Origin of the sequence: Sulfuricurvum sp., from assembly GCF_019163035.1 — a bacterium.
Taxonomy (GTDB): Bacteria; Campylobacterota; Campylobacteria; order Campylobacterales; family Sulfurimonadaceae; genus Sulfuricurvum.
In genome coordinates this window covers 1-57,671 of the sequence record NZ_JAFLKV010000015.1, presented here as the reverse complement: position 1 = coordinate 57,671, position 57,671 = coordinate 1, and the positions used below count along the sequence as shown (strand labels likewise).

The 57,671-nt window shown below is 42.6% G+C and carries 42 protein-coding genes and 1 pseudogene (1 of these 43 running past the window's edge); 9 read left to right on the top strand and 34 right to left on the bottom strand.

The window, feature by feature from the left end:
- On the top strand, positions 1–1,896 hold the 3' portion of the coding sequence (locus JZU62_RS01535) for an EAL domain-containing protein (RefSeq protein WP_295011226.1). 318 nt of this gene lie to the left of the window's left edge; only the last 1,896 of its 2,214 coding nucleotides appear in the window; the start codon falls outside the window, past its left edge; its stop codon occupies positions 1,894–1,896.
- On the opposite strand, the gene JZU62_RS01530 is transcribed toward JZU62_RS01535, so the two are convergent.
- The 9 genes from JZU62_RS01530 to efp form a co-directional block, all read right to left on the bottom strand.
- A complete protein-coding gene (locus JZU62_RS01530; RefSeq protein WP_295011224.1) occupies positions 1,893–2,876 on the bottom strand; it encodes a HAMP domain-containing sensor histidine kinase in 984 nt (327 codons plus the stop codon). The genes JZU62_RS01535 and JZU62_RS01530 overlap by 4 nt on opposite strands.
- Positions 2,877–2,893: 17 nt before the next feature.
- The gene (locus JZU62_RS01525) at positions 2,894–4,132 is read right to left on the bottom strand and encodes a M18 family aminopeptidase (RefSeq protein WP_295011223.1); all 1,239 of its coding nucleotides are present in this window, start codon (positions 4,130–4,132) and stop codon (positions 2,894–2,896) included.
- A gap of 83 nt (positions 4,133–4,215) precedes the next feature.
- A complete protein-coding gene (locus tag JZU62_RS01520; protein WP_295011221.1) occupies positions 4,216–4,476 on the bottom strand; it encodes a type II toxin-antitoxin system RelE/ParE family toxin in 261 nt (86 codons plus the stop codon).
- Positions 4,477–4,686 carry a hypothetical protein gene (locus JZU62_RS01515; RefSeq protein WP_295011219.1) on the bottom strand — a complete coding sequence of 70 codons (210 nt, stop codon included), beginning with the start codon at positions 4,684–4,686 and terminating at the stop codon, positions 4,477–4,479. It lies immediately after the preceding gene.
- A gap of 39 nt (positions 4,687–4,725) precedes the next feature.
- Positions 4,726–8,265: a DNA polymerase III subunit alpha gene (dnaE, locus tag JZU62_RS01510; protein WP_295011217.1), complete on the bottom strand. Its 3,540-nt coding sequence runs from the start codon at positions 8,263–8,265 to the stop codon at positions 4,726–4,728.
- A 60-nt stretch (positions 8,266–8,325) separates the two neighbouring features.
- Positions 8,326–8,772 carry a YaiI/YqxD family protein gene (locus JZU62_RS01505; RefSeq protein ID WP_295011215.1) on the bottom strand — a complete coding sequence of 149 codons (447 nt, stop codon included), beginning with the start codon at positions 8,770–8,772 and terminating at the stop codon, positions 8,326–8,328.
- On the bottom strand, positions 8,773–9,522 hold the full coding sequence (locus tag JZU62_RS01500) for a DUF1566 domain-containing protein (protein WP_295011213.1): 750 nt from the start codon (positions 9,520–9,522) through the stop codon (positions 8,773–8,775).
- Positions 9,509–10,075: a DJ-1 family glyoxalase III gene (locus JZU62_RS01495; protein WP_295011211.1), complete on the bottom strand. Its 567-nt coding sequence runs from the start codon at positions 10,073–10,075 to the stop codon at positions 9,509–9,511. Before JZU62_RS01495 ends, JZU62_RS01500 begins: the two co-directional genes overlap by 14 nt.
- Before the next feature lie 137 nt (positions 10,076–10,212).
- The gene (gene efp / locus JZU62_RS01490; RefSeq protein ID WP_294893503.1) at positions 10,213–10,779 is read right to left on the bottom strand and encodes an elongation factor P; all 567 of its coding nucleotides are present in this window, start codon (positions 10,777–10,779) and stop codon (positions 10,213–10,215) included.
- A gap of 202 nt (positions 10,780–10,981) precedes the next feature.
- Here efp and JZU62_RS01485 point away from each other — a divergent pair, with 202 nt between their 5' ends.
- The 7 genes from JZU62_RS01485 (at position 10,982) to JZU62_RS01455 (ending at position 22,499) form a co-directional block, all read left to right on the top strand.
- On the top strand, positions 10,982–12,349 hold the full coding sequence (locus JZU62_RS01485; protein WP_295011209.1) for a TolC family protein: 1,368 nt from the start codon (positions 10,982–10,984) through the stop codon (positions 12,347–12,349).
- Complete coding sequence (locus tag JZU62_RS01480) at positions 12,349–13,134, top strand: efflux RND transporter periplasmic adaptor subunit (RefSeq protein WP_295011208.1); 786 nt, start codon at positions 12,349–12,351, stop codon at positions 13,132–13,134. The genes JZU62_RS01485 and JZU62_RS01480 overlap by 1 nt, the downstream gene beginning before the upstream one ends.
- Positions 13,135–13,142: 8 nt before the next feature.
- Positions 13,143–14,732, top strand: a complete 1,590-nt coding sequence (locus JZU62_RS01475; RefSeq protein ID WP_295011207.1) for an efflux RND transporter permease subunit — start codon at positions 13,143–13,145, stop codon at positions 14,730–14,732.
- Positions 14,732–16,441 carry an efflux RND transporter permease subunit gene (locus JZU62_RS01470; protein WP_295011206.1) on the top strand — a complete coding sequence of 570 codons (1,710 nt, stop codon included), beginning with the start codon at positions 14,732–14,734 and terminating at the stop codon, positions 16,439–16,441. Before JZU62_RS01475 ends, JZU62_RS01470 begins: the two co-directional genes overlap by 1 nt.
- 4 nt (positions 16,442–16,445) lie before the next feature.
- Positions 16,446–18,257 carry a flagellar assembly protein A gene (locus tag JZU62_RS01465; RefSeq protein ID WP_295011205.1) on the top strand — a complete coding sequence of 604 codons (1,812 nt, stop codon included), beginning with the start codon at positions 16,446–16,448 and terminating at the stop codon, positions 18,255–18,257.
- A 61-nt stretch (positions 18,258–18,318) separates the two neighbouring features.
- The gene (locus tag JZU62_RS01460; protein ID WP_295011204.1) at positions 18,319–19,755 is read left to right on the top strand and encodes a protein adenylyltransferase SelO; all 1,437 of its coding nucleotides are present in this window, start codon (positions 18,319–18,321) and stop codon (positions 19,753–19,755) included.
- A 164-nt stretch (positions 19,756–19,919) separates the two neighbouring features.
- Positions 19,920–22,499, top strand: coding sequence for a chemotaxis protein CheW (locus JZU62_RS01455; protein WP_295011203.1), 2,580 nt, complete (start codon positions 19,920–19,922; stop codon positions 22,497–22,499).
- A 12-nt stretch (positions 22,500–22,511) separates the two neighbouring features.
- Here the strand turns inward: JZU62_RS01455 and JZU62_RS01450 are convergent, their stop codons facing one another.
- The 24 genes from JZU62_RS01450 to JZU62_RS01335 form a co-directional block, all read right to left on the bottom strand.
- On the bottom strand, positions 22,512–24,542 hold the full coding sequence (locus JZU62_RS01450; RefSeq protein ID WP_295011202.1) for a response regulator: 2,031 nt from the start codon (positions 24,540–24,542) through the stop codon (positions 22,512–22,514).
- A 20-nt stretch (positions 24,543–24,562) separates the two neighbouring features.
- Positions 24,563–27,484 (bottom strand): HNH endonuclease, encoded by a 2,922-nt coding sequence (locus tag JZU62_RS01445; RefSeq protein ID WP_295011201.1) that lies wholly within the window; start codon positions 27,482–27,484, stop codon positions 24,563–24,565.
- Between the two features lie 55 nt (positions 27,485–27,539).
- The gene (locus JZU62_RS01440; protein ID WP_295011200.1) at positions 27,540–28,979 is read right to left on the bottom strand and encodes a HAMP domain-containing sensor histidine kinase; all 1,440 of its coding nucleotides are present in this window, start codon (positions 28,977–28,979) and stop codon (positions 27,540–27,542) included.
- Positions 28,969–29,949: an ATP-binding protein gene (locus JZU62_RS01435; protein ID WP_295011199.1), complete on the bottom strand. Its 981-nt coding sequence runs from the start codon at positions 29,947–29,949 to the stop codon at positions 28,969–28,971. Before JZU62_RS01435 ends, JZU62_RS01440 begins: the two co-directional genes overlap by 11 nt.
- A gap of 8 nt (positions 29,950–29,957) precedes the next feature.
- On the bottom strand, positions 29,958–31,082 hold the full coding sequence (locus JZU62_RS01430) for an FIST N-terminal domain-containing protein (RefSeq protein ID WP_295011198.1): 1,125 nt from the start codon (positions 31,080–31,082) through the stop codon (positions 29,958–29,960).
- Between the two features lie 11 nt (positions 31,083–31,093).
- Complete coding sequence (locus tag JZU62_RS01425; protein ID WP_295011197.1) at positions 31,094–33,427, bottom strand: ATP-binding protein; 2,334 nt, start codon at positions 33,425–33,427, stop codon at positions 31,094–31,096.
- The gene (locus tag JZU62_RS01420) at positions 33,428–33,799 is read right to left on the bottom strand and encodes a response regulator (protein ID WP_295011196.1); all 372 of its coding nucleotides are present in this window, start codon (positions 33,797–33,799) and stop codon (positions 33,428–33,430) included.
- 13 nt (positions 33,800–33,812) lie between these two features.
- Positions 33,813–34,919, bottom strand: coding sequence for an HD domain-containing phosphohydrolase (locus JZU62_RS01415; protein WP_295011195.1), 1,107 nt, complete (start codon positions 34,917–34,919; stop codon positions 33,813–33,815).
- 262 nt (positions 34,920–35,181) lie between these two features.
- Positions 35,182–36,771, bottom strand: coding sequence for a phosphoglycerate dehydrogenase (serA, locus tag JZU62_RS01410; RefSeq protein ID WP_295011194.1), 1,590 nt, complete (start codon positions 36,769–36,771; stop codon positions 35,182–35,184).
- On the bottom strand, positions 36,771–37,253 hold the full coding sequence (locus JZU62_RS01405) for a hypothetical protein (protein WP_295011193.1): 483 nt from the start codon (positions 37,251–37,253) through the stop codon (positions 36,771–36,773). The genes serA and JZU62_RS01405 overlap by 1 nt, the downstream gene beginning before the upstream one ends.
- Before the next feature lie 5 nt (positions 37,254–37,258).
- Positions 37,259–38,914, bottom strand: coding sequence for a 30S ribosomal protein S1 (locus JZU62_RS01400; RefSeq protein WP_295011192.1), 1,656 nt, complete (start codon positions 38,912–38,914; stop codon positions 37,259–37,261).
- Positions 38,915–39,008: 94 nt separating this feature from the next.
- Positions 39,009–39,770, bottom strand: coding sequence for a 3'(2'),5'-bisphosphate nucleotidase CysQ (gene cysQ / locus JZU62_RS01395; RefSeq protein ID WP_295011191.1), 762 nt, complete (start codon positions 39,768–39,770; stop codon positions 39,009–39,011).
- The gene (gene cysC / locus JZU62_RS01390; RefSeq protein WP_295011190.1) at positions 39,763–40,365 is read right to left on the bottom strand and encodes an adenylyl-sulfate kinase; all 603 of its coding nucleotides are present in this window, start codon (positions 40,363–40,365) and stop codon (positions 39,763–39,765) included. Before cysC (JZU62_RS01390) ends, cysQ begins: the two co-directional genes overlap by 8 nt.
- A gap of 1 nt (position 40,366) precedes the next feature.
- Entirely contained in the window at positions 40,367–41,095 is a 729-nt protein-coding gene (gene cysC / locus JZU62_RS01385) for an adenylyl-sulfate kinase (RefSeq protein WP_295011189.1), read from the bottom strand.
- Entirely contained in the window at positions 41,095–42,549 is a 1,455-nt protein-coding gene (gene cysN, locus JZU62_RS01380) for a sulfate adenylyltransferase subunit CysN (protein WP_295011188.1), read from the bottom strand. The genes cysC (JZU62_RS01385) and cysN overlap by 1 nt, the downstream gene beginning before the upstream one ends.
- Positions 42,549–43,442, bottom strand: a complete 894-nt coding sequence (gene cysD, locus JZU62_RS01375; RefSeq protein ID WP_295011187.1) for a sulfate adenylyltransferase subunit CysD — start codon at positions 43,440–43,442, stop codon at positions 42,549–42,551. The genes cysN and cysD overlap by 1 nt, the downstream gene beginning before the upstream one ends.
- A gap of 15 nt (positions 43,443–43,457) precedes the next feature.
- Positions 43,458–44,195, bottom strand: coding sequence for a methyltransferase domain-containing protein (locus JZU62_RS01370; protein WP_295011186.1), 738 nt, complete (start codon positions 44,193–44,195; stop codon positions 43,458–43,460).
- Positions 44,192–45,643 (bottom strand): hypothetical protein, encoded by a 1,452-nt coding sequence (locus JZU62_RS01365; RefSeq protein WP_295011184.1) that lies wholly within the window; start codon positions 45,641–45,643, stop codon positions 44,192–44,194. The genes JZU62_RS01370 and JZU62_RS01365 overlap by 4 nt, the downstream gene beginning before the upstream one ends.
- The gene (locus tag JZU62_RS01360) at positions 45,643–47,088 is read right to left on the bottom strand and encodes a TIGR03032 family protein (RefSeq protein WP_295011182.1); all 1,446 of its coding nucleotides are present in this window, start codon (positions 47,086–47,088) and stop codon (positions 45,643–45,645) included. The genes JZU62_RS01365 and JZU62_RS01360 overlap by 1 nt, the downstream gene beginning before the upstream one ends.
- A gap of 20 nt (positions 47,089–47,108) precedes the next feature.
- On the bottom strand, positions 47,109–47,750 hold the full coding sequence (locus JZU62_RS01355) for an alpha/beta hydrolase (RefSeq protein WP_295011180.1): 642 nt from the start codon (positions 47,748–47,750) through the stop codon (positions 47,109–47,111).
- A 277-nt stretch (positions 47,751–48,027) separates the two neighbouring features.
- Positions 48,028–48,744, bottom strand: coding sequence for a CheR family methyltransferase (locus tag JZU62_RS01350; protein WP_295011177.1), 717 nt, complete (start codon positions 48,742–48,744; stop codon positions 48,028–48,030).
- Positions 48,745–48,836: 92 nt separating this feature from the next.
- Positions 48,837–50,678: a hypothetical protein gene (locus JZU62_RS01345; protein WP_295011175.1), complete on the bottom strand. Its 1,842-nt coding sequence runs from the start codon at positions 50,676–50,678 to the stop codon at positions 48,837–48,839.
- Between the two features lie 41 nt (positions 50,679–50,719).
- The gene (locus tag JZU62_RS01340; RefSeq protein ID WP_295011173.1) at positions 50,720–54,121 is read right to left on the bottom strand and encodes an autotransporter outer membrane beta-barrel domain-containing protein; all 3,402 of its coding nucleotides are present in this window, start codon (positions 54,119–54,121) and stop codon (positions 50,720–50,722) included.
- 140 nt (positions 54,122–54,261) lie between these two features.
- Entirely contained in the window at positions 54,262–56,625 is a 2,364-nt protein-coding gene (locus JZU62_RS01335) for an autotransporter domain-containing protein (protein ID WP_295011171.1), read from the bottom strand.
- A gap of 150 nt (positions 56,626–56,775) precedes the next feature.
- Here JZU62_RS01335 and JZU62_RS01330 point away from each other — a divergent pair, with 150 nt between their 5' ends.
- On the top strand, positions 56,776–57,453 hold the full coding sequence (locus tag JZU62_RS01330; protein WP_295011170.1) for a response regulator transcription factor: 678 nt from the start codon (positions 56,776–56,778) through the stop codon (positions 57,451–57,453).
- Here the strand turns inward: JZU62_RS01330 and JZU62_RS01325 are convergent.
- Positions 57,450–57,671 (bottom strand): annotated as a pseudogene (locus JZU62_RS01325) (non-heme iron protein, hemerythrin family); the annotation flags it as partial. The gene JZU62_RS01330 and the pseudogene JZU62_RS01325 sit on opposite strands and share 4 nt — an antisense overlap.

Here is a 57,671-nt window from a genome sequence, read left to right as displayed (position 1 = left end):
GGCTTTATCGGTGCAAACGGTGTACACTTTCTACGCCTACAAGAGCCAAAAAAATTTGGCGATAACATTCTCAAAAAACGACCTGTTTTAGCCTACGCAATTAATAACCAAAAAAGTGTTACCACCTTGGATGTTACCATTTATGATGTTTCTGTTGTAACAATTCTCCCGATATTTAAAAATGGTACCTTTATCGGTATTATCCAAACCGTCGCTAAAATTGATCGTGTCCAAAAGAGACTAGATGCCCATTCAGGGATCAAAAGTGCTATCGCTTTTGATACAAAAAAACTCAAAAGTTTATTGCCAAATTCTAAAAATGTTAGCTATGAGAATTACTCTATCGTCTCTTCAAATGATCCCTTATTTGAGAAATTACCAAGTACATTTACCTTTAGCGATAGTAATCCTTATACGGTAGGTTCGGCCGATTATGTTATTGCTTCTCGCTCGCTCACCAATTATGCCAATGACACCATTGCCATGATGACATGTGCTTTTGATATTACCCAAGATGTCAATGAATACCATTCAGAAATACGTAATCTACTCATAATCAGTTTATTTCTCCTTTCGATTGTTGCTGTTGTTCTTCATTATGGGTTTCGAGTCCTTCTGCGACGAATCGATCGTGATACTCAAATTACACGGGAACTTAACAAAAAGCTTGAACATCAACTCTATACGGATCACCTCACTACTCTTCCAAATCGCAATGCATTGATTCGAGACATTGATTCCAATAAACGCTTTTATGCCCTTATTCTCTTAAATATCGATAATTTTAAAGAGATCAATGACTTCTATGGGCATGCAATTGGAGATGAAACTATCTTAGCCCTTGCACAATCAATCAAAGAAGCAATCTCAGGTCTCCCAATGAAACTCCATAAAATGCCATCAGATGAGTATGCCATTACGCTTTATGAAGCAATGAATTCTACTCAGCTCGAAGCGGCACGGCTATCAATTCTTCATCACCTCCAATCTCAATATTATAATCTTCACGGTGCAAGTATATATATTACATTAACCATGGGGATGGATATCTCATTACGAGGTAAAAATAAATCGATCGATCTCCTCGCCAATGCTGACATGGCACTCAAAACAGCAAAAAAACGGCACCTGAGTTATCAACTTTATGATGAGACCATGCAGATTAAACAAGAGTATCAACACAATATTTTATGGAATAAAAAACTCAAAGAAGCTATTGAAGATAAAAATTTCTGTCTCTATTACCAACCGATCTATGATACAAAAACTGGAGAAGTTGAGGAGTATGAAGCACTTATACGTATGATTGACACAAATGGAACAATCGTATCTCCAGGCTATTTTCTCCCTGCTGCACGGCAATCACGTCTCTATCCACTTCTGTCTCAATTCGTTATCGAAGAAGTTTTTAAAATGTTAGAGACGACACCTCACGTATATTCTATTAACCTTTCGGTAGACGATATTATCGATAAACCGACCAAAGAGTTTCTTATTCAAAAACTCAGTTCATCAAAATACGCACATCGACTTATTTTTGAACTTTTAGAGAGTGAGGGGATAGAAAACTACCAAGAAGTCTCTGCATTTATCAGTGAAGTAAAACAGTTTGGATCCCGTATTGCCATCGATGATTTTGGTACAGGTTATTCAAACTTTGCCCATATTCTCCGACTCGATGTCGATATTCTCAAAATTGACGGTTCATTGATCCGCAATATTGATACCGATACCAATGCCCAAACGATTATGATTGCCGTCGTAGAATTTTCAAAACATTTGGGGCTTAAAACCATAGCTGAATTTGTCCATTCAGAAGCGGTTTATAATAAATGTAAAGAGCTTGGAGTTAATTATCTCCAAGGGTATTATCTCAGCGAGCCAAAGCCTTTCTAAGATAGAAGGCTAAAACGAAACCCTTTACGATCTCCCTCACACAAAGAGATCTCTCCGCCGTGAGACTCAACAATATTTTTGGATAATACCAGTCCTAACCCATTTCCCCGCTCTTTCGTGCTTTTAAACGCTTCAAAAAGCCATTTTTTATTCTCGATGGCGATACCACTGTCATATATTTCAAAGGTGTGATGTGAGCCTTCATCAAAATGGAGTATTTCGATTTTCCCCGCCTCCTCTTCATCCAGTTCAATCGCATCAATAGCGTTAAAAACAAAATTGGTAAAGAGCATGGTGAGTAGATCCAAATCGCCGAAAAGCTCAAAATCTTCTTCGGGAAAGCTAAATTCGATTGATTTACCATAACTGTAATAGCCGATGGCACTCATAAGCGCTTCACGGATTTGGAACCAACGCAACGCATTCTTCTGAGCGCTTACCCCTTTAGAAAACATTAATGTTGCTTTGATAATCCGCTCTATCCGATAGAGCGATTTTTGAATCTCAGTGACAATCGGTTTATTTTCCTCTTTGACCCGCTTCATCAAAGTCGATGCGAGCAGTGCGATAGAGCCGATAGGGTTACGGATTTCATGGCTGAGATGTGCTGCCATCTGCCCCATCGTTGCGAGATTCTCTTTACGCTTTTGTTCGGTGATATCGGTCGCACTTAAGAGCCGTTTTTCATTATGATGGGCTGATTTGATGAGATAGGAGCGCTCTTTAAAGGTCATCTCGTAATCTTCATCCTCCAAATGAAGGGTATCAAAAAGTTTTCCCAAACGTTTGGCTTGAGAGTTTTGGAGAAAAATAGAGCCATCCGTTTCTACTATCCAAATGGCATTGGGGAGAAACTCGATAACCTGTTCAATTGTGCTTTGAAGATGGTTATACGACTGACGGAGGGAAACATACTCCTCTTCGACCTTGTAGGTTTGATCGATGAGGGCTTTAAGCTCTTCCGGGGAAATTTGACTCACGCTATTCCTTGACGGGGTCAAAAATCCCCCAAATGAACTAATATTCGATACAGACCGTAAGCATCTTCCGTACCGCATACCTCGCGAATCGAGTGCATTGCCAATTGCGGAATCCCGACATCGATCGTCTCAACCCCCAATCGTGTAGAGGTAATCGGACCGATGGTCGATCCGCATCCCATATCGCTTCGAGTGATAAATGTCTGTGTCGGAACATGAAGCGCTCGTGCGCACTGAACAAATCGTCCTTGCGTCCGTGAATTAGTCGCATAGCGGTGATTCGAGTTAATCTTGATCGCCACCCCGCCATTGAGAAGCGGCGCGTGCTCAGACTCATGTTTGCTCGGAAAGTTCGGATGCTGCGCGTGAGCATTGTCACATGACACCATGATGGAATGACGCATCACCTTCTCATACTCATCTCCCGCGATCCGTCGCAACGTCTCCTCCACAAACGTCCCCCCTGCCCCGATATGAGACTCACTTCCCACCTCTTCGTGATCCATAAACGCACACATCATCGGATAGGAGGTCTCTAGCAGTGCCTGAAGCCCTATATAACAGCTGAGGAGATTATCCAACCGCGCCGAAGCGATCAGATCGCTATTGATCCCGATAAAAGAGCCTTTTTGCGTGTCGTAAAAACTGAGCTCATGGGCTAAAAGGGTCAGGTTCTCCGTATCTTCTTGGATATGAGAGAGGACAAAGGTCTCAAAATCGACCTCCCCCGTCGCGATGATAGGGACAATATCGCTCTGAGCATTGATAGAGCGGGAGCTATTCGCATCGCGATCGAGATGAATGGCGAGCGAGGGAATAATAGCGATGGGACGGTTGATATTGATGAGGGCTTCACGACGCACTTCCCCCTCCAGATAGACAACCCGACCCGCCAGCGATAAATCGCGATCAAACCACGGATTCAGCAACACTCCGCCGTAAGGCTCAACACCGAAACGCTTTACCCCTGCGGAGGTGGTCAGAGGATTAGGTTTGAGGCGCAGATGTGGCGAATCGGTATGAGCACCTACAATCGTGTACCCTTTTTCAGCGCATGACGGGTACGTAAAAGCAATAATCGAGGAGTCGTTACGGGTGACATAATAATCATGCCCCTCTTCAAGGCTCCACTCCTGATCTTCTTCCAAACAGGTAAATCCACGACACTCCAATGTTTTTACCATCCACTCCACCGCATGAAACGGGGTTGGAGAAGCATCGATAAAATTAATCAGTTCTTCGTTAAATTCGCGCATTAACCTTTGTCCTTTAATTCAAAAAATAACCTCTTATCATTTTCCCGACGTCAGGAAAATGGTCTGACTTTTCAAATATAATCTTATTTATAAATATCGCCTCTACTATCAGCTTTATAAACATACACTAAAATCTCATCTTCGATAATCGTATACAAAAATCGATATTTACCAACACGCAAACGAAAATGTCCTTTTTTATTGACCATTGATTTTGTATCTACAGCATTAGAAAAAGGATCATTACAAAGTTCTTCGAATACTTCTAAAACTCTATTGCGTAGTTTCGGTACTGCTTTTTCAAGAAATTTATCAACATCTTTGGAGGTTTCGAGACGATACATTTAAAGATACTTTCGTTTTAATTCATCAAAACCGATAGTTTGACCCTTATTCTTTTCATCCATTGCTTTATTAAATGCTATTTCATCATCTTTCGTAAACGTTGTATCATCGTCTTCGTATATTCTAACAGCGCTTGAGGGCAACAATTTTAAAAAAGCGAACAATGCGTCTTTTAGTTCATTTTGTATTTCCAAGTGTACTGTTTGCATAGTAACTCCTTTTTACATCGTATTGTTATTATATCTTTTTTAAATCACATCCACATCTTCTAAAGCACTCAATTCTTCAATCACCTTATTATCCACCCGTATCGCCGAATCGATCACGACATCGGCAAGCTTCGAGACGATGGTGAGTTTAATCTCACGGCGTCCCGGATGACGGCGGACAAGGGTGTAGAGTTTCTCTAACGTTTCAAGGTTGTCGCTCAGACGGATACGCAGTTGCAACGGTTCCTGCGGCGGGAGGTTTTCGACGATTTTGGTCTCTACCTTTTTCGCCTCTTTTTTCGCTTCGGTGAGGGTCATAATCTTCGTAACACTGATGCGGGTGAACATCTCGGTGTGGGTTACTTTTACCTTGAACGCTATCGGCTCATCGAGATCCATCGCTTCAAGTTGTTCGACCCTGTCGCTAAAGAGCATCACTTCGATATTGCCGTGGAAGTCCATCAGGCTCACAAGCCCGAACATTGACCCTTTTTTCGACATCTTTTTCGTGATTGTTTCGATTTTTCCGATAAAGATGGCAGTGGAACCGTCCTCGATGTTCTCAACTTCGCTAGAGAGAGTATAGTTGATCGCATCGATCTGCTCACGGAAGTTGTCGAGCGGATGACCGGAGACGTAGAAGCCGAGAGTGTCTTTCTCGAAATCGAGGAGGGTTTTGAGGTCAAACTCATCCATGTTTTTGAGGCTCAATTCGACTGCCGTCACCTCTTCATCATCCCCGAAAAGGCTGAATTGGGCATCTTTTTTCAAAGACGACCCTTTTTTCGCCGTCTCAACGAGGGTTTCGACCTGCTCCAACAACGCATGTCGGGAATAGCCGAAATGATCCAGTCCCCCCGCTTTGATGATGCACTCGATCACCCGTTTGTTCACTTTTTGCGGTTCGATACGGTTGGTGAAATCTTGGATATCTTTGAACTCCCCCTCACTTCGTGCTTCGAGAATCGACTCGACCGCGGCTTCCCCGACCCCTTTGATCGCACCCAAACCGAAAAGAATTTGATCCTGACCGTCTTTGTTGATCGCGGAGAATTCGAGCTGTGAGTGGTTGATATCGGGAGCGCCGAGGAAAATTTTCATCCGTTTGGCTTCGTCGATGTATTTGACGACTTTGTCAGTGTTGTCTTTCTCCGAGGTGAGTAGTGCCGCCATAAACTCTTGCGGGTAGTAGGTTTTAAGCCACGCGGTTTGGAACGTAACCATCGCGTACGCCGCAGAGTGGGATTTGTTAAACCCGTATCCGGCAAATTTCTCAATCAGGTCAAAGAGTTCGGAGGCTTTTTGGTAGTCTAGCCCCTGCTGTTGAGCCCCTTCACTAAACTCACGGTTATATTTTTGCATCTCTTCGAGTTTCTTTTTCCCCATCGCACGACGAACGATGTCCGCACCGCCGAGGCTCATCCCCCCGATGGTTTGTACGATCTGCATAACCTGCTCTTGATAGACGATAACCCCATAGGTCGGTTTTAAGATCGGCTCCAGTGCGGCGAATACGTAGGTAATCGCCTGACGACCGTGTTTACGTTCGATAAAGTCATCCAACATCCCCGATTCCATCGGTCCCGGACGATAGAGGGCGAGTACCGCAATCAAGTCCTCGAACACGCTGGGTTTGAGCCGTTTGTTCAAATCCTGCATCCCCGAACTCTCGATCTGGAACATCCCGATCGTGTCACCGCTTTGGATAATCTCGTACACTTTCGGATCATTCTCATCGATTTTATGCCAGTTCACCTCGACGTCGTACCGTTTTTTAATCAGTTTGATCGCATTGTCGATAACGTCGAGCGTTTTAAGTCCCAAGAAGTCGAATTTAATCAGGTCGATATCTTCGAGGTAGTTGAGCGAATACTGAGTAACAAACGTCTCCTCCCCCGAGGGTTTATAGATCGGGGTTTTCTTCCAAAGCGGTTCGTTGGAGATAACGACTCCCGCCGCGTGCATTCCCGCATTGCGTTTGAGTCCTTCAAGCTTTTTCGAAAACTCCCACACACGCGCTATGTGAGGATCACTATCAATCAGTTCGGAAATCTTCGGCTCTTTTTGGAATGCTCCGGGTTTGAACTCTCCCCCTTTGGTTTTTCCATTCAGCGTGATCCCCAACTCATCAGGGATCAGTTTCGCCATCATATCGGCTTGGGAGAGGGGCATCTCCAAAACACGCGCAACGTCGCGGATAACCCCTTTGGCTAACAGTGAACCAAACGTAATGATCTGTGCGACCTGCTCCCGCCCGTATTTACGTACGACGTAATCGATGATCTCGCCGCGACGCGCTTGCATAAAGTCCATATCGATATCGGGCATCGATACCCGTTCAGGATTGAGAAAACGCTCAAAAAGCAAATCGTATTTCATCGGGTCGATATCGGTGATCTCAAGACTATAAGCGACGAGACTTCCCGCCGCCGATCCCCGCCCCGGGCCTACGGCAATCCCCATCCGTTTTGCTTCACGGACGAAATCCCAAACGATAAGCATATAGCCAGGGAATTTCATCTGGTTGATCACCTGCATCTCGAACTCTAAACGATCTCTATACTCCTGATGTCTCGCTTCTGGAACGTGTTCGAGGCGTAGTTCCAAACCGATTCGGCAGCGGTGGATAAAATACTCCGAATCCTCTTCGATAGTTAGCCCCTCTTCGAGAGCGTATTCGGTCGTAAATTTAAAGTTCGGTGGGGTCGGGTTTCCGAGTTTAAGTTCGAGCTGGCACTTATCGACGATCTCTTGGGTGTTATAGAGCGCTTCTGGGATATCGGCAAAGAGCCGTGCCATCTGCTCAGGGGATTTGATGTAAAACTCATGGACGGAGTGGCGCATACGCTTGGGGTCATCGTAGAGTTTATTCATCCCGATACACATAAACGCTTCGTGATACTGAGCGTCCCCCGCATAGGTGTAGTGGGTGTCGTTGGTCGCGATGAGTTTGATCTGTGTCTCTTGGGAGATTTTTATCACTTGCTCGTCGATAAAAAGCTGATCGGCTATCCCGTGGCGCATGATCTCCATGTAAAAATCATCCCCGAAAATCTCTTTGTACTCTAACGCGATCCGTTTGGCTTCGTCGTACCCTAACGCCCCGTTTTTAACGTTACGTTCACTGTTGGTGTTGAGATGCCAATTCACCTCCCCTTGCAAACACGCAGAGGTACAAATGATCCCCTCACAGTTATCACGAAGGAGCTGTTTGTTAATGCGGGGAAAGTAGTAAAAGCCGTTGATATAGGCTTGAGACGAGAGGTACATGAGGTTTTTATAACCCGCTTCGTTTTTGGCAAACAAACAAACGTGAAAACGCTGTTTGATCGTTTTATCTCCCAAATCCTCACCGTTATGGATGTAGGCTTCCATCCCGATGATCGGTTTCAGTCCCGCTCCGCGCATCTGCTGATAAAAGTCGATCGCTCCGAACATATTCCCATGATCGCTCATCGCGACCGAGGTCATTCCCAGTTCTTTTACCCGTGAGGCTAACGCGGATATTTTGTTTGCACCATCAAGAAGTGAGTATTCGGTGTGGAGATGCAAATGGGTAAACGGGGGGATGGTGCTCATTAAAAAATGCCTTGAAAAAAAGTAAAAATATTATAATCTACCGAGGGTAAAGAGGAGCTTTTAGAACCTCTTTGAAAGCAATTTATTTAACCCGTCCGCAAACGCTCGAACCGTTTTTTCCCCGATAGCACTCGGACCACCCGTGATCTCACCGTTATTGCGTAACTCCTCCATCAGATTACGCATCGCGAGGAGATGTTTGATGTTATTCTCATCGTAAATCGTCCCGCGTGGATCAAGCCCGACTGAGCCTTTGGTAACGATCCGATCCGCGAGAGGAATATCAGCCGTAATAACGATATCACACGCTTCGCACAGCTCTGCGATACGATGATCGGCTTCATCGGGTCCTTGTGCTACAACTTCCATCGAGACATGCGCGACATCAGGGATACCGATTCGTTTATTGGCGATAAAAATAGTGGTTATTTTGCGTTTTAGTACAGCTCTAAGCAAAATCTCTTTGAGTGCGTTAGGGAACGCATCGGCATCGACTAAAATTTTCATTTAATTCCAGTCGCTTACACAACGCACGTACGCTGTCTCTATTTTATTGACCGTCGCAACAGAACCGAGCTTAAACCCAACAACATACGCTTCTTGCGCGTTTAAACTCTCACTGCTCCAGTAATAACGATGCATCATTGCTCCAAAATATTTCATATCGACACTCGGACGATTATAGGCATAATCAACAATTCCGTAGAGTTCATCGGTTGTCGGTAGACGCCATGAGCGCCCCCCTAACGTCAGATTTTCACATCCCTCTTTCGCTTTTTCATACGTGAATTTAGCCCGTTTATCAGTCGCTTCAAGTGAATGCCACACTAAGAGCGAATCTTTATCTTCTACCCCCTCCGGTGTTATTCGGTAATGGTGTTCTGATGTCGGTTCAGGAGCATTGATACACGCTGCGGCAATTTTTTTGGTCGGCGGAGAGAGGGAAATGTTGCGCTCTTTGGGATAAAAACTGTATCCGAGCATCGCGACAATCCCCCCATCACCCTCACTTCCCGTCCCTATTTCGGTATTGTCAGAAGCTCCTCGGTTCGATGACCAAAAACTAAATCCTTCGACAAAGGGAGTCGTTTTTGGGAGGCTAAACAGCTCTTTGATCGACATCATCCGCCATGAATCGCCAAGATAGCGACAATACTCTTTGGCTTGCTCTTGGGTATAGTGTTCGCTTGGAGATAAGTGTATCTCCCCCCACGCCAACGAGGAGATGAGCGGAAAAATAAGACTAAATCGACGCACAATAATCGGCTAATAACCCGCCGCGAAGTCTTTCATAGGTTTCATTGCCTGATAATTTTTTGACAATTGCCAGCGCAAAACAAATCGCCGTCCCAGGCCCTCGCGAGGTCATCACATTGCCACTTTCGACAACGGCGTGTTTATCTCCGACAAATCCATCGGTAGTGAGTTCATCTTCGATACCGGGATAGCACGTATACCCCTCTTTAAGCACCCCTGCGGCTTCGAGAGCATACGGTGCGGCACAGATAGCACCAATGGCTTTTCCTTTTGCATCCATCGCTTTAAGGAGGTTTTGAATATTGACATCTGCGGCAAGGGCTTTCGTCCCTCTCCATCCACCGGGGAGAACAATCATATCGAGTTCATCAACGCTCAGTCCTTTAACCGGACGATCCGCATGGATCGTAATCCCGTGCGCCCCGCTCACCATCAGATGTTCGTTTAATGTTCCCATAATCACTTCGATGTCGGCACGGCGCAAAACATCAATAATAGCAATCGCTTCAATCTCTTCAAAACCTTCTGCGATAGAGACTAAAACACATGACATAGTTTTTCCTTATTTCATATATTTTCGGATGATTATTAGGTTGTTATTGTACACTGAATTAAGAAAATATGAGGATTAAAGTAGGGATTTGTTCATGGTTCGACTAGCTCACCACGAACAGAAAAGTGGAGCGTGAATTACTTCACTTTCTCCATGTATTCACCCTCAACGGTGTTAACTTTAATGATATCACCCTCAAGAACATGGTAAGGAACTTGTACCACCGCACCTGTTTCCAAAGTAGCCGGTTTTTTAGAACCGCTTGACGTGTCACCTTTGAAGTTTGGTGGAGTTTCAACGATTTTGAGTTCCATAATTTCAGGAGCTTCAACACTGATAGCATTGCCGTTGTGGAAGATCATTTGAACGCTGGTACCGTCTTTGATCCATTTCATTGCATCTTCACATTGATCGTAAGTTAGACCTAGTTGCTCATAGCTTTCATTATCCATAAATTGGAGCATTTCGCCATCATCATACAAAAATTGCATTGTTGTGTGAACAAGATTCGGAACTTCGAATTTATCCCCCGCATGGATCGTTTTTTCGATCACTTTTCCGTTCAAAAAGCTCTTTACTTTACAACGGACAAATGCCGCCCCTTTGCCGGGTTTGACGTGTTGGAACTCGACGACTTTATACGGAACGCCCGTAATCTCCAAACGTACACCTTTTTTGATATCACCCATACCGATTGTTGCCATGAAAAACCTTTTCTGATCTTGTAGTGGGCGAATTTTACCCGAAAGTGGCGCGAATTTCAAACCTTGTGTCACTTATTGTATTATTTTTCTCATTTATGCGGCTCAATTTTTAGGGTTTTTAGCTCTAATAAATACGTTAAAGTGTATAATAAACCTTATATTACTGATTATAATCACAAATACATCACAAGGAAACCTGTTTATGAGTACCCTTTCGCGTATTTTCAGCGCATCGCTCTTTATCGGATCATGCCACCTATTCGGCTCAGGTCTCTCACTCCCTGCCGCACTGGAAATTTTGGACACCAATAACCTTGAAATCAAAACGTCTGCCCTCGATCTCCAAAGTGCCCAAAGCGATACCTCAATCGCCAAAGGGTATAACTTCGGTTCACTCGATTTGACCCAAAGTGCAATGCGTTCGAATGAAGCCGGAAATGTATTCGGCTTTAAACTCAGTTCACGCCAAGCCAGTTTTGGAGATTTTGGTTTTAATGAATTTGATATGACAGGTTCTACCCCGATGCAACAACTTCTTGCAACACAGCCCAAAGATCTTAACTATCCCGGTTATCAGAACTACTATCAAACGAAACTCACCTATATGGTTCCCCTCTTTGTCGGTGGAAAACTCAGTGCTTACGGGGACATCAGTGAACGGATGGAGGAGATCAAAAAACTCGATGCCGAACAGATGAAAACGGAAAAACGGTATGAACTGCGCAAAAGCTATTACGATATGGCACTGCTCCAAAACTCCATCGATCACATGAGTACCATTCATAAAAATATCTCGACGCTAGAGCGTACAACCCAGATGATGGTGCAAGAGGGATACGCGAAAAAAGTGGATCTTCTCGAAGTCGAAGCCCGCAAAGCGAATGTCGAACGAAGCCTCACTGAGATGGAAGCGAACAAAAAACTTCTCTACCACTATCTCAGCTTCTTGCTCAACACCCCCATCACCGAAATTGAACTTCCGGCCAATGATTACCCCGCTTCAGGTATTAACGAAGCCGACGTCTTGGCCAACAATACCGATCTCAAAAAAGCATCTCAAGGGTTAGAGATTCGTGATCGCATGGTCGATGTTGCCTACGCACCGTTTCTCCCTCAAGTCGGAGCATTTGCTGAAGCTTCCAGCGCCGATGATACCTTTTTAGGAAATTTCAACGATCACAAAGCCTACACGGTCGGTGCAAAACTCAGTTGGAACCTCTTTAACGGCGGAATCGACAAAAACGCACTGGAAAAAGCCCGTATCGAAAAGATAAAAACAACGACCCAAGTGGAATTAGCCAAAAAAGGGGTTGCTCTACAATACGATAAAATCCGCACTGAGATTGAAAGTCTCAATTCTCAAGTCAATAGTTTGGAAAAAGAGCAAGAGTTAGCGGATCAAATCTATAAAAATTACGAGGGACGTTACCATGAACACCTCGCATCCATGAGCGATGTTATTATCAAACAGTCCATGCAAATCGAAAAAGTTCTCAACCTTCAAATGGTAAAAAATAAACGCAACGAGCGCATTTTCGCCCTCGAAAAACTAAGTAACGGAGTTAAATAATGAAATTTTGGATCACCTCTCTCGCCCTAGCCTCTACTCTCAGTGCCGCAGGGCTTGTACTCTCAGGAAGCGTTATCAGCGATAACCAAAAAATGATCACTAGCCGCAACATGGGGTTTGTCACCGGTGTAAACGTCTCTGAGGGCTCACGCGTCTCTAAAGGGCAGCTTTTGTACACCATCGATTCCAAAGAGATCGATTCGGCTAAAACCCAAGTGGAACTGGGCATTGCACAAGCAGAGCTTTCGTTACAAATGTACCAAAATCAATATGCGAATTTGGAGTTAAATTTGGAGCGTAACAAACGTCTCTTGGCACAAGATATGGTCTCAAAATTCGAAGTGGAAAATCTTGAACTCTCTCGTAAAAACCTCCAAAACATGATCTCAATCGGTGAGCGTCAAGTAAACCAAGCCAAAGCGCGTCTCAAAGAAGTCGATAATCAATACAACTACCTCCGTATCACCGCACCTAACAGTGGTGTCGTTGTTGCTAAAAACATCAAAGTGGGTGAGATGGCAATGCCGGGGATGCCTGCCATAGTGTTGTCCGATTTGAACGCTCTTAAAATCGAAGTCGAAGTGGCAGAAAACAATCTTAAACTCGTCCCTGTCGGTAAAAAAGTTAAAATTTCTGTCCCATCCGTCGGTTATATCGGAATCGGCAAAGTAAGTGCAATTGTCCCAAGCTCTAACCCGATGACGCACACCTTTAAAATCAAAGTCTCATTCAGTGCCAAACAAACCGTTTATCCGGGTATGTACGCTACTGTCGAAATCGAATAGGAGGACTGATGCACGCTCCTAACTCTTATCAGCCTAAAGACTCGGCGGGAAAACTTGCCAAAGGGTTTTTACGTAATCCTCTCACCCCGATATTAGGGGTTTTTCTATTCGTTATCGGCTATATAGCTCTTATGCTTATGCCGCGTGAAGAGAATCCGCAAATGGTCGTTAGTGGATCTACCGTTATCATCGCCCTCCCAGGTGCTACCGCCAGCGAAGTTGAAAACGTTATCGTGAAACCTCTAGAGAGAAAACTCAAAGAGATCAAAGGGATCGAGCACCTTCACGGTATGGCAATGGATAATGTTGCCGTTATCAATGCCGCATTTTATATCGGTGAAGCCAAAGAGGACTCTAACCTCAAAATTTATGACAAAATCATGCAAAACATGAGTATCCTCCCCAAGGGAGCTATGCAACCAATCATCAAACCGCTCGACATCGATGTTGATATCCCCATCGTCTCCGTAGCGTTTTACTCCAATAACCCCAAAATGGATCCTACGATTCTTTACGATCACGTCAAAGAAATTCAACACCATATCAACGGTCTCCCAAATGTCGCCGTAACCGATATTAAAGGGGCTAAAAAACATCAATACAATGTTTTGGTCGATATGAACCGTCTCAGCGGTTACAACCTCTCTCTTGGTCAAATCGTTATGGCGACACAGTCACTCGCCTATAACGTCCCTGAGATTAAAGGGAAAACCGTAGACAATAAAATCGTCATGATTGGGGTTCGAAATGCCATCGAGAGTGTCGAAGATGTCGGCAATATCATCGTTGCCCAATACGGTGGATCGGCAATCTATCTACGTGATGTTGCTACCATCAGTGCAGGGAGCGATATCCAAAACTTCAAGTCGGCACTCGTGAGTGTCAAAGGGGAAGATGGCAAATTCTCACCGCTCAAAGATCAAATCACCCTGACCGTCTCGAAACTCCAAGGAACCAATGCCGTTAACATTGCCGATGCAGTTAAAGAAGAGCTCGAAAAATACAAAGAGCAAATGAACGCAGAGGGGATAAACTACGTCATTACCCGAAATGATGGAGAACGTGCCGATGAAGCGGTTAACGAACTTGTATTTCACCTCCTCCTCTCTATCGTCATTATCGCTATTTTGCTCATCTTTGTCTTGGGCTGGCGTGAATCACTGATCGTTACGTTCACCGTTCCGGCGATCTTGGCAATTACCCTCTTTATCGCCTATATTACAGGACAAACCATCAACCGTATCACCCTCTTTGCATTCCTCCTGAGTTTAGGACTTTTGGTCGATGCAGCAATCATCGTTATCGAAAATATTCATCGCCATTTCCATGCACCTGATGCACATTTGCGTGATGCTGATGAGCTAATGATCGAAGCAACCGACGAGATCGGGGCACCGACCAATATCGCGACCTTAGCGATCATCCTCACGATGGTACCGATGGCGTTTGTCGGACAAATGATGGGGCAGTTTATGAAACCGATCCCCGCTAACGTCCCCGTTGCCCTCGTCGCTTCACTCTTTGTCGCCTATATCTTTACTCCGTATTTGGCGATACGCCTTTTGAAAAAACCCGCCCCCCACGGAGAATCGCACTAATGTATAAAAAATTTGAAAACTATTTGCTCGATCTTTTGGAATCACCTTCCAAAAAGAAAAAAATATTATTAGGAACGTTACTAGCGTTTGTTTTTGCCGTTGCCCTCATCCCGACCAAACTGGTTCTCGCCAAAATGCTACCAGGGAAAAACAACGACACATACAGTGTCTATATCGACTTAGCCAATGGCAGTTCAATCGAGCAAACCCGCCAAATAAGTGATTGTGCCGTCAAAATTTTACAGAATGAATCTGAGATGCTCGATGCGGAAGTTTTCTTAGGATCCGGTTCTCCTCTCGACTTCGCGGGTCTTATCAAAGGATCACACTTTAAAAACAGTGAAAATGTTGCCGAAGTGGTAGTAAATCTCACCAAAAAACATGATCGTTCTGAACCCTCTTATATGATGGTGCAACGCCTCCGCCCCGTGATTGTCAAACAGTGCGGAAACATCTACCCCCAAACCAACATTAAATTTGTTGAGCCACCGGCAGGTCCTCCAACAATGGCGGCTGTCGTTGCTGAAGTTTATGGAAACTCCCCTGAAGGGATCCGCCATCTCAGTAACCGTATCGAAGGTGTTTTCCATAAAACCGAAGGGCTTGTCGATATAGATATCATGCAAGATGAAATCTACGATAAATTTGAAATTCGGGTTAACACCGATAAAATTACCCGTTCAGCACTGGATGTTAAACATGTTAATGACGTGTTGTATCTTGCATTCGAGGGGATGGGGGTTGCCGTTAAAAACTCTCAAAATGCAACTGACCAAATCCCAATTTTTCTTACTTTGACACCTGAGGGGAAAAAGTTTGCCTCGCGCGACAAACTCGCTATTGAGATGAAACTCACCTCTCTCACCCTCCTTAATCAAATGGGGATGATGGTACCGATTACCGAAGTGGTCGAAATCGTCCCTGTCAAATCGAATCCGATGATTATGTCAAAAGATCTGCACCAAATGACCAACGTTCTAGCCGAAACTGATATGGTCTCACAAGTCTATCCACTGATGGCGGCTCGAAATGTGATTCTCGATACGTTCAGCGACGAATATGAGATCACCAAAACCGGATTGTTCAACCTTAAGCTCGTAGACAAAAAAACCAAAAATATGTATGAACTCAAATGGGATGGAGAGATGAAAGTAACGCTCGATACATTTGTCGATCTCGGCGGTGCATTTATCGCGGCACTCATCCTCATTTTCTTACTCATGGTTATATATTATAAAAGCTTTATCCTTAGCGGTATCGTTTTGTTAGGGAGTTTCCTCTCAATTATCGGAGTTATCGTCGGGCATGGTGTTGTCGATATCTTTACCTCCGATACATTCTTTCTAACGGCAACTTCCTTGATCGGGTTTATCGCCCTTATCGGTATCAGTTCTCGTAACTCACTACTATTAATCGATTTTACCAAATCATTGATGATTGATAAAGGAATGAATAAAAATGAGGCAATCGCGTATGCTGCCGCAACTCGTGCAAAACCTATTTTTCTTACCGCAGCAGCAATTATCCTTGCTTCAACCCTTTTAGCCAGTGATGCGGTCTTCGGAGGGCTTGGAGTTTCACTGATTTTTGGTACAATAGCCGCCGTCATCGCATCACTCGTGGTTGTCCCCGTTCTTCTTCACAATTCTGATTTGGAACGTCATTTCAATTTTCATGAGCGTAAAGCGGTATCAGTTATGGAGCCTTAAATAAATGTCCACTTTTATACCCGTTACAGTGCTCACTACCGATGTTATGCAAGAATTAAAAAAAATAGCACTGGGGCAGAGAGTATCTGTTGATGATCTTGATTTCGATCTCATCTCTTATGAAACTTCATTTAAAGGGACAGTGGATGATGAGTGGCAACTGTTGCTAGGGGATGATCTTCTTACGCAAACAACCGAAATTGAAGTTCGATCACCCCATTTTTTACTTCGTCAAGAATATCAAATCTATATCCGTCCCTTAAAGCCACACCCATATCTTGATTTACATTTTACAATCGCAACCGATAAAACCAAAAGCAAAGTAATCGCTGTTATCGAACCCACATCCAAAATTCCTCTCAAAAAAGGGGTGCAAGAGTGGATCAAAGAGGCCATCATTCGCAAACAACTACGACATGGGCTCATGATCGGGCTTTATGATCAAAATCTTGATCGAGAGATAAATCGTCTCATCGGTAAAATCCAAAAAGAGGGACCCCTTACCTTTCTCTATCGTCTTCCAATCGGTGAATTTTTCCTACCGACTTTTCCGATCAATGATAAAATCATTCTCCACTATAAAAATAAAAGTGGATCCAATAGTCTGATTGAGGGGGTAAACCCCGGTGATTTCATCCTTGAATATATTCTCCCTAAACCGGGACGTGACGGACGAGCGTGTAGCGGAAATCATATTGCGGTTCCTGAACCCACTGTTAAATTTGCCTCTTACCTCCTTATCGATCCTGAAACGATAACAACTGAACAAGATGAAGAGAGTATCCGCTTTTATGCCAAAATTTCTGGCTATGTAGAACATAAAAAAGGGATGTTTTATATCTCTCAAGAGCTTCAAATCGAAAGCGCCAGTTTCAAAAAAACCGGCTCTATTGAAACCGGTATGGATAAAGATGTATTACTCAAAATAAACAAAAAAGTCTCGAGCGAAGATGCGATCGGGATGGGAGTCAACATCGATGTTCAAAAACTCGATGTCAGTGGTACGGTCGGAGGAAATGCTAAAATCCAAGCGTGTGATGTCAATATCGGAGCCCAAACTCATCGAAAATCACAAATCAATGTATCGCAGACAGCCAATGTTCATCTCCATAGAGGGAATCTTAAAGCCAAGGATGCCCATATCAATATTTTAGAGTCTGGAAAAGTAGAAGCCGATGTCATTCATATTAATAAAATGGTCGGTGGTGAGATTATCGCGCGCAAAATACATATTGATACTCTCTATTCAAATGCTCGTATCACGGCGTTAGAATCGATTACCATCCAAAATATTGAAGGAAATGGGAATAAAATCATTATTGATCCCCATGCGATTGAGAGCTATCACAAAAAAATTATTGACCTAGAAGCAGAAATTAAAACAAAAAATAGCCACTTGCAAGTACAGAAAAAAAAGCTTGCCATGAGTAAAGCTGCCTTAGAAGATAAAAATAGCCGAATCAAAGATATTCATGTTCGTGTTCTTCTCAAACAAAAAAATGGTGAAACACCAATGAAAGCAGATATGGTTCGACTCCAACAATACAAGCTTGAGAGAGAAGCCTTCAAAGAAGCTTCTGATGACCTTAGTGTGTCGGAAGCTTCACTTGAAACCTTGCAAGAGTCACTGGAAAACTTATATGAAGCTGATTTACATGCTGTGGTAACCCACTATGGAATCCATAACGGACACAATCGTATCCTTTTTATCGATCCGAGAAACCACCGCGAATACGGTATCTCTCCTGAGGGAAAAGTAACCCATATACGGTTACGAAAAGAGGAAGACGAAAAAAAATTCCTACTGGAATACTAAAAAAATAAAACTCCTTTTAGACGCCGCCGAGAGCTTTAGCTTTTTGCGGTAAAACTCTCTTATGAAATTAACCGACTTAACCCTTGTAGCCCCTTATTTGGATCTTGACCCCATCTTCTATCATGAAGTTCATCCGACCCCTTTGCACAAGCCATATCTTGTGAGTTTTAACCTCCAAGCCACCGAACTCTTAGGCATTGACCTCTCTGCTATCGATAATGAAGAACTCATAAAACTTCTTAATGGAACAATGCTGATAAAGGGTTCACGACCATACGCCATGTGCTATGCCGGTCATCAGTTTGGGCATTACGTACAACGGCTTGGAGATGGTCGTGCTATCAATCTAGGCTCTGTAAATGGGTGGAACCTTCAGCTCAAAGGGTCAGGTGAAACCCGTTATTCCCGCCAGGGTGACGGTAGAGCCGTATTACGCTCCTCCATTCGCGAATACTTGATGAGTGAAGCAATGTATGGTCTGGGAATCCCGACCAGTCGTGCACTAGCAATCATCGGTTCTGATGAAAAAGTAGCACGAGAGGCTTGGGAACGTGGTGCCATTGTTTTACGATTATCCCCCTCATGGATTCGGTTTGGAAGTTTTGAGTATTTTTTTCATACCAATCGTCATAAGGAGCTCGAAACGCTAGCCGATTTTTTACTCCGTGAGTCCTTTCCACACCTCCTCGGAGTTGAAGAACCTTACCTCAAAATGTATGGCGAGATTGTCAAACGAACCGCAGAATTAACAGCACAGTGGCAATCGGTCGGATTTAACCACGGTGTCATGAATACCGATAATATGTCAGCAATTGGTATCACCATCGATTATGGCCCTTTTGCCTTTATGGATACTTTCGAGAGCAACTATATCTGCAACCATTCTGATACGCAAGGGAGGTATAGCTATGACAATCAACCCCGAATCGGATATTGGAACCTAGAACGTCTCGCTCATGCCCTATCACCGCTCATTACCACAGTAAAACTCCAGTTAGAACTCGAAAAATACGGTAATTATTTCACGACTCGACTTATGGAGCTTTTAGGTACCAAACTTGGTCTAGATACCCTACATGAAAACGACAATGATTTGCTACGAGCCTTATTTACCATCATGGAAAACGGACAAATCGATATGACCCCGTTTTTTCGTCATCTAAGCCGCTATAATGGAAATCGGGAGACGCTACTTCCTCTTACTCTCGCGCCTAACCAGCTCAATGAATGGCTTGATCGATACGATATACGATTAGTCTCAAATACCTCATCCGTTGAAACTCGCCACAAAAATATGCTCCGTACTAATCCAAAATACGTGTTAAAAAATTACATTCTTCAAGAAGCGATTGAGAATGCACAAAACGGTGATTTCGTCCTTGTGAATGATCTCCTACACATAGCGCAAAACCCTTATGATGAACATTCTCCCTTTGAGCGTTATAGCTTACCGACACCAGCTCAATACAAAAACCTAAAACTAAGCTGCTCTTCCTAACCGTTAGCTTAGGGCAAGTCTATTTTATAATCACTAATATTGTAACCCTTTGGTAATAAACTTATTATTGTTTATTTTTTAATCAACAATTCTCCTTCTTTTTCTCCTTACCTCTTTATACTGTCAACGTTATTGAACAAATATCTCTCTTTGTAGGAACACTTATGCAACGTAATCATTTAATCAGCTATATGAGCGACGTCCAAAATTTCGAAAAAAATATGAGTACTTTATCCGGTAAATGGGACTTATTGACCCTTCTTGGTTCGATGTCCAATATTGGGATGGATACCAGTGAGACCCGAAAAGCTTTCGAAGATTTGCTCGATGAGCCCCTCTTGCGTCTTATTGAAGAGACATTTAACAAAAGTCTCAATGAGCTTGAGTCAAAAGCACAAACCGCAATAGATATCCTGATCCGAAACCTTTTTGAACGAACGGCTGATATTGGATTTCTCGCAACTGATGATGATATCCGCGACTATCTCCTCTATTTGCACACAACCGATATGTCAGTTTCAGAGGAGATGCGCCAAATCAAAATGAAGAAAAAAGAGGCTCTGAGTGCTCGATTTGCCGAATACGTCGCAAAATACAGTGTCTATGAAAACATTATTTTGCTCGATACGAAAGGGAAAGTACTCGTTCAGCTTGACACGACCAATCCTATTAGTATCTCCAAGGATCCATTGATCAATGAATCGATTCGAACACATGAAGGGTATGTAGAAACGTTCCGTCCGAGTGATCTTAACCATCAAAAACCCTCACTTATCTACTCCTACCGTGTATCCAATCCTGATAGTGATGAGCCTTTGGGGGTATTGTGCCTCATATTCCGATTCGAAAATGAGCTTCAAAGTATCTTTCGAAAACTTACCCGTGAAAATCCTTATATCGCACTCGAAATGCTGGGTTCTGATGGAGGCGTTATCGCCTCTTCATCGGCTCATCATGTTCCGATAGGCTCATATCTTAACCCTCGCAACAATGAGAATCATCAAACCTATTACGCCGGGTTCGAATATCTTTATCAGGCGGTAAAAACAACGGGATACCAAGGGTATAAAGGTTCAGGATGGATCGGCCATGCAATGGTACCTCTGCATCTGGCATTTCGTTCCTCATCACGCAGCTCATTACTAAAAAATGGTTTATTCGACTCCGTTGCAAACGCCAAAGCCTATTATCCTCAAGAGCTCAAAGATATATTGGAAAAAGCCAAAAAGATCCAAAGCGAACTCGATATTACGGTTTGGAACGGTAATGTCCAAATCGCCAATAGTGTAGGGCATGAAAGCCCTTTTACGAAAGCACTACTCTCCGAGATATCGAAAACAGGAGAAGAGACAAAACGGGTATTTGATGACACGGTTGCAAATCTCAATTCGGCAATGCTGATTCAGTATCTTGAAGATTTAAAATTCCAATCTTCCCTTGCTATCGATATTATGGATCGAAATCTGTACGAGCGGGCAAACGATTGCCGATGGTGGGCACTCACAACAACCTTTCGAGAATCGCTTTCACAAGAGAGTGTGAGCGAAGAGAATCAGGAGAAAATGAACTCAATTTTGAACTACATTAACGGTCTTTATACCGTTTACAGCACCATGTTCATTTATGATCGTAATGGCACGATTGTCTCGGTATCCAATGCAGATAGCACCTCTTTGATCGGGAAAAAGATAGGCTATTCATGGGCACTTGAAACGTTAGAACTGAGCACCACACAAGAATATGTTGTATCGACGTTCGAACCAACTCCTTTCTATGGAAACCGATCAACCTATATCTATAACGCCTGTATCCGTAATTTCAATGAAGAAAATGTTGGGGGAATCGGAATCGTTTTTGATGCAGAATCTCAATTTGAAGCAATGTTGCACGATACCCTTCCAAAAGACGAAAACCATTCAATCCCTGAGGGGATGTTTGCCCTCTTTGTCGATCGAAGCGGCCGTGTTGTCTCTTCTACAACCTCCACAATTGCCATAGGAGATATACTCAATCTTCCAGAATCGCTCTTGGAACTCTCACCAGGACAAAGCGATGCGCAAATTCTCCCCTACAACGGAGTCTATTATGCACTTGGCGCAACCTGCTCTAACGGTTACCGAGAATACAAACAAAGTGACGGATACGATAATGACATCATCGCCCTCCTTTACCGCCCTATCGGTGATGTTCAAGAACTTGAAAATGAAATACCTACCCAACGGGTTTATACCTATCCAAAGGCAAACGGAACCGAAGAGACATCCGAAATTTCCACCTTCTTTGTCGGGGGATCACTTTTTGCGGTCGAATCCAAAAATGTCGTCTGTTCTCTCGCCCATCAAGAGCTTACTTCAATCCTACACGCTAGCGAATATAATCTTGGGGTCATTAGCTATGACAAACGGATGGTTAGTGTCATTTCATTGGCCAAATTACTCGGTATGGAGAAAAAATACGATAAAGAGATCGATACAATCATCCTTGTCAAAGCGGTGATTGAAAAACAGGTCATCTATCTGGGAATTGCCGTCGATGCTATTTACAGCAGCCCTGAAATTCCGATCCGATCGATAAGTCAATACAGTAATGTTTTGAAAAATGAGAATTCACTCACGAAAGCGGTTATCATTCCTGATAATGCCGAAGATTTTGGAAACGAAATGATCTCCATCCTCGATATACCGAAAATTTATGGACAGCTCATCCAACCTTATGCTCGTCCAATGCATAAAGTAATGGCGTAAGCACTGCTTACGCTAAAAAATAAGCGATTTGATTTTTATCTCCATCAATCCAAATTCATTGCTATTTTTGGGAATTTTCATATAATTTTTGAGTTTGAGATTATACAAACTGTTATTACCCAAAAGATCTTCACTTTTGATAGAGCCTTCATAAATAATAAGCGTATTGAGCGCATTCGGGAGCGTCTCATAATACTCTGCAACCTCTTTCACATACTCTTCGAGATTTAGCTCTTTGGATTCACGATTGATAATGAAAAGACTCGGTTCATACGGGAGTGAATAACTTTTAATCGTCCAGGTAGAAAAAGCTTGCACATTATAAAGGGGAAACATTTTTTTCAACTCTTCCCGAAGCCGTCCACTCTCACCATCTTTAAAGCCGACGATCAAAATAGAAGTGCAAAAATTATTTTCAAAATACCCTCTTTGCTCGAAAAATTCTTTCTTACCCTCATTTTCAAGCCAGCTTTGTGTAGATAAAGCAACGTGTCTGCTATGCGTATTGCAATACGTTCGAAAGCGAACCGAACTAGACATTCCGCGCCATAATGCACGATCAAAAGCAGCTCGCATCTGATTTGAGAGCAATGCCATACGATTGCGCTGAGAATTCAGTATTGTCTCCAACTTAGGCTTATATTCACTCTCAAGAGAATCAACCAATTCTTCACGGAGCTTTTCATGATTTTCCAATCCTTTTCGGTAATTCAGGAGATCATGTTCTTGTTTTTCATACGCTTCTTTAATTTCACTAGAGTGTGAGTTTTTATAGTGCTGTACTAATTTGTTTTTCCGTTCGATCAGTGTCTTCACCGCCAATTTATAGCGACCGATTTTGGTTGTTAAATCGATATAATCTTTGTCCATCGGAATAAGCACTGTTTTACAATACTCTTCAATCTCTTTATTCCCAATACTACCGATAACAGTTTCATGATGAGCCGATTCTTCAATTCGGCCATATAGAGATTCCAATTCTGAATAAGTACTGATTTTAGGATCTATCGAGAAGAGCGGACGATAAACTGACGATATCCATGATCCAAATTTTTCTCCACTGATTTCTCGAAAACGCTCTTTAGGAAAGGATGTACCCAAGGCAATCGATTCAAATAGAGAGAGAAGATACTCATCCAGCTCATCGATATTTTCTGGGTGAATCGACATCAATGAAAACGGAATTGCTTTTGGTTGCTCTGTATCAAAAAAAAGCTGGATATCGGTAAAATTCCCCTGCGTTAGTATCTCTTTTGTATCTTCAATCAACGGCTTTAAAGCACTAACAAATGCCGTATGTTCAAAAGGTTTTGGCAAAGCTGCTTTAATAGATACCCCATCGAGCATATCCAATGCCATCTCGATATTTCCCGAAAGGAGTACAATCTGTAATCTTGATAGAAGCCCTTTTTCTTCCAACATTTCGATCAGTTCAAGCCCATCCATATTAGGCATAATGAGATCGAGGAAAACAATTCCCATCTTCTCCTCTTCCTCATACAGCATCGCCCATTCACTGATTTTTTCTAATCCATCTTTTCCATCCATCGCTTCGGTGACATTCAAGCAATTAAGATTTGAAAGCTGCTTTCGGATGATATTACGCATTGCCATACTGTCATCGATGATCAGTATCGGACCGTCATACACCAACGTTACCGAGTTCTCTTTGGAAGCAATCACATTCAATAAGGAGACGGCAATTTTTTCAAATTCATTTCCAGTAAACGGCTTTGTGATAGCCGTATCAATCCCCATATCTCGAATTTTTTTAGGGGAATACAGCGTTACTTCCGTCGACATTACAACAACATGAACACTATTACGCCACGGTACAGCCCTCAGCCATTCTAAAACCGCAAAACCGTCCATTACCGGCATATTGATATCTAAAAAAATACACCCGTACTCATACTGTTGCAGCAAGACAAGAGCTTCTTTGCCATCAACCGCTTCGTCGATTTGATCATAGCCATGTTTTAGCAGATAACGGGTAACAATTTTGCGAACGGTCAAACTGTCATCAACGATTAAAATTTTCATGACTGTCCCCTCTCTCTGGCTTAGGCTTCTGAATAACTGAGCCTCAGCCCGTCTTCACTCATCACAAATCCATGAATAGCAATTTTCCCCTCATGGACGAGGCGGTGATGCTTGGCGCACAGAGGAATGAGGTTGTAGCGGTGATTCATCCCATAGTGACCTATAGAACCGCCATCATCGGCGTTCGCTTGTGGGACGATATGGTGCACTTCATCAACCGCTTCATCGCACAACGCGCATTTGGTCAAAAAGAGTTTGTTGTTATAACGACTCTTTTTCTCCCGCTTCAACATCGAGGCTTCGTGAGTTTTGTCAGTAATCCGCCCCCGTATCTCATACGCCTTTTTCAAAAAGGTCTCATCCATGTGGAGTGATTTGGCAAACTCCAACCCGTACAGTGTCGATCCGCTTCCGCTTTTTAGTTTTCGATCATACACCAGTTTATCGCTTGCCTCGTCATAATAGACCCCCAGATGGAGCAATACGATCTCTTTCGCTTTTTGGATTTCCGCCAATGATGAGAGCTGATGCAGATGGGTAGCGAAGATAAACATACTCCCGATCTCCCGAAGCTTGAGAATCGCGCTCGCGACGATAGCGAGAGCCGATTCGGTTTCGGTGCCGTGACTGATCTCATCGCCTAAAATGAGAGTATTTTCGGTTGCACGATTGAAGATATTACGAAGTTCTAACATCTCCACCGCAAACGTCGAAAGTCCTTTGTAGAGATTGTCTTTGGAGACGATGCGCGTGAGGAGTTTATCGACGGGGGCAAATCGCATCAGTGCACACGGAACAAAAAATCCCCCCTGCGCCATCACAACCGAGAGTCCGATACTCTTCATCAACGAAGACTTACCGCTAGAGTTAATGCCGTACAGAAGCACCCCTTTGACATCCTCGCCGTTTTCAATCGTCGAATGTTCTTCATAGGTGTGCTGATCGAGCGAGCCTAAAAAGAGATCGTTCGGGATAAAAATACCGTTCTCTTCGCGCGATTCGATGAGAGGATGGCGAAGTCCCACTGTTTCGATGAACGCTTTGGGAGAGGAGACGATACTCGGACGGACATAACGGTACTGCTTGGCACACTTCGCACCGCTCAAACTCACATCGACGACAGCAAGAAACGAGATTAGATGCTCTATCGCGTGAGAAAATCGTTTCTCGATTGCTTCGAGCTGTTCACGGTATCGCTCTTTCACCTGTGCGACCATCCGCGATTTCGCCCCTGCATTTTCGATGGAGAGCTCATCGAGAAGTGTTGAAGAGAGTTTGACGGTTGTTTTGAGTTTACGGATCTGGAAATCGCGGAAAAAGTAGTGCTGATTGTCTAACGTAAAAAAGCTGTTATGGAGTGCTTCTTCGACACTCACATAACGGTTACGGGTCATGAGGAGATGATACCCCTCACTCTCCAACCATCCAACCTGTGCGTACGAACCGCCCGACTCGAAAAAGGTATCAATATGCTCGATAATACCATTTAATTTTAAGACGTTGTTACTTTGGAGCACTTCGAGGGCATCGATGGAGGGGTCAATCCCCTCATTAAAGAGGTTCTCATCCACTTGATCGCGTCGGAATTTGGCACATGATTCGATATTAAAGATACGACGAAGCTCCGAGGCACAATGGGCGCACTCCTGCGCACTCGATTTATCATACGCGATTTTGAGACGGTCGGCATCCTCAAACAACGATTCCGCCGCACTCAGCGACGCATAAAAGTACGCAAGTTCGAACGGGTGCAATTTACCGAGTTTTAAGCGGCGTAAAATCCGCTCCAAGTCGTACACCTCTTTGAGCTTAGTCTCAAATGGCGCGATATGTTCCCCCATCTTATCGATCAGATCGTATCGCTCTTCGAGGAGCTTTGCATCACAGATAGGATTCAAAAGCCGTTCGCGCAACAGCCGTTTCCCCATTGCCGTAGAGGTTTTATCGATGAGTTTGAGGAGTGTCATCTCATCCGAATCGCGTGAGATAATCCCCAACTGCTCCGCCGCATTGTTCCCCAGATACATATAGCGATTGGTTCCCAAAAACGTCGGACGATTCATCTTCTCGATAATCCCCGCATCGTGATCGATAATAACGTTTATGAGGATACAAAGCGATTCGGAGGCATAAGGGAACCGCTCCAAATCGAGATACTCGATAGGACTGAGGAGGGAACGTATTTGATAAATCCGCTCAAACAGTTCATTTTGGTAATCGATCCGCAGACGTTTCTCATTCATCGAAGTACAATGATGGTTTTTGATCTCCAGATAGCGGCTCACTTCGTCTCGGTCAATATCTCCTGCACAAAATGTCACCACCACCTCGGAGGTTTGATAGCTCTGCAACAGTGTAAACACTTCATCCAGCGCGTATGTTTTATCTTCGCGGGTTCCGTGGATTTCGTTGATAAGCGTTTTTCCCGTCCCCACATCGATCGCGGAGTAGCCGATAGAGTAAACGCCGTTATTTTGATCGATGAGCAGTGAAGCAATATAGTTCTCACTCGCTTCAGCGATGTAGTCGAAATTCGTCCCTGGAGAGATGATATTGGAGATATAGCGGCGGATATGGGGAACTTCCCCCTGCTGACGAACAAGGACGATGGTGTATTTTTTGGACTGAACGAGACGTGATAGATAGCGTTCAATGGAGACGGTAGGAACCCCTGCAAGGAGAGGGTTTTGGATCGAGTTTTCTAAAATAGTTTTATTTTTTCGGGTGAGTTGGATGTTCAGAAATTCGGCGACCTCTTTGGCCTTGCCAATCTTCATCTCTTCGTTGTTGACTTCGTAGACCTCGAAAAAAGAGCCTACTTCGATTATAACGAGGGCATCGGAACCGTACTTCGCCTCACACGCAGTTTGAAGTTCGAAATAGATTTCAGAGAGGAGCTTGCTTTTATCGCTTAATAGTGCCCCAATCTCTTCCGTACTCATCCTATCTCCGCCAATAAAAAGTATTTTATTATAACCCAATGGGGCTAAAAGCTCTCTATGTTTTCAAGCTCTCCTCATTGTAAATGGGAAGCGAAAAGAAAAATTTGCTCCCCTCCCCTACGACACTCTTAACCCAGATTTCACCGTTATGAATTTCAATAATCTTTTTCACCAGAGAGAGCCCAAGTCCTGTCCCTTTGATCGAATCGTTTTGATGCTCACGTATTTGGGTAAACGCCTCAAAAACGCTCTCTATTTTCTCTGCAGGGATACCGTGTCCGTGATCACTAACACAAAATACATCTCGATCTGTTTCATGGGTAAATGCAAAGGTAACCGTTTCATTATCTGGTGAAAATTTTATAGCATTACTCATCAGATTTATCAGCACTTGTTTAATGAGCTGACGATCGGCGTATACCTCTATCTCATCTTCGACTTCGGCTAAACATCTAATATTTTTTATTTCAGCCATAGGCTCGATCAATATATTTACCTCTTCTATCAAACCGCTTATAGAAAAAGTCGTTTTCTCCACATCCATCTTTCCCGCTTCGATTTTTGAAAAATCAAGGATCGTATTGACCAATGAGAGGAGATTTTTTCCGGAAATGTTAATTTTTTCCACGAACGATCGGATTGAATCGGGTGTATCCTTTTTGATCATTAATATTTGTGAAAATCCGATAATCGCATTCAACGGGGTACGCAGCTCATGGCTCATATTCGATAAAAAAGCATCCTTAGCACGATTCGCCTGTTGTGCTTGCTGCATCGCGATGATCGCTTCATTACGCGCCTCTTCATAATCGACAGTAGCGGTTTGTACTTTTTGTTGAAGCTGAATTTGATAGCTACGCAGAAGGCTCCGATAAAGGAAAAAAATCGGTAAAGCAGCAATAATGAGCAAAATCGCTTTTCCCATCGATCGAAACGCTTCCATGCGAGACATCTGTTCAATCGAATCAATTTCGATATCTACTCCGATAACGTACTGCACATTATTCGGAGTTGTATATCCTACAAATAGACTCCGAAAATTCCCCCAGCTATCAGTAACCTCTGCGGCTATCTCTCTTTGTTCCTTCATTGCTTTATCAATCGCAGGATCAGCATCATAAATATCATAAAAATAACTGAGATTTTTTCGGGTCCGAAGCTCCTCTTCCGTAGCACTACTAGAGGTAAAACGAAACGTCCCATTTTCGTCTTTTATAAGGGTATAGATATATTTAACCCCTTCAATATGGGCAAGTTCGCTAAGGGTTTGAACCAACTCCCAATATTCTGCCTCAGAGGGGGGAACACCCATTGTTTTATCATGAAACGTATCTCCGACAACACGGTGAGCTAAATGGACAGAACGAGAGAGGGAACCGTTAATGGTATCGTTAATTCGCTCTTTTTCAACTACAAAGCTATAATATCCATACCCCGCTAAAACAGCTAAAAAAAAACCGAATGCTATTATTAATCGACTGTAATTATTGTTCATTTACAACTTCGATTGCCGGAAGCGAAAAGAAAAATTTACTCCCTTCTCCTACAACACTCTCAACCCAAATTTCACCTTCATGCAGTTCAATAATCTTTTTAACGATTGATAGCCCTAATCCTGTCCCTTTCATAGCATCGTTTTGATGTTCACGTATTTGGGTAAACGGATCAAACAACGTTGCTATCTTATCTTTAGGAATCCCGTGTCCATGATCACAAATGATAAAAAGTTCTCTTGATGTTTCATGACGATGAACAAATGTCACACTTTCAGCGATAGGGGAAAATTTTATGGCATTACTCATCAGATTTATTAAAACTTGTTTAATGAGCTGACGATCGGCGCATATCTCTATCTCATCATCAACTTCGACTAAACAGGCAATCTTTTTTATGGCAGCCATTGGCTCTATCAACACATTTACCTCTTGAATCAAATCATTGATAGAAAAAGATGTTTTATCTACATCCATTTTTCCTGCTTCGATTTTTGAAAAGTCAAGAATGGTATTGACTAAAGAAAGGAGATTTTTTCCGGAAATATTAATTTTCTCCACGAACGATCTGATTGAATCGGGTGTATCCTTTTTCATCATCAATATTTGAGAAAATCCGATAATCGCATTCAACGGGGTACGAAGCTCATGGCTCATACTCGATAAAAAAGCATCCTTCGCACGATTTGCCTCTTGGGCTTGATGCATTGCAATGATCGCTTCGTCACGAGAAGCTCGAAGCTCTTCTTGTGCACGTAATGTTTTGTTTTGCTCTGTTAAAGAGGAATTTGCCTCTTCAAGCTCTTTAGAACTTACATCCAGTGTCCGCTCCAGCATTCGACGTTCTTTCTCTACATCCTCATAAAATGCGCTGATGCTCTCCAAAAATGGAGTTAATTCATCCACCAATTCTGGTTTTAAGAAACGTCGCATTTGACGAGTAAGAAGCCGATGATACACTTTATCACCCACCTTAGATCCTATTCGTAAATACTGACAAGAGTCATCGTCTGGTTGTGTAATGTACAGCGACTTTCCCCTTTTTCAGACAACTCACCGTACGAATAAAAGCCTGTGATAATTGCCTTATCCCCTAATGTTTCACGGATAATTTCCAACTCTTCTTCACACAGTTGTCCAAGAACCAAACGTCTTCCTACACAACTGACAGCAATCACTAAAAATTCATTCTCTTGATCGATTTTAGATACTTCAGCCGCTAATCCCGCATTCTCAATCAAAAGGTCCATATTGGTTTTAAGCAAGCGACATAAATACCCCTGCGGTAGATCTCCGGCAAATGTCATACTTTGAGCCGTTTCATCAATCGCCAAAAGCGTCCGTATCAAAGGGACAGAGTTGGTATCTTTACGGACACTCATCGGAAAACGCAATCCGCTGCCTGGAAGTTCTGCCGCAAACTCTCCCAAATAGCTTTTATAGAGTTCAAGTGCCGGTTTATTGTCGATGGTATACAAAACATTGGCTTCCGAACTGGTAATTACCCTCTCCGGTCCAAACTCTTCCCATCCAGCAAAACAACCGCTTTTCGCACGCAATGTCTCCCCGTAAAAACCGATAGCGGCAACCATGCCGGTCTGTGCAGCTCCTTGGGCGATAACATAGGTGGTTCCAAAACGAGTTCCATCCCCTGCCAAACCACCTGTAATCGTTATCCCCTCAGGCAGCACATCCGAAAGTCCACAGGCAAGATTACTCCCATTAACAGATAAGCCATCCGAGAGAATTAAAACATGTCGCAACGATTCATCCAATAATGTTTTCCCTAAATCGGCTCCCAAAACTGAGACATCACTGTAATCTGCCACTTGGAATGAAGCACAGCGAACAGAAGAGCGTTCAAAACTGATTGCTGTTACAACCGCATCTTGATCACTTATCACTGTGTCTGAAACACTTCCTGAGCTGCTCGCTCCTGCGATAACGGCATTCGGATAAAGAGTACGAAGTTCTGCAAACCACTCTGCACTTTGGCAGGCAATATGGTCAAAGAAAACAAGTACCAAATCTCGGTTTGCAGCCTCTACTGTATCATGAGCGCTCCATCCTGAAGTCTCATTCCATCTAATTTGTTCGGTTTTCATTTATTTCTCCTTTAAAATCGTTTTGTCAAATAATCACAGATCTCTTGAATGTTGGCTTTGTTAAATATCCCTTCAACACTTTCGGTATTGGGAAGATGAGCGATCAGTTTACTATCATCTTCAGCCGAGATGATAATAACAGGAATATGAATCTCATTTCGTTCCATAAACTGCAATACCTCTGAACTAATCCCATCAACCAAAAAGAAGTCAAGTACGATAATATCAAAACTCTCTTCTTCTAAAAGTTCTTTAGCTTTATTGACTGAGTTGGTCACAATAAGATGATAGAACTCTCCCAGTCGGTCAATCAACATTTTTTGGTATTCCGGAGCGTCCTCTACTACCAATGCCCGTTTTGCTTGATCATGCGATGAAACATATCGCTCAAGGGTATTTTGGGTTTGAGATACAGGGATAGTGAAATAAAAGGTGGAACCTTTGCCAGGTTCACTCTCGACCCATAAGCGTCCTCCATGTAAATCTTCGATAATCCGCTTGGAGATTGCCAACCCCAGTCCTGTCCCTTTTGAGGTTTTTTGAAACGGATTTTCTACCTGAGTAAATGGATCAAACAATGTTACGATATCTTTGGCTTCAATCCCGATACCGGTATCACTTACCCCGAAACGGTACACCCGTTTTTCGTCGTCAAAATCAACACTGACACGGACATCTCCCCCCTCAGGGGTGAACTTTATCGCATTACTTAAAAGATTGAGAAAAACTTGGTGTATCAGCTGTCGATCCAAATAAAGTCCCAAAGAAATCATCTCGGGGTATTGGAAAGAAATTGATTTTTTAGATGCCAACGGCTCTATAATCGTAGCAACATCACGTAATAAGCCGGCAATAATGGTTACATCAGGCTTAAAGGTCAATTTTCCTGCTTCAAGCTTTGCAAAATCGAGAATTGTATTAACCAACGTCAAAAGATTGTTTCCTGCAATGCCTATTTTTTCAATATAGGGCTTGAAATTTTGAGGCAAAGATTGATTCATCCCTAAAATTTGAGAAAATCCGATAATCGCATTCAGCGGTGTACGAAGTTCATGAGACATGTTCGCTAAAAACATATCCTTGGATTGACTAGCCCGCTCTACCTGATCAACAAGCTGTATTAAAGCATGTTCGCGTTCTCGATTATGGGAATTTTGACGAATAACTTCCAACAAAATTTTAATAATTTCGATCATAAAAATTTTGTTGGGAATCGGTTTGATAACTACTCCGACATTAATTCGTCTCCCCTTTAACATGATTTTTGAACTAATATCCATCGTCCTGTTATCCGGTAGCTCTTCATCTCCTATGTAGAGATCTTCGATACACCATCCCATAATTTCATCCAACTGAGTTCGAAGCTTTTCCTGTATATTTTCGAACACTTCTTCACTCTCTCGGCTTACTGTTCCCTCATGAACCGATTGTGTACATGCCTCCAAAAAGGTAATTCCCGAATGGATACCCATATACGATGTTGCCGATATTTCATCCAAAGGCTTCTCAATAAGTGCATAAAGTGCTGAAGAGGCATTTTCTATTTTTGTTAAAAGAAGATTGATTTGATCTTCATTTTTACCATCAAGTCCAATCAATTTTTTAACTGCGTCATGATAATCATGATGATGCCTTCGAACTTCTCCCAAATTGATTCCAAAACCTTCTAAGAATCTCTCTTTATCCGTCAATTCATCCATTAATCTTGTAAAAGAGCACTCCTCTTCACTACTAAATATAAAATGAGACCGCTCAAAATTATCCTCATTCTTTACATAGCTGTAAATTTTTTTCTGATTTTGCTTATGAATAGCGAGTGCCGTATATAGTTTATCAAAGAGATTAAGAACCTCATTCTCTTTTTTTAGCTCTTCGTGGTGTTGCGAATAGCGTTCAAAATAACTCTCATTCATGACCGTTTCAGAGATACGTAGCATTTTAAAAATAATCGCCATATCTTCACGAATCTGCGTATTCACTTCACTCAAATTAAAAATAATTTCATTGATGATGTTAAAGCCCCTGGAAACATGAACCGACTCGAGACCTATTGCGATATGTATCTCTCCAATTTGGCGAGTACGATCAAGAAGACGCTCATCAAAAGGGTGTATAAAAAGTGAACTCAAATATTCCGATTGCATCCGTATGAGCCTAGGGACATCGGATGAGGAGAGAATACTGTGATAAATCGGATCTTTTAGCAGATAGTGATTATACATCCGGTCATACACTAATGCCGAAAATGAGTGAATATAGTTACCCACTTTTTCCCGTTTTTGCATTTGATCTTCATCCAAAGCAAAAATAGCTTTTATCGAAGAGACATCAAGCGGTTGATACATTTAAACCTCTCCCTTTAGCAGATAAGGGTCCAGTACTAATTTCATCTCATCCATATCTATCGGCTTGGAGATATAGCTATTAAATCCATGCATCAAAAGTTTCTCTTTATCTCCGCTAATAGCAAATGCTGTGACACATATCATTGGAATCTTCAAACCCATATTTTTGATTTCTGATACCAATGCATATCCGTTCATTTGAGGCATATCAACATCACTCAGCAATAAATCAAACGATCCATTTTTTAACTTTTCGAGTGCTTCAACCCCGTTATTAACAATTTCCATACTTACTTCAGGATAAAGAATATCTATCATTCCTTGTATAACCATCTGGTTATACTCTTCATCTTCGGCTATTAAAATATGCATTCTTATTCCTTGGTTATTGTAGTTGGTCAATCAAATTCATAATCGATTGGTGTTCTTGTTCATCAGGAAAAGCGTCTCTTATCATTAAAAATTCTTCCAAATTATCAATAAATAGATCTACAAGGCGTGCATCAAAATGGGTATGAGACCCATCACGTAGGATATCGACCGTTTGCTGTACCGAAAACGCTTTTTTATAAACCCGTTCTGACGTCAATGCATCGAAAACATCAGCAATAGAGACAATACGGGCATAAATATGAATATCTTCTCCACTCAACCCTTTAGGATAACCGGTACCGTCTATTTTTTCATGATGCTGCAAGGCAATGATTTGTCCTGCTTTTAATACCGGATAATCCTCATCTGCATCAAGCATTTTTCCACCTAAAGTAGAATGCAGTTTCATAATCTCAAACTCTTCGGGGGTAAAACGACCCGGTTTGAGCAAAATCTGATCAGGTATCCCCACTTTACCAATATCATGCAACGGTGATGCATACAAAATGAGTTCAACTTCCTCTGGACTCATACCGTAAAGTTCAGCAAGTTTTGCGGAATAATGACTCATCCGTTTGATATGCATCCCCGTTTCCATATCGCGATATTCCGATGCCTTACCCAAACGCGCTGAAATCTCATATTCAGTCTTTTTGGCAAAATTCAGTGCCTCTTGGAGGGCAAAAGTTCGCTGTTGTACTTTCTCTTCGAGAAGACGGTTTACATCGGCTAAACTGTCCTGATATTCTTTAATCTTTGCATAATTAAGGGTACGTAACTTCAATTCCTCAACATCGATCGGCTTGCTCAAAAAATCACTAGCGCCTGAACGAAGAGCACGGTGCTTTTCTTCGGCATTGGCGGTTACAACAATGGTAGGGATTTGAGACCAAAGCGGATTTGATTTTAATTGAGAAAGGGTTTCAAATCCATCCATGACGGGCATTGCCAAATCTAAAAGAATCACATGATAATTGGGGTCTAAAAGGAGAAAATCGATTGCTTCTTGCCCATTTACGGCACGTTGTATCTGCACTTCGGGTATTTCCATAAATGCTAATTCGATCACATCAAGATTAAATTCTTGATCATCAACGGCAAGTACCTTAACTAAAGACATTTCCTTTTTTCCTTTCAGATTTTATAAGTAAACCCTACCCACCTGAGTCTACAGCGAATCGTTTTAAAGCAACATTAGTTTATAACAATCTTTTAGTATCCATTATAATTAAGAAAGGGACAGAAGTTATAAAAATAGTTGTTATAATTTATTAACTAATTGATTATAACACAGCATTGTCTAAAAACAAGAAAAAACTAACCAATAAGTAGCGTAAAGATAAAAAAATTCCCCATATCGATTTATGGGGAGAAAATGAAGATTATAAACGGGCGTAAGAGACGCTAATACAAGCGTTTAGGGCAGAGAGTTCTTTAAGTGTTTTATCGCTGACAGCCGAATCAACCATAATAACGGCTAATGCTTCACCGCTTTTATTGCGACCTAAACGGAAATCGGCGATATTAACATTATGAGCACCGAGCATGGTTCCCACTTGTCCGATAACACCCGGAACATCCGTATTTTTGAAAAGGATCATATTCCCTTTTGGTTCGATATCAACGCCAAACCCGTTAATATCGACAATACGTTGAACATCATCACCGAACATAGTCGTACTGATTTCAATAACATCTTTATCCGTAGTCAATTTTACGGTTACAAGATTTTTGTATACAGAACTTGCAGGAAGTTCTTCGGTTTCAATTTTGATACCACGCTCTTTTGCTACAAAATCAGCGTTTACGTAGTTGATTGTATCCCCTGAAATATCGGCGAGAGCGCCAACAGTAACAAAAGTTGCCAACGAGTTAACATATTCAGCAATATCACCGCGTCCACTGACTTTGATGGAAACGATCGGTGCTTTATTGATTTGAGATGCCAAGAATCCGATTTTCTGTCCCATCTCCAAAAACGGTTTAACAAATGCAGGGATTTTTGTCTCATCGATAGGCAGGTTCATCGCATGAGGATACGCGATCCCTTTTGCCGCTTCGATTGCTTGTTGTGCCGCTTCAAGAGCGATACCGAGCTGAGATTCAAACGTGTTTGCACCCAAGTGTGGAGAGACACAGATGTTATCCAAATCAAGAAGTTTGTGATCTGTTGCCGGTTCTTTGTTAAATACATCGATCCCCGCGAAACGGATTTTTCCTGATTTAAGCCCGTCATAAAGGGCGTCTTCATCGTACAAACCGCCGCGTGCACAGTTGATAAGCACCACACCGTCTTTCATTTTTTCGATTTCATCCGCACCGATCATTCCGACCGTCTCTTTGTTTTTCGGAGTATGAATAGTGATGATGTCACATGATAAAATATCGTCGAAATTAGTCGTGTATTTTACACCGACATCGGTTGCTTTGGACGGGTGAATATATGGGTCATACGCGATAACATCCATCTCAAATGCTTTAGAGCGGATACCGACACGGCTCCCGATGTTACCGAAACCGATTACACCGAGTTTTTTCCCTTTAAGCTCGTAACCGTACCATTTTTCACGTTTCCAGACACGTTGATTTTTTAAATGATCGTGAGAGTACGGGAACATACGCATACATGAGAGCATGTGAGTCATCGTGAGCTCAACCGCTGCAATGGTATTCGCAGTAGGGACATTCATAACAATAATCCCCTCTTTCGAACATCCCGGAATATCAACGTTATCAACACCGACACCGGCACGGACAATCGCTTTCATTTTCCCTTTTACCGCATTGATAAATTTATCATCAACATCGGTAGAACTACGGGTAATCGCTACATCCGCATCTTTTAAGACATCCAATAGAGCTGTTTTATCCATATCAGCGGCAAAAATCATCTCTATCTTGTCATCACGACGGAGAAGATTAAGACCCTCTTCATGAATATGATCACATACGACAATTTTAAATTTTTCCATTATTTTTCCTCAGTATAGGGCGACACCGTCGCCGTGATTTGGTAGGTTTTTAGTTTTGTTACAAGAGATTTCAGTTGAGATTGATCGGGAGAATCAACCGTAAGAATTTTTGTATCCTCTTCAGTTTGCATCACAAAAGGGAGCGCATTTTTTTTCAGTTCCTCTTTGCATTGCAAGAGTTCATCAGCACTCTTTGGTTTTATAACTAGGCGGTATAACTCCAACGCATCGCTCTTGCTACCCATATCGAGGTTTAGTGTCACCTCATTTACGGGGTAAAAATAATCATTGTCACTGGTATTAGCAAAATGACTGATCCAACTTCCGAGTTGCCCTTTGAGCCCTTCAGGAGCTGCTTTATTCTCAGTTTCGCTAGGTTGGATTTTTGGTGCCAAGGGGTTGATCTGCACCAAAAAGAGACCAATAAACAGTGCTACACAAAAGGCGATAAGGGGAATCAGCCAATAAGCAGCACGTCGCATTGAATTTATTTCAATTGGTCTTTAATCAAATCACCAAGGCTATGCGCATCGTTGTCATTGATCTCGTCTAACATTTTTTGATCATTAAGACGCTCTAATTTTTTCACTGAAAGACGGATACGGTCACGTTTAGCATCGATTACTAAAATAGCTGCTTCAATCGTTTGACCGATTTCAAGCTCTTCAGCGATGAGAGGATAAAGGTCTTCGTTACGGATAAGAGCATCTACGCCCCCTTCCAATGAAACGAATACACCGAAATCTTTAACATCACGAACGGTAGCTTTTACCACTTCATTCATTTTATGATTCGTTGCAAATTGATCGATCGGAGACTCTTCGAGTGATTTGCGGTTCAATGAAATTTTTTCATCATCACCATTGATTTTTGCAATTTTCACTTCGATCTCTTCGCCGACTTTGAGAGTCTCTTTACATTTAACATTTTTGTCCCATGAAAGATCTTGGTTATGCAATAAACCCTCTACTCCGCCAACTTTGACGAATGCACCGAAATCAGTCAATGACGTAACTGTTCCGGTAACAATATCACCCTCTTTGAATTTTTTGCTAAATTCTTCGAACGGTTTCGGTTGAAGACGTTTGTACGATACACGCAATTTGTGTGTTTTAGAGTTGATTTCGATAACTTCAACATCGATCTCTTGACCGACAGTAAGGTAATCTTTAGGGTGTTTAATGTTTTTATCCCAAGTAATTTCAGAGATATGAAGGAAACCTTCGATGTCATTTCCGAGATCAACAAAAATACCGTACGGTTCGATGTTGCTAACGGTAACAGTGATGGTATCACCCTCTTCCAACGCCTCTTCAACCTCTTGCCAAGGATCCGATTGAACCGCTTTGATCGAGAGAGATAAATGACGTTTGTCTTTATCGTATGAGATTGCTTTTACATTGACAATATCACCCTCTTTGTAGAGTTTTGATGGGTTAACCGGCCCTTTGTAGCTGATTTCATTGTAATGAACCAACCCGTCAATTCCACCGACATCAACGAACATTCCGTAACTGGTGATTTTTTTGACGGTACCTTGGATAACTTTATCCTCTTCCATCAACGCATCGATTACTTCTTTTTTACGCTTACGCTCATCATTGAAAAGCTTGCGACGAGAAACAACGATTGAAGCCTCAGCAGCGTCAACTTTTACCACTTGTGCTTTGATCGTTTTACCGACTACTTGGTCAGTCTCTTTGAACGCAGCAAGTGAGCGTGGAAGGAAGAAATGGACATCGTCCGCTTCCAAAAGGTAGCCCCCTTTGTTTTTCTTCGTCACCAATGCTTCGATAACGATGGATTCGAAATCTTCTTTGTGTGCATTGATAAATGCGAGCGTTTTCTCTTGCTCAAGCACTTTTTTGTACGAAATTTTTGGGCGCTCATTGTAGTGACCCATTACCATAACCATAATTTTATCGCCGACGTTGAACAAAAGTTTACCCTCTGCATCGCGGATTTCATCCAGTGGAAGGATCCCTTCGAGTTTCTCGCCAACGCCTACCAACGCGCGGTTGTCACTCTCTTGGATCTCTACTACTTCACCTTCTGTAATGCGTGTAGATTCTTGCTCTTTGAAAGATGCCTCTAACATCTCAGCAAAATTTTCTTCTTCGAACGATTCGTTATCGAAAGCCATGCCTATCCCTTGTAACTAAAAATTGGCTGATTATAGCGAAAAAATGCTTATTTTTTGATTTACAATTAATAAATATTAGATGCAATATTGAGTTTTAGTTTACTATAAACCAATCATTCATAAGGTCTGGCGTATTATAGGTTATTTTTTGTTTATTTTTATAACCGAATACCGCCTTACCTGCTTCTCTTACAATAGTATCTGCTGCTGCAGTATCCCATTCCATTGTTGGGGCAAGTCTGGGATAAATATCAGCACTACCTTCGGCTATCATACAAAACTTTAGAGAACTTCCTCTAGAGACACATTCAATTCTTTCGGTTGTTTTGGCAAGCTGATGAATATATTCTTCGGTCTCAGGATTCAGATGCGATTTGCTTGCTACTACACGTAAAAGTTTTTCAGGATGTTCATTGATATATAATGGAAGTTTTTTCCCGTCTTTGAAGGCCCCTTTACCTTGTACAGCCCAATACATATCATCCAATGCCGGAGCGTATACAACACCAAGCACGGGAGTATCTATATGAATAAGTGCAATATTGACTGTAAATTCACCATTTTTTTTGATAAATTCTTTGGTACCATCGAGCGGATCGACCATCCAAAAATACTCCCACTCTTTTCGTTCTTCAAAAGGAATTTCTTTACCTTCTTCAGAGAGGATTGGAAGTTTGACCGATAAAGCGTTTAGACCATCTGTAATTATGTCATTGGCTACTTTATCTGCTTTCGTTAAGGGACTATTATCATCTTTATAGATAACTTCAAACTCTTGTTGATAGATTTCAATAATAGCTTGACCGGCTTGTTCTGCAATGGTAATAATATCTCTAATATCAATCAGATCAACCATTCAAATATCCTTGATTTATGAGAGTATCAATAATGAGCTGAACCGATTCATCCACACTCATTACATCGGTTTTAATATGAATATCCGGATTCATAGGAGCTTCATATGGCGAATCGATACCCGTAAAGTTTTTGATCTCACCGCATCTTGCCTTTTGGTACAGTCCTTTGGGATCACGCTGTTCACATATCTCTATCGGAGCATCAATAAATACTTCGATAAATTCATTTTGATTGACAAGGTTACGGACAATTTGACGATCCGATTGAAAGGGTGAGATGAAAGCACTAATAACAATTAATCCCGCATCGGCAAACAGTTTGCTGACTTCACCGATACGACGGATGTTTTCAACGCGATCGCTATCACTAAATCCTAAATCCTTGTTCAGAGCGTGACGAACATTATCCCCATCGAGAAGATAGGTATGTTTTCCCATCTCATAAAGTTTGTTTTCGAGGGCATTGGCAATCGTCGATTTTCCACTCCCGCTAAGCCCTGTGAACCAAAGTATGCAGGGGCGCTGTTGTTTGATGAATGAGCGATCTTCTTTGGTAATGTGATGATCATGCCAGAGTATGTTATTGGTATTCATATTAGAGCTTTATGTAGTGTTTTTTTAGGTAGTGGATGATGGTTTCAGCTGCTTCTTCCGGACTGGTTAATTCGGTCTCGATAATGATCTCTGCATGCTGTGGTTCTTCATAAACATCGTTGATTCCAGAGAAATTTTGAAGTTCTCCATTGAGTGCTTTGGCGTAAACGCCCTTATAATCTCTAGTTTTACAGGTTTCAATATCAGCTTTGACATAGACTACGACATTGTTTTTGACCATCTCACGGATTGCTTTGCGCGATTCACGGTAAGGGGAGACAAATGAGGCTATTGTAGAAATCGAATTGTTTTGTAATGTTTTGATCAAATGGCCGATTCGGTGCATATGTCGGTTCCGATCTTCACGGCTGTAACCAATGTCAGGGATAACATCACGAATATCTTTGGAGTCGATACGCTCTAGAGGAATATCGTATTTTTGAAGCTTCTCATAAACCAGATTTGCAATGGTAGTTTTACCTGAGAGCGGTAATCCCGTAAACCAGAGATTGAACGGCTCGATCTTTTTTTTGCCCCATCGTACTCTCTGCCACAGTTTTTCATGCACATAATAGAGAGCTACTTTTGAGATGGTTTCAACCACTCCTGCAGCAATTGCCAGGTCCAGTCGTTTGAAGAAGATATAGACGATTACAACTGTAGTGGCCGTTGCGAAAAAGCGCCAACTAAATCCTTTGGCAACGGTACGAATATTGGTCTCTTTATACATCAGATTGCTTTGCATCCCCATTCAGGATAATGTTGACGGATATAGGCATTGAGATCTATCTCATCTTGTGTGTAATGGCGATGATTAGCCGAGATATTTTCACTCTCTCGTCGGCTTACATCGACAATCATACCGGCTGCTACGGTATTGTTGGTAAGGCGATCAATCACGATAAAACTACCGGTAGAGCGATTAGAATGGTAGGGATCAACTGCTATCGGTCGGTTTAGTACTAGTTTACAAGAGCCGATATCATTAAGTGTCAGTTCTTGGGTTTGATGTTTTTCATAGGTATTAATATCAACTTTGTAATTGATATGCTCAAAGGTCCCATTAACGGTAGCAGTTGATGATTTTATACTATAGGTATGATGTAACGCCATCGGTGTTTCATCCATCCATACCATCATTACTTTGAGGCTATTGGAAACTCTCGGTAGATGATCAGTATGAACGATCATATCACCCCGGCTGATATCGATTTCATCCTCTGTCGTTAATGTTACCGCCATAGGTGAATAGGCTTCATCGATACACTTAGTTATGACATCATCTGAAATTCCGATTGAGGGGGGGATAATGGATTTAATGCGGGTCGATTTTCCGGAAGGGAGGATGGTAATCTCATCCCCTACCTTAATACTGCCCGATGCGATTGTTCCGCAATAGCCTCTGAAATCAAGGTTAGGACGGTTTACATACTGTACCGGAAAGCGAAATGGCAATGAAGTGTCATATTTACTGGAGAGTTCAACGGTGTTTAGCAACTCCATAAGCGCTTTACCGCTATACCACGGCATGGAGGAACTTGGATTAACGACGTTATCACCTCTCAGTGCTGATAGCGGTAGATAGGTGATAGTTATCTCTTCATGGTTAGGAAGAGTATCGATCATTGCTTCGTATTGGAGTTGGATGCTCTCAAAGGTATCTTGCGAATACGCTAGTAAATCCATTTTATTGATAGCGACAATGAGGTGTTTAATCCCTAGAAGCGAAACGATATAAGAGTGTCGGCGGGTTTGGGTTTGAACGCCGTATCGTGCATCGATGAGGATAATCGCTAAATCGGCTGTTGATGCACCCGTCGCCATGTTACGGGTATATTGTTCATGTCCCGGAGTGTCAGCGATAATGAATTTACGTTTGTCGGTTGAGAAATAGCGATACGCTACATCAATGGTAATCCCCTGCTCTCTCTCACTTTGCAATCCGTCCACTAGAAGTGCTAAATCAAATTCACCGCTTTGAGTTCCCATTTTTTTAGAGTCTTGTTCGATGGATGAGAGTTGATCTTCAAAGATCATTTTTGAATCGTATAACAAGCGTCCGATCAAAGTACTTTTTCCATCATCAACACTACCGCAGGTAATGAACCTCAATAGACCTTTATTCTCATGGACTTTTAGGTAACTTTCGATGTCAGTTGCGATCAATTCATCTTGATGTGCCATCAGAAATACCCCTCAATCTTTTTCTTCTCCATAGAAGCAGATGAATCGCTGTCGATCAAGCGACCTTGACGTTCGGACGTTGTGGTAAGTAGCATCTCTTGGATTATGTCAGGCAATGTTGTCGCCATGGATTCTACAGCACCAGTGAGCGGATAACACCCCAGTGTTCGAAATCGCACCATTTCTTTTTTAGCATTACGGCGTAGTTCTTCGGGCATACGATCATCATCAACCATGATCTTTGTTCCACCCATCTCTACCACCTCACGCTCTGCTGCGAAATACAATGAGGGGATTGGGATTTGTTCCATATAAATGTATTGCCAGATATCCAGCTCTGTCCAGTTGGAGAGGGGAAATACCCGTATACTTTCGTCTTTTCGATACCGACCATTGTAGAGATTCCACAACTCTGGACGTTGGTTCTTTGGATCCCATCGGTGGTGGTGATCTCGGAAGGAGTAAATCCGCTCTTTGGCTCTGCTTTTCTCTTCATCACGGCGTGCTCCGCCGAATACGGCGTCAAACTTATAAAGCTCTAGCATCTGCTTAAGCCCTTCGGTTTTCATAATATCGGTGTGGAGCGCTGAACCGTGTTTAAAGGGGCTGATATTCATCTCTGCACCTTTAGGGTTGATATGGACGATAAGATCCATTCCCACCTCTTTAGCCCGTCGGTCACGAAATTCGATCATCTCACGGAATTTCCACATGGTATCTACGTGCACAAGAGGAAATGGGGGCGGAGCAGGATAAAAAGCTTTTTGTGCCAAATGAAGCATGACTGAGGAATCTTTTCCTATACTGTAAAGCATCGCAGGATTATCGAATTCCGCAACGACTTCACGCATTATGTGGATAGATTCGGCTTCGAGAGCTTTGAGGTGAGTCATTTTTACACTTCTCCTTTATGACTTTCTCGCCACGATGGTGTGCAATTCCCACCGCATCCCGACTTTACCATCAGGAAATTCATCAATTCCAAGATATTCGATAATTGCATCTACTGTTTGTTTGCTACTTACCTTTTTGATGTCAAAGAGAGTATTGCAAAATATTCCCATAGAGAGAATATCATCAAAAATCCAATAAAAAGATTCAATCGTATCGGAGATAATGGAAAAACCACTTTTTTTAAGTTCGGATGCGGTTTGCGAATGGAGAAAAATCCCCTGATGACCGGTCGTGTTATTGGAACCGACATAGTTGTCCAGAAATTTTGCAACTTTTGAGTCTTCGCGAACATCGGAAAGAACCAATGTTCCCGTTTTTCCAAGTACCCTAAAAAATTCATTGAACAATTCTGTTTTATCCTCCAGATGATGCACACCTGCGATGGAGAACAATACATCGGCTCCATTCTCCTCAAACGGCAACGGCAACAAAGAGTTAGAAGCTATATCATTATTTTGTCGATAAAATGTATCACAAGGTTCGTGTGGAAAATAGATGATTCCATCCGGTAAAAAGGATCGAAGATACTCCCCTCCGGCGGGAACATCTATCACCTTCATCCCGTTGGTTAGATTCACTTTTTCAATCGCTTGAAGAAATTCCTGATCTCTAGCAGATGGATTTAAGCGCATCGCACGGTCGTATTCCCCTCCCCGAAGGGTAAAAAGGTCGGTATAACTCTGTGAATTCATGAACGTCCTCTAACAAGGTTCCCAAATGCTTTATGAACCGCTTCATTGGCATTTTTTAGATACTCTTCATCGTGATCGGCATAAGGACGCATACACACATTAGCTTCAAAAAGGACTACTTTTCCATCGTCCGATAGAGCGCAGTCGATACCAAAATAATCAAGTTGAAGATGATTGTACACATGAGCGCAAAACGCTTTCAATATAGGTGGAGGGTTTTCCAAAAAGCTTTTTTCTTCTTCTTGATAGCTCTTTTGAGACATTAAACTGCTCCGACTTTGCGAATGGATCATCCACGATTCAGAAACGATTTTATGTCTGGGATAAGGGACTCCGTCAATAATAAAAAATCGCATCTTACGGTATAAACCATCCGAGTTTTGGCAATCGATAAATTCCGTCATGAAATATTGAGCTTTACCGTCCATCGGATACCCTGTAAATGGAGCCGTTTTGTAATCATCTATCCGTATCAGCCCTTCTCCTCCATGGGAAACAACCGGTCGGAACAAAAAACTGCTCCCGCCGAATACCTCGACAGCGGTTTTTAGAATGTCGTTTGAATCGTATGGAGTAATGCGGAGTGTTTTCGGAATCACGAAATCTTCACTTGAGGGTAATTCTTGGGATAAACGATCCCGGGATGTTTTGTGTATCAATTCAGGGCGATTGATGAATGGTACACCTAAAGAGATAGTGTTTAAAAGCGATAACGATTTGGTATGGATCTCAGGATCACAAATCATGTTCACGATAACATCGGGACGTTGTTTGAGATCAAACTGCTCCGGATATCTCTCTCCTCCGATGTAAAGCGTTTTTTCGTAACACCCCTCTACCTTATACTTTTCTAAAAATGAGCTGTTTCCATCAAACAAGAGGGCAAATTGCTGAAAAAAACCGTCATTATAGACAACATTAGCACGGTTATCATCTGGGATACCAATAATTTTCAACACTTGTAACGGTTTAGGTTGATCAAATATACCCATAGGGGTGTCAAATCGGACTTCCCATATCCCTAAGCCTCGTGAACTCTTGCCATAATAAGTATATCCCCGTCTGCTCATGTAGTCGGTCGTCTCTGAGAGTTTGGCAAGTTTTACGTTTTCAAGTTCCAGTGCAATCCCCTGATACTGTTCTGAAAACCGTTGTTTCAGCTCGGTATAGTTCAACTGCATTATCTGCGTTCGACGACGGTTACTTCCGCGACTTGTTTCTTGAATGAACATCCGAAGAAAAAACCACGGTTTCTCACCCGCGTTTAGAAGAGCGGGATAAATTGTACTCACCCCAACGACTTGACCCTCTGAGAGGATCAGCACCGAAACTTGATTTACCCTGTTTTGAGCTTCTTGGAGGGATAAAACCCCTGCAGATACCCACATATGGATAACCCCGTTTTTTTGCTCTTCGGTGAGATTCTGGTAAACAAATTGAATTTCCATCATTTTTTCTTTTTGACTTTCAATTCTTTTGCTATGATTGCCAGCGCATTTTTGGCTTTTAGATGCTCAGGGTTCAGTTCGAGTATTTTTTCGTAATTGACTTTTGCCATTTTTAAATCACCCCGTTTGTAATAAACGTATCCGAGCGAATCGTAGGCTTCGAGAATGGACGCATCTTTATCGATCACATCATGGAGTACTTCGAGCGCTTCGTCAAATCGATCCAAATCCCCTAATGCTACCGCCATATTAAACGTTGCAGGTAGATAATCGCTTTGAATAGCAAGCGCTTTTTTGAACTCTTCAATCGCCTCTTCTTTTTTGTTTTCGTTGAAAAAATCATTCCCTTTTTCGAAATACGGTGCTGCCCGCTCAATTGCCGTTTCCGCCATTTTAACCTGTTCAATATCTTCGGGAGCGATCATGTAGTTCCCTTTTGATAGATCATGATCAAATCCGTAAATATCCATATGACGATGAGGCAAGACGCTCACGGCAAACACTTCATCGATTCCATCGGTAAATTCAATGAACGAAACGATTTGACCTGTCTTGATATTGACCACCCAAACACCCGCAACCCGTTTAGGAAGTTTCGTAATCGGCAACCCGCTAAATGTTACACTTTCGCGGACTTTGGAGAGACCGATAAACGCCAAATCTCCCACCATCTGCAATCCTCGAGTAAACCCCGGCAAAGCTGTCACCTCAATCACTTTTTTCTTTTTAAAATCGTAATACGAAAGCGAGCCTTTACCCGATTCGAGGAGCCAGAGTTTATCCTGATGCCAGCGTGGAGAATGGGGCATCGATAGACCTTTGGCTAAAACCGTGTTCGTGGTAATATCCATCAATATCCCCCCATCGGCTTTGGTCGCTCTCCACCCTAACGGTTCGTCGCTTGTCCCCAATGCCGTCACGTAACGCGGTTCTCCATCGCGGGTGCAAAAACCGTTTAGATGACATTTATCGATCGGCTGAAGGAGAGAAATAAAAGGGGGGGTCCATATAGGCTTAAAACTGCTGTTGCCGTTATCGATACAAAGACACGAAAACTTAGTGTTTACAAAATAGAGTTGATCTTTGCAAAATTCCATCTCATGGATATCGATATCGGCGGTAAAATGGATGTTTTGCGGGAGATAACACGCATCATAGCTCCCCTGCGGCTCGATTTTCGAAGCAGCCCCTGCGTAGTTTGCAAACTGCCAAATCCCATGCCCCAAACCTGCCCAAAGTTTCCCCTGATGGGTCACCATCCCCATAGGTCTTGGAAACTCTTTGTAACGTAGGTCGAGTTTGCCCTGATCAGCACCGATCACCATAATTTTCCCCGCCTGATAGGTACTCATCAGGATCGTTACACCCATCTGTTCCAACAAAGAGACCAAATTAACTGAATAGTTGAAATCGATTTTAGAACTCTGATTAGGTTGTTTTTTCATAGATATATCCCTTTTTTTGATTATTTTTCTCTATCATTTATCTGAACGATCCATTCTCTCCATCTCTCAATCCACCCATCGCTATGAGTGCACTCCTCGCATATCACGTTACGGAGTCGATTTGGTTTTGAGACCCTTTTGGAATAGCTTTGAAACATATCGATTGGAACAACGGTATCTTTACCCCCCACAAAATGGGTTTGAGGTATGTTTGATACCGCATCGGCTTTATCAGCGGGATTCAACGATCCCTCTAACGGCGAAAGAGCATGGTAAGCAACCCATCCATCGGTATCGAGATTTCCCGCAACCGTGATGATATGACGAACATCATGACGCCCCTCTGCACTCAACACTGCAATCGCCCCGCCTCCTGAATAACCGATTATATCAAATTGTTCTATGCCATTGCTCTTTTTGATTTGATTCAACGCATCTTGGTAGCTATCGATGATCTCCCGACTAAAACGGCGTGAACCCCAATACTCGCTATGACATTTTGAATCATTCGTGTATTGACAGGGTCGGGCAATATAAACTTTACATCGAGTTGGATCAGCCGCCATAAGTTTAGCCGCCAGAGGATTGATCGGGGTTGGATTATCTGAGAGTTTCGAGCGTGTTTTCCATGCGAAACCATCTCCCTCGATATAGACTCGCATACTTTTATCTTCACAACGTGAAAAATCTTGTAACGAGTACAACGAAAAATAGGGAGTCTGAATCGTATCGGATTTCCAGTGATACTGTGATGAAAGAGACGACAACTTTTGTTGCCTCTCTCGTAGAGAAGGGACTGCAGAACACCCAGAAAATAAGAGCATAAAGATAAGGGTGAAAGCAGTGTTATAGGACAAATGCTCTCCTTTCTCATCAAATTAACTAATTATTACGTATTAAGATCGCATTCATATCGCAAAATTATAAAAAATGATACTTCTATAATCCTGCGACTAAAATAAGCGAATGTGGATTATTGCCGTTGGATACAAAGCTCAAACCCTTTCCTCCGATATAGGAATCCTGAATCTTAAGCCCGAATGAGCGAAATTCTTGCTCTGCCTCATCCACCGTGCGATAGGGGAGATTTTGACGGCTCATCATCGTATAGTAATCCACCAAATCATCTCTTCTAAAATACGTATTCTCTTTTGTATCTACACGCTCAAAAGCGGTTTGTGTTTTTTGCTCGATCCATACACCGATATCATCAGGGCTATTATCCTCTGTTTTGTTGCGCATACTGATGAGGAGCTTCCCACCCCTATCCAGCCATAGGGCAAAATTTCTCAACAATCTTCCCCTCCCCTCATCGTCGAAAAACGGAAGCAACGAATGGCAAACGATCAAATCGTACTTTTTTTCCGGTACAAAGGTGAGCAAATCATTGTGTATAATCGTAATATCAGAGCTATCGGCTACAGCAGTGATCGAACACTCCAGCGGGGTCATACATCGATCGACGATGTCGATATAAGCACCAGTGATATCGGTCGCAAAAAGCATGTTCAAAATCCCGCTATCGGCACATCCTGCGATTAAAATATTCATATTGTTTCGGTTAGAAAACTGCTGATTGATGCATTGGACATAGATATCTTTATCCGAATCGATACCCCCGACGAGGGCGTTGGCACGTAAAATAGGCCAGGACACGTGATATCCTCTACACTTATCGCAACAATGTCGATGGGCGGTTTTTACCTGTAACGATGCCAATTTTTGGAGTGAATACACTATCTTATTCATCATCTCTCATCTCCTTGGTATGACGTGGCTATTTTTTGGAGTATCGATCCTTCACCCTGCTCGTGTTCAACTGAAATGACCTCGACATGCTCGGCATGCTCGAAAAAACGTGCGGATAAACCTCCGAAATCGTCTGAAACGATGAGCCAATCGCATCGGCTAAACGGCAAGCCCTCTATAAGTTCATGAGGGGATTGAACGCGACATAGAAGCGCTTCTACCTCTTTGGTATTGAGCAGTGCTTTGGCCCCCTCATAAAACGTAATGTTCTTCGCAGTAACCCTTTCGCCGATCATGATTGTCTCGTTTTCGTATACCCCTACCATTTTAAAAATTTGGGTAAACAATGTTTGAAGCTTCTCAAAGACGTTCTCTTCGCTCCCAAACAGTAAAACAATCGGAATTCTCCCCCCATGCAAAACCAAATGAGAGAGGATCTCTTGATAGATCGCAGGGGTATCGCTGTTACCGATTTGAGGCTGAGCGTTAATTTCACAAATCGCGCATACGAACTCTAAATAAGAGCGTGAGATATCCTCAATCAGTAAATCGACACCCGCAATATCGAGCCTAAGGGCATCGACAGCACGGATCGCTAATGCGAGGTTATCGGGATGAATGTCACACGGCTCTACCAGATAGGTCAACCCTCCCGTGTACGCATTCGCTTTTCGCCGAAGAGGGATAAATTCATTTTTATCCGGAATCGTCGTTTGATTTTTTCCGTATTGTCGGAGCAGATCGCACGCCTCTTCATCCAGCTGTAAAACCATCTTCCCTTTTTCTTTGCTTCGGCGTTTGATTTGGGGATGATTTTGAGCCTCTTCTACCAACTCGGTGATATTTTTGATCCCATCTCCCATCACTCCGCCAGGGGTGCGTAAGATCGTTTTAATCACTCTCCCCTCAAAAACCGTTAGACGATAATCTTTTCCAAAAATATGTTGTTCTATCACCAGATTTTTCGAAAACTCCGCGCTCATGTTAAACGCTTTTCTGAGACTTTGAGGATCTTCCAACCCCGCGAAAACTCCCGTCCCACCCTCTAAATCATAAGGTTTGATAACGACAGGATATCCGATCTCTTGTGCCGATCTGAGTGCCGAATCGATATCGGTAACGACCCTTTGGTTCGGTACAGGCAAACCGCACGATCGAAGCACTCGGTTCGTCCGAAATTTGTTTCCGGCGATCGTGACTCCGAGCATACCACTGTGATCGCTCATCGTACTCTCTAAAAGGCGTGAATGTACCCCTTGCCCGAAAATAGAGATATTTTCTGAATAGAGATCAAACGGTATCTTCAGCGCATGAGCCGCATCGAAAAAACGGATGGCATTGATCCCCTGATGGGCGTATTTTTTGCTCTCTTCGATCACTTTTCGATACTCTTGATCCAAATCATCGCTCGTTTTCGTGTTATTGAGTATCCCATGGATGAGTGTTAAAAGATAGACTAGGATTTTTTGCATCGGTCCAAGATGGACATAGGCGAATGTAACACCGATACGATATCGATTCTCATCGATTTTTTCACAATGGAGAAATCTTCCCCCTTGATAAATCGGTATTTTGCACTCTTTTTGGATGGATTGGAGCATTCGGATAATCCACTCTATCACCGCTTCTCCATTGGACCAATACCCCATATCGGAACACTCGATACCCAAGCGCTCATGACAATAAGCTTGAATCGCACTGCAATCGATCGGGAACAGAGCACTCAGATTCATCGTAAAATAGACACTGGAGTGTTCCATTCCAAAAACATACCCTTTGTAGAGTTTGGTATCTTTGGAATCAACACTTAGTGAAAAAATAGGGCTATTGTTTATGTTCATTAGAGGGTATGGTTATTCCCCCGTGAGGGAGAATATCTTTCTTAGAATTTCCAGACGTATTTGGCAGAGAGGACATGGTTGTCGAAACTGCTTCCTTGACCTTGGTAATTATACATGAAATTAATGTCACCCCCGAGGATGTTTGCTGTTTCATATCCTAAACCGATATCGTACTGCCATCCGCCGTTATCGATTCCATCCGTTGTGAAATCTACACCTGCGGCTCCTTGGTACGATGCCGTTACCGTTTGGCTGTCATGGTGCCAGTCGTATCCGAGTCGGATATCGGCGATGAGTTTCGATTCTTTATTCATTCGGTACTCTCCGATCATCCCTGCTCCGGTGATGAATTGGGTCGAGGTAAATTTCTCTACTTCGAGGTTCATTGTGCCCGCTCCGCTCTCTGAATACGATGGGTTGCTGTAGTGGCGGTAGGTAGCCTCTACGCGTGGGCGAAGCACGATCTCTTTGTTAAGTGCGTAGGTTTGCATTAGTTTGAGATCCAATGATGCTGTTTTCGCTGTAAAATCCGCTGTAGCAACATCGTAGGTAGGGATAACCACACGCTCAGACTCGGTTTTCTGCAATGAATACCCTACTTGGAACAAGAAATCGGTATTCGTATTGATCGGCATATTTCCATAGACCAATGCTGTGTATACTTTAACATCGCTGCTTTGTGCCATTCCGTTTACATCTACATCAGCATCGGTGTAGAAGAATGCCGCACCGAGGCGTTGCTTCGGTGCTACTTCTGCATCGTAACCCATTCCGAATCCGTATGCTTTTACTTCGAACCCGTTCATTCCGTCTTTGTTATCTTGAGAACCTCGGCTTCCGAATGGTTTGATCCAGAGGTTTTGATCACGTAGTGCGATATCCCCTGAGTTCATCCCTGTTCCCATAGTCGTATTCTGGCGCATCTCTACGATCCCTTGAACCCCGTTCATGATCTGTGTTGTCGTCCCTACTGCCGCCGTCGCCACTACTGGTGTTGTGGACTCTACTGCCGCTGCCACTTCTTCAGCTGTCCCCAGTCCCCCTAGAGCACTGAAATATGCTGTCATCTCCGCAGGTACTCCCGCGTCTTGGATCGATTGCAATGCGCTCGCAGCTGATTGGGCATTCGTCGTTCCGCCTCCCGCTACCGTTGAGGCTACGATATTGTCCTCTGATGCAGCTACGATGTTGAGATCGATCGTCTCTCCATCTTCTACGTATTCAAATGCCAATAGTTCAGAATTATCGGTAACGTTTAACGTTCCGTTGATTGTTAAGCTATTGCTTGCACTCACAACATCTTCTAAGGTTGTCCCTTGGATAAGCGCTACATTAGTAGAAGCCGCCAGTACATTAACACTAATCGTACTTCCATCTTCAAACGTAGCATCAGTAGTTGCAAGTTGCGAGTGGGTTGTCGTCGTTCCATCGGTTAAAAGTCCGATAGTTAAAGTTCCGCTATTGACAAAAGTACCTACAAAAGCATCATGATCCGCATCACCATTAGCATCATGTGGCAAAGAGATGGTTCCTGCATTGGTAAGGGTTGAGTAGTTAGAGAGATGAATATTTCCATCAAGCTCCCCTGTAGAGGTGTTGGTCACATTGAGCGCTGTTTGACTGGTTCCATAAAGAGCTAATCCATCCGAACTCGCTTCATCATTTACCGTAACGGTGATAGTTCCGCTGTTGGTGATATTGAATTGACTAGGAGTACTATAATTCTCAGTCGACCCAACATAGATACCTTTAGATACATAACCTGTACCCGCATTGACCGTGATGGTGCCGCTATTGGTAATCGAAGCTAAAGGATTATATGGACTAGTAGTATCCAAATACATACCACCAACTTTGATACCAACAGCTTCATTTACTGCATCTACTTCGATACTGTCGCTATTGAGCACAGAAGTGCTGTCGTGCATCGAAGAAACGTTGATACCAAACCCATCTTCACCAGAGGTTATAGAGATAGTCCCTGCATTGGTAATACTAGAACTAGCATACATATCACTATCCACTCGGATACCAAATAGATCTGTGCTAGTGTCGTTTGTAAGAGAGATAAGACCATCCGCGGTGTTTACAACCTGTGATGCAGCATTCATGTTAGCTTGTATATCTATACCAATATTATAAGTTGAGCTTCCACCCGTAATATTCGCAGTTATCGTTCCAGAGTTGGTGATGATCGCTTCTCTTGTAGCACTGTCTGATAAAACTGTACTGATGTCCATCCCTGAAATCCATCCCATAACACCATCAAGATTGATCGTCCCAGAGTTAGTCACCTGTAAACCTGTTGCCACACCGCCAAAACCAATGCGAATACCTCTGCCGTCATCACTATTTGAAATAAGATTGATATCACCATCATTGATAACCGTAGTATCGATTCCACTCATACTTGCAAGATTGAAACCGCTAGCTAGAGCAGAATTTGTCGATTCTATGGTCATAGTACCTGTGTTGCTTAGGGTAGTTCCTGACACAGAACCTTGTGTAGCAATACCAGTTGCAATCCCATAACTCGTGACATTTAAAGTGCCGCTGTTGGTAACACTAGAGCTTGTCACCGAAGTTAGTGCTATGCCCGTAGCAGCATCGGCAACCGAACTAGCATTTATAATACCCGCATTTTCAATCGTACTCGTTCCAATAGCACTGGTAACCTTAATAGCAAATGCAGCACCAACACTAGTAACATCTATCGTTGCACCCTCTGCATTTAAGATGCCTGAATCTGTCAAGGTAAATAATTTTAAACCACTAGCTTCAATATTAGATGAAGAGACACTAATAGTACCCGCATTTTCAATCCCACTGTTTGTAATAGCACCGGTACTTTCAATACCAAATGCACCAACTGTACTCGTACTATTAGCATCGATAGTTCCATTGTTAGTGATATCTGCTCCATTTAAAGCAACCCCACCAAATTTTATCCCTATGGCATATCTAGAACTACTATCGGCTTCAAGGGTACCATTATTGGTAATAGTACCGCTAAGAGGATTTGCTCCCCCCATAACTCCTTGAAAAAAACCAAGAGCAACTGCTTTTTTAGTTCCTGTATCGGTCGTAGAACTTACGGTTACCCCAGAATCAATAGTGATACTTGCATCATTAAAATCAGCAATCTCTATCGTAGAATCATCATCGCCTGCAGGATTGGTAGCGGAAATACTATGACCTATTTGGATAATGGTATTATGATCCATATTGTCAATAAAGACATTACTACCCGTTAGATTGGTAATTGCCGTTGTGACGGCGGTTACATCATCAGCATTAATCGAATTGGTACCGCTAGTTAAGTTTTGTGCATTGGCATCACCTACTATCGCACTTGAGCTTACCAATAAAGCTGAAACCACTAGGGAAATCTTCCCACCTTTGAGAATCCGAAACCGTGAAGAGTAATCTGGGGTATACTTCATCATTCATCCTTTGAGAGTATTTGATGAAGTATTATAGAGTTTCAATATCGCATCCATATCGCACCTAAAAATTTATTTTGCGATATTGTTTATGTTCATTAGAGGGTATGGTTATTCCCCCGTGAGGGAGAATATCTTTCTTAGAATTTCCAGACGTATTTGGCAGAGAGGACATGGTTGTCGAAACTGCTTCCTTGACCTTGGTAATTATACATGAAATTAATGTCACCCCCGAGGATGTTTGCTGTTTCATATCCTAAACCGATATCGTACTGCCATCCGCCGTTATCGATTCCATCCGTTGTGAAATCTACACCTGCGGCTCCTTGGTACGATGCCGTTACCGTTTGGCTGTCATGGTGCCAGTCGTATCCGAGTCGGATATCGGCGATGAGTTTCGATTCTTTATTCATTCGGTACTCTCCGATCATCCCTGCTCCGGTGATGAATTGGGTCGAGGTAAATTTCTCTACTTCGAGGTTCATTGTGCCCGCTCCGCTCTCTGAATACGATGGGTTGCTGTAGTGGCGGTAGGTAGCCTCTACGCGTGGGCGAAGCACGATCTCTTTGTTAAGTGCGTAGGTTTGCATTAGTTTGAGATCCAATGATGCTGTTTTCGCTGTAAAATCCGCTGTAGCAACATCGTAGGTAGGGATAACCACACGCTCAGACTCGGTTTTCTGCAATGAATACCCTACTTGGAACAAGAAATCGGTATTCGTATTGATCGGCATATTTCCATAGACCAATGCTGTGTATACTTTAACATCGCTGCTTTGTGCCATTCCGTTTACATCTACATCAGCATCGGTGTAGAAGAATGCCGCACCGAGGCGTTGCTTCGGTGCTACTTCTGCATCGTAACCCATTCCGAATCCGTATGCTTTTACTTCGAACCCGTTCATTCCGTCTTTGTTATCTTGAGAACCTCGGCTTCCGAATGGTTTGATCCAGAGGTTTTGATCACGTAGTGCGATATCCCCTGAGTTCATCCCTGTTCCCATAGTCGTATTCTGGCGCATCTCTACGATCCCTTGAACCCCGTTCATGATCTGTGTTGTCGTCCCTACTGCCGCCGTCGCCACTACTGGTGTTGTGGACTCTACTGCCGCTGCCACTTCTTCAGCTGTCCCCAGTCCCCCTAGAGCACTGAAATATGCTGTCATCTCCGCAGGTACTCCCGCGTCTTGGATCGATTGCAATGCGCTCGCAGCTGATTGGGCATTCGTCGTTCCGCCTCCCGCTACCGTTGAGGCTACGATATTGTCCTCTGATGCAGCTACGATGTTGAGATCGATTTGATCTGTTCCACCACCACCCGCTACCACTTCATATTCAAAGTTTAAAAGTGCCGAATTGTCTTGGACACTTAGGTCATGAATAGTGATAGTGCCACTATCAAGTACATTTTCCAATACTCCGCCGGCTAATAATTCGACGTTTGTTGAAGCCTCTAAAACATTTACTTTTAGGATTGAACCTGTATTAAAAGTGGTATCACCAACAACTCTTAGGTGCGAGTGGGTTGTGGTTGTCCCATCGGTTAATACTCCGATTTCGATCGTTCCGCTGTTGACTAAATCTCCACCGATAAATGCAGAAGAACCCCCTGTTGCATTATGTGGCAATGAGATAAGCCCTGCGTTGGTTACACTTCCACTTACTTGAAGATTTCCATAGAGTTTACCGGTAGAAGTATTGGTAACATTTACTCCTGATGGTACTTTTATAGAATATGCGTCAGCATCTAGTTCATTATTGATCGTTGCTCTAATAGTTCCTGAGTTTTGGATAGCTGAATTGCTCGAAGCACCTGTAATGGATATACCTTTTACAGATGTAGCTGCAGAGTTGTTAGTATCAACAGAAATAGTTCCGCTGTTGGTAACATTGGAGTCTGCTAAGGAAACTAGTTTTATCCCATCAGCATTTCCAGTTGAATTTAGTGTAATAGTTCCTGCATTGGTGATGGTTGAAGATGCACTGACTACCCCAAAGTTAATACCCAAAGCAAAAGCATTGGTTCCCCCTGTAGAAGAGACAGTTATATCTGCACCACTGGCATTGGTGATAGTTCCTCCAGTGATAGCTCCCATAAGATTGACAGCAGCGGCACCACTGTTGGTCGTGACTGTGTTTGAAATACTTCCCTCATTGGTAATAGTTCCTGTAATAGCTGTAGTTTCAAATACCGCACTGGCATTGGTTCCACCTGTAAGGGTAATCTCTCCTTGATTAAGCACATCGTTACTTAATGCATTAGTTGTAATATCTAAAGCCGTTACCTGACTATCAACTATAATAGAACCTGCTGAAGTAATAGTCAAATCTTCACTATTACCCGTAGTAAAATCCGTGTTGACCGTCACTGCTGTATTTATTTCTAGTGCATTAGCATTTGTTACCATCACACTTGAGCTTACCAATAAAGCTGAAACCACTAGGGAAATTTTCCCACCTTTGAGAATCCGAAACCGTGAAGAGTAATCGGGGTTATACTTCATCATTCATCCTTGAGAGTATTTAATGGAAGTATTATAGAATTTCGATATCGCATCTATATCGCACATAAAAATTTATTTTGCGATATATTTGCGATAGCATTTCGATAAAGTACGAGTACTGATTTGAAAATTTAGGCAAGGTACTATTGTATGCTTTCGTATTTAAAAGATAAAACGATTCTCTTTGTCGAAGATAATGTCGAATTTGCGGCAAATACAACCACATTGCTTAAAATTTTCGTCGAACAGGTCATTCACGCATCGACTCTTGCAGAAGCACATGATGTTCTCGTACATGAATCGATCGACATCATCATCACCGATATCAAACTCAAAAATGAAAACGGAATCGATTTCATCCGTGATGTCCGCTCCGCCGATAACTCAACACCCATTATTATTATCAGCGGTCATAAGGATGAAGCGTTTTTGTTCCGTTCCATCCCGCTAAATCTTACTGCCTATCTCCTCAAACCAATCAAATACGAAGATTTGATCGATGCAATGGAGCGATGCAGTGAAAAGCTCAAAGTCCAAAATGAAACTCAAAAAGAGCTCAAAGAGGGATGGGTATATGAGAGTGAAACCAAAACACTACTCAAAGAGAATCAACACTATAGCCTCAACAAAAAAGAGGCACTGTTTATGGAACTTCTCTCGATCAACCGAGATCGCCTCATTACCAAAGAGATGCTTCAATCTAGCGTATGGATAGAGGATGAGATGAGTGATTCAGCGATAACCAATTTTATTATGCGAATCCGCCGCCGATTCGGAAAAGATTTTATCTATACCATCCCTGATCTAGGATATCGATTCAAACTCTAGCTGAGTTCAAGGGTACAATCATCAACCATCTCCTCTTGGAGACTCATCGCATAGAGTTTGTATTTCATATCTTCGATAACGATATGATCGATTAACGCTTTTTTGATAATAAATTTGAGTTTTGTCCGAATCATCGCCAAAGTCGGTGAGGAAGTTACTGAACTATTCACAAACTCGATAATTTCACGATGGAGATTTTTGTGATACTCGTATTCGGG

What these genes read in the sequence shown, in the direction of transcription:
- JZU62_RS01355 (WP_295011180.1), bottom strand. Translation starts at nt 47,750, where the DNA reads ATGCGAGTCTATATCGAGGGAGATGGTTTCGCATGGAAAACACGCTCG.
- dnaE (WP_295011217.1), bottom strand. Translation starts at nt 8,265, where the DNA reads ATGAGCACCATCCCCCCGTTTACCCATTTGCATCTCCACACCGAATAC.
- JZU62_RS01470 (WP_295011206.1), top strand. Translation starts at nt 14,732, where the DNA reads ATGTATAAAAAATTTGAAAACTATTTGCTCGATCTTTTGGAATCACCT.
- JZU62_RS01370 (WP_295011186.1), bottom strand. Translation starts at nt 44,195, where the DNA reads ATGAATTCACAGAGTTATACCGACCTTTTTACCCTTCGGGGAGGGGAA.
- serA (WP_295011194.1), bottom strand. Translation starts at nt 36,771, where the DNA reads ATGGAAAAATTTAAAATTGTCGTATGTGATCATATTCATGAAGAGGGT.
- cysQ (WP_295011191.1), bottom strand. Translation starts at nt 39,770, where the DNA reads ATGGTTGATCTGATTGATATTAGAGATATTATTACCATTGCAGAACAA.
- JZU62_RS01515 (WP_295011219.1), bottom strand. Translation starts at nt 4,686, where the DNA reads ATGCAAACAGTACACTTGGAAATACAAAATGAACTAAAAGACGCATTG.
- cysD (WP_295011187.1), bottom strand. Translation starts at nt 43,442, where the DNA reads ATGACTCACCTCAAAGCTCTCGAAGCCGAATCTATCCACATAATGCGT.
- cysC (WP_295011189.1), bottom strand. Translation starts at nt 41,095, where the DNA reads ATGTATAAAGAGACCAATATTCGTACCGTTGCCAAAGGATTTAGTTGG.
- JZU62_RS01485 (WP_295011209.1), top strand. Translation starts at nt 10,982, where the DNA reads ATGAGTACCCTTTCGCGTATTTTCAGCGCATCGCTCTTTATCGGATCA.
- JZU62_RS01420 (WP_295011196.1), bottom strand. Translation starts at nt 33,799, where the DNA reads ATGCATATTTTAATAGCCGAAGATGAAGAGTATAACCAGATGGTTATA.
- JZU62_RS01415 (WP_295011195.1), bottom strand. Translation starts at nt 34,919, where the DNA reads ATGTCTTTAGTTAAGGTACTTGCCGTTGATGATCAAGAATTTAATCTT.
- JZU62_RS01475 (WP_295011207.1), top strand. Translation starts at nt 13,143, where the DNA reads ATGCACGCTCCTAACTCTTATCAGCCTAAAGACTCGGCGGGAAAACTT.
- efp (WP_294893503.1), bottom strand. Translation starts at nt 10,779, where the DNA reads ATGGCAACAATCGGTATGGGTGATATCAAAAAAGGTGTACGTTTGGAG.
- JZU62_RS01480 (WP_295011208.1), top strand. Translation starts at nt 12,349, where the DNA reads ATGAAATTTTGGATCACCTCTCTCGCCCTAGCCTCTACTCTCAGTGCC.
- cysC (WP_295011190.1), bottom strand. Translation starts at nt 40,365, where the DNA reads ATGAATACCAATAACATACTCTGGCATGATCATCACATTACCAAAGAA.
- JZU62_RS01335 (WP_295011171.1), bottom strand. Translation starts at nt 56,625, where the DNA reads ATGAAGTATAACCCCGATTACTCTTCACGGTTTCGGATTCTCAAAGGT.
- JZU62_RS01450 (WP_295011202.1), bottom strand. Translation starts at nt 24,542, where the DNA reads ATGAAAATTTTAATCGTTGATGACAGTTTGACCGTTCGCAAAATTGTT.
- JZU62_RS01400 (WP_295011192.1), bottom strand. Translation starts at nt 38,914, where the DNA reads ATGGCTTTCGATAACGAATCGTTCGAAGAAGAAAATTTTGCTGAGATG.
- JZU62_RS01455 (WP_295011203.1), top strand. Translation starts at nt 19,920, where the DNA reads ATGCAACGTAATCATTTAATCAGCTATATGAGCGACGTCCAAAATTTC.
- JZU62_RS01360 (WP_295011182.1), bottom strand. Translation starts at nt 47,088, where the DNA reads ATGAAAAAACAACCTAATCAGAGTTCTAAAATCGATTTCAACTATTCA.
- JZU62_RS01525 (WP_295011223.1), bottom strand. Translation starts at nt 4,132, where the DNA reads ATGCGCGAATTTAACGAAGAACTGATTAATTTTATCGATGCTTCTCCA.
- JZU62_RS01505 (WP_295011215.1), bottom strand. Translation starts at nt 8,772, where the DNA reads ATGAAAATTTTAGTCGATGCCGATGCGTTCCCTAACGCACTCAAAGAG.
- JZU62_RS01445 (WP_295011201.1), bottom strand. Translation starts at nt 27,484, where the DNA reads ATGAGTACGGAAGAGATTGGGGCACTATTAAGCGATAAAAGCAAGCTC.
- JZU62_RS01345 (WP_295011175.1), bottom strand. Translation starts at nt 50,678, where the DNA reads ATGAACATAAACAATAGCCCTATTTTTTCACTAAGTGTTGATTCCAAA.
- JZU62_RS01495 (WP_295011211.1), bottom strand. Translation starts at nt 10,075, where the DNA reads ATGTCATGTGTTTTAGTCTCTATCGCAGAAGGTTTTGAAGAGATTGAA.
- JZU62_RS01365 (WP_295011184.1), bottom strand. Translation starts at nt 45,643, where the DNA reads ATGGAAATTCAATTTGTTTACCAGAATCTCACCGAAGAGCAAAAAAAC.
- JZU62_RS01520 (WP_295011221.1), bottom strand. Translation starts at nt 4,476, where the DNA reads ATGTATCGTCTCGAAACCTCCAAAGATGTTGATAAATTTCTTGAAAAA.
- JZU62_RS01405 (WP_295011193.1), bottom strand. Translation starts at nt 37,253, where the DNA reads ATGCGACGTGCTGCTTATTGGCTGATTCCCCTTATCGCCTTTTGTGTA.
- JZU62_RS01465 (WP_295011205.1), top strand. Translation starts at nt 16,446, where the DNA reads ATGTCCACTTTTATACCCGTTACAGTGCTCACTACCGATGTTATGCAA.
- JZU62_RS01425 (WP_295011197.1), bottom strand. Translation starts at nt 33,427, where the DNA reads ATGTATCAACCGCTTGATGTCTCTTCGATAAAAGCTATTTTTGCTTTG.
- JZU62_RS01340 (WP_295011173.1), bottom strand. Translation starts at nt 54,121, where the DNA reads ATGAAGTATACCCCAGATTACTCTTCACGGTTTCGGATTCTCAAAGGT.
- JZU62_RS01460 (WP_295011204.1), top strand. Translation starts at nt 18,319, where the DNA reads ATGAAATTAACCGACTTAACCCTTGTAGCCCCTTATTTGGATCTTGAC.
- JZU62_RS01430 (WP_295011198.1), bottom strand. Translation starts at nt 31,082, where the DNA reads ATGAAAACCGAACAAATTAGATGGAATGAGACTTCAGGATGGAGCGCT.
- JZU62_RS01440 (WP_295011200.1), bottom strand. Translation starts at nt 28,979, where the DNA reads ATGAACAATAATTACAGTCGATTAATAATAGCATTCGGTTTTTTTTTA.
- cysN (WP_295011188.1), bottom strand. Translation starts at nt 42,549, where the DNA reads ATGGCACATCAAGATGAATTGATCGCAACTGACATCGAAAGTTACCTA.
- JZU62_RS01330 (WP_295011170.1), top strand. Translation starts at nt 56,776, where the DNA reads ATGCTTTCGTATTTAAAAGATAAAACGATTCTCTTTGTCGAAGATAAT.